The following is a 57,671-nucleotide window of genomic DNA, read 5'->3' on the forward strand; positions in this document are numbered from 1 at the left end:
TCTCTAACAGTATGTAAATAAGCTTTACTGAAGCGCTTCGAAGTCTCCTAATTGGGGATCGGAGCGCTTTTTTATTTGAGTTGGTTTATTGGAATGGACAAGTACATATACTTTGAAAGAGCCTATTGGCATGGTACGGAAATATGGGAGGTGGAATTGTGGGGCGGTTTGCCCAAAGCCGGTTGTTTACTGTGCTTGTCTACGCCATACTCTGCTTGTTGATCTTGTTTCTTTTAGTGCTGGTGCGACCTATGCTGTTATCGGTCTATGAGTTCCTCAAAGCGGTGTTGGCGCCCTTCCTCGTAGCGATGATTATTTCTTATATGCTGAATCCGATCGTAAACCTTCTGCATGGCCGCAAGGTTCCGCGAACGGCAGCTGTTCTCCTTATCTATGCGGTTTTCATATCGGTGTGCGTCGTTATTCTGATGAATGTGATTCCGATGTTTATGAACCAGGTCGAGGAGCTTAGTGAGCATATGCCGGAGCTAACCGTTCGCGCGCAAAGTATGGTAGATCATTTTAACAATAACAACGTGTTGCCGAGCAGTGTAAGGGATGGGATAAACAAATCGTTAAGCGGCCTGGAGAAGCAAATCGAGCAGAGGATCGCCGACATTCTGAACAATCTCGGAGCGCTGGTAAACGTCTTGTTTATCGCGATGATTGTTCCGTTCCTAGCCTTCTACATGATGAAGGATCTAGATGTATTCGAACGGGCAGCATTGCAATACGTCCCTCGATCGCACAGGAAACATACAGTAAGGCTATTGAAAGATATCGATGAAGCTTTGGGCAGCTACATACGCGGTCAGCTTATTGTTTCCCTTTGCATTGGTGTACTCGCATATATCGGGTATCTGATCATAGGTATGCCTTATCCGCTACTAATGGCTGGATTTGTTTCCTTGTTTGACATTATCCCTTATTTGGGACCATTCTTTGGAGCGCTGCCTGCTCTTCTTATGGCTACAACAATTTCTTGGAAAATGGTACTAATGGTTATCATCGTCAACATGATCTGCCAAAATCTTGAGAGTAATGTAATCAGTCCCCAGGTCGTTGGAAAATCGATGAAAATGCATCCTCTAACGATTATTCTGGTGCTGCTGATAGGCGGTCATTTAGCGGGAGTTATTGGGATGATTCTCGCTGTCCCGTTCTATGCTGCAATGAAAGTTATCATCCAGCATGTGTCCGCATATTACATTCACAGAAAAACCGTTTGACAGCGTTGAAAAACGTTGTCTATAATTCAATATGATGATTATAAAGGAAAACGTTGACGAGACATAAGTACCTTACAGACCGCAATGCCAGAGAGGAGATTCCGCGAATGCTTCCTATCCGAATGGACAGGAAACACCGTGGCTGGGAGAATCTTCATTGTGAAGGGTTCGGGAAGCTGGTTTCGGAGTGCGGTGTAAATCCGCCGGTTAGGGCCGTTATCCCTGTTAAGAGGAGATTGCATTTTTAGGAATGTAATAACCAGGGTGGTACCGCGAAAATTTTCGTCCCTGATTTAAGGGGCGTTTTTTTTATTTTTTGGAGCATTTAAGAGGAGGAGTTAAGTAATGAAACCAATGAAAGCCGCTGAAATTCGCAGCAAATGGCTGAAGTTTTTCGCAAGTAAAGGTCACAATATCGAACCGAGTTCACCGCTTGTGCCCCATAACGATCCTTCCCTATTATGGATTAACGCAGGGATGGCTCCCTTGAAGGCTTATTTCGATGGAAGAGTCATTCCGGAAAATCCGAGAATCGCGAACTCGCAAAAGTGCATCCGCACGAACGATATCGAGAATGTCGGTAAAACCCGTCGTCACCACACTTTCTTCGAAATGCTCGGCAACTTCTCGATTGGGGATTATTTTAAGGAAGAAGCGATTACGTGGGCATGGGAGTTCTTGACGGATCCTGAGTGGATTGGCTTCGATCCCGAGAAGCTTTCCGTTACCGTTTATCCTGAGGACGAAGAAGCCTATCAGTTCTGGAGGGAGAAAATCGGTCTGCCGCCGGAGCGGATTGTTAAGCTGCAGGATAATTTCTGGGATATCGGCGAGGGCCCATGCGGACCTTGCACGGAGATTTTCTATGATCGCGGGGACAAATACGGCGATCTCTCTGATCCTGATTGTACGACTGGCGGGGAGAATGAACGTTTCCTTGAGGTGTGGAACCTTGTGTTTTCACAATTTAATCATAACAAGGACGGCAGCTATACTCCGCTTCCGAACAAGAACATCGATACGGGTGCTGGACTTGAGCGTTTCGCTTCCATATTGCAGGACGTAGACTCCAACTTCGATACAGATTTGTTCATGCCGATGATCGAACGCACTTGCGAAATTGCAAATGTGAAATACAAAGAGATCGAGGAGCAGGATATCGCATTAAAGGTTATCGCCGATCATATTCGGACAGTAGCCTTCTCCGTTGGAGACGGGGTTCTGCCATCGAATGAAGGTCGCGGCTATGTTATTCGCCGTTTGCTTCGCCGCGCGGTTCGTTACGGTAAAGTGCTCGGCGTGGATCGTCCGTTCTTGTGGGAGCTTGTTCCTATAGTCGGCGATGTAATGGGCGTATATTACCCTGAAGTTGCAGAAAAACGTGAATTCATCGTGAAGGTGATTCGCACAGAGGAAGAGCGTTTCCATGAAACCCTATCCGACGGGCTAGCTATCTTGGCCGATTTGAGTCAGAAGGCGCGTGCCGATGGTAAGAAAGAAATTTCCGGACCGGATGCGTTTAAGTTATATGATACCTATGGCTTTCCTTTTGATTTGACCGAGGATTATGCATCCGAGCAAGGGATGACAGTCGATCGCTCAGGCTTCGATGCTTCTATGCAGGAGCAACGCGTACGTGCTCGTTCCGCCCGTCAAGAGACAGAAAGCATGAAGGTTCAGGGCGGTCCATTGGCAGAATATACCGAGAAAACGGAATTTGTCGGGTATGACGGATTGACTGAAGAAGCACGTGTAACGGCTATTGTCGCGGACAATCGGTTCGTCGATGCTGCTGGAGTAGACGAGAAGGTGCTGGTAATGCTTGATCGTACTCCGTTCTACGCGGAGAGCGGCGGTCAGGTCAGCGATCGCGGAGTACTTAGCGGTAATGGAGTTACAGCTGAAGTGATCGGCTTAAGCAAAGCTCCGCATGGCCAGTCCGTTCATCAGGTTATTGTTTCGGCTGGTGCGCTCAAGGTCGGCGATAGGGTGACGGCTTCCGTCAATGCTTCAGAGCGGAGTGATATCGTTCGCAACCATACCGCAACTCACTTGCTTCACCAAGCGCTTAAGGACGTACTTGGCCATCACGTTAATCAAGCAGGCTCCCTTGTAGAACCTGAACGTTTACGGTTCGACTTTTCTCACTTTGGTGCTATTACTGCAGAAGAGTTAGCAGAGGTAGAGCGCCGTGTGAACGAGCAAATCTGGATCGGAACTGAGCTCGATATCGGGTTCAAGCCGATAGCCGAAGCGAAAGCGATGGGCGCGATGGCTCTGTTCGGCGAGAAATACGGCGATATCGTCCGCGTAGTTCGCGTAGGCGACTACAGCTTGGAGCTGTGCGGAGGCTGTCACGTTCGTAATACATCGCAAATCGGATTGTTCAAGCTTGTCAGTGAGAGCGGAATCGGATCTGGAGTTCGCCGCATAGAAGCGGTGACTGGACGCAATGCGTATAACTTCTTGGATGAGCAGCTTAGCGTATTAAAAAGTGCTGCCGCACAATTGAAATGCGGGGTGACGGATGTCACTAAACGGATTGAAGCCGTACAAGGCGAGGTACGCCAGCTGCAACGCGATAATGAATCGCTTCAAGGCAAGCTAAGCCGCTTGGAGGCTGCTGAGCTTGTTGGACAGGCGAGGACTGTAGGCGGTGTAACTTTGCTAGCCGCTCAAGTGAATGCGGGCAGCATGGACACTCTGCGCGGCGTTGCCGACGAATTAAAGGCGAAACTTGGATCAGCTGTACTCGTGCTTGGCGCGGTTGCAGATGACAAGGTTAACCTCGTAGTTGCAGTAACACCGAATTTAATTGCAGAAGGGCTTCATGCCGGCAAGCTTATTAAAGAAATCGCGGCAATCTGCGGCGGCGGCGGCGGCGGCAAACCAGAGTTAGCCCAAGCCGGCGGGAAAGATCCTTCCAAATTGGCCGAAGCGCTTCAAGCGGCAGAGCAGCTCGTTCTGGCTCAAGCTTCTAGGAAATAACTATGCATTTAAAGGGAGTTGTCCAACAGCACTCCCTTTATTCACTTGTAATTTTGTGTCACAAATTTCCTGTCCCATGAAGAATATGTTATTATGACTATAAGTTATTTTGAGTTGGTCAGTGAAAGCGAGGTGCTGGAGATGAGCTCGTCAGACAAGAACCATCTAGACCAGACGGTCAAGTTTGACGTTGTGGCGGATCCCCACGAAGTATCTGCCCGTGACATTTTATTTACGGTGCATGATGCCCTATTGGACAAAGAGTACCATCCCATCAATCAGATCGTTGGCTACCTGCTTTCGGGCGATCCTGCGTATATCCCGCGTCATAATAATGCCCGCAGTCTGATCCGCAAGAAGGAGCGCGACGAATTAATCGAAGAACTCGTTCGTTTCTATCTTCAGCAGAACCGTTAGTCTATGCGTATCATGGGATTGGATTACGGGGAAAGACGAATTGGAGTTGCCATGAGCGATTTGTTCGGATGGACCGCTCAAGGTGTGGAGGTTATCGACCAGAAGCTGGTCAAGGATGCAATGGGACGGATAGCGGAATTGATAAAGGAATATGAAGTCGAATCCATAGTCGTCGGACTGCCGAAGAACATGAATGGAACAGTCGGCCCCAGTGGAGAATATTGCATAGCATTTGCAGAGCGGCTGAGGCAGACAATAAGTTTACCTGTAAAGCTATGGGATGAAAGACTTACAACTGTAGCCGCAGAGCGTACTTTAATTGAAGCTGATGTTAGCCGGCGCAAGCGTAAACAAGTTATCGATAAAATGGCAGCGGCGATTTTATTGCAAAATTATCTTGACTCACGACCGAAATGAGGGATTGTCATGACAGATGAAATCATCAACCATGAAGAAGAAGAAGCAGAGATTATTTACATCCCAGACGACGAAGGTAATGAAGAGGCATTCGAGGTCATTATGCGTTTTGAGCTGGATGATGGTACAGACCGCAAGTATTTAATGGTTGTACCGGCTGAAGAAGACGGTGACGAAGAGCAGGAAGTATTCGCATTCCGTTATCAGGAAGAGAACGAAGACATTCAATTGTTCCCTATTGAGGACCAAGCAGAATGGGATATGGTGGAAGAAACCTTCAATACCTTGATCGGTGAATTCGACGAAGCCGAAGAAAACAAAGGCTAACCTAATCGCTGCGCCTGGTTCAGGAGGATATTTAAATGACAGATAAAAGCGAAGGTCGGAGCAATACTCCAACTCTCAAAGAAATATACGGTGACTATGTAGACCTGCAAGGGGAAGATGGTGTGTCTCAGCCCTTTCGAATATTAACTGAGCTGACCCTTAATTCTAAGCGTTACGCAGTGCTGCAATCAGAAGCTATGCTTCAAGACGATGAAATTGAAGTATTTCGTATCGTGATGGAGCCTGATGGAGAAATCGGGCTTGAATCGATCGCGGATGAGGACGAGTGGGAGCTAGTTGCCGAAGCTTACGATGATATTCAATTTGGCAGTGATGACCAGCCTTAAGGTATTCGAAGAACAGAGAGCGGGCAACCGCTCTTTTTTACGAATACTGGGCTTGCTGGAGGGGGATAGGCGTGGAAAAAGATAATAAGTCATCAAGCGAAGGCTGGAAGTCCGTGTACGGCAATACAGTGAACGGCGAAGAAAAGAAGTTATCAGGTGAAACCGAAGCGGCCGCCGCGACGGAAGCGGCTAATCGATCCTATATGAATCCGAATGAAGCCCCTATGCGCTCTACAGCTGCTGCTCAGCCAGGAGCAACGAAATTGGCATCTGCACCTGCTCGCCGCAAGCCGCGCGTCTTACTATGGTCCTTTTTAATTGCACTTGCATTAGTGCTGTCCTTAGCTGCAAGTGCATTATTTTATTTATGGAACGGTCTTCGTCCTGCTGCTTCCTCAAGTACGCCAATCGAGGTAACTATTACCTCGGGGATGCGCGCTCAGAAGGTGGCGGAGTTGCTGGAACAAAATGGACTCATACGCAGTGCTTTTCTATTCAGCGGTTGGTTGAAAATCGAAGGCGAAGGCTCGCGTTTCCAAGCAGGGGTATATGAGTTGACCCCGGGAATGACTCGCGAGCAGATCGTTGCAAAGCTGAATAACGGTGATATTATTGCCCAGGCAACGACCCGATTCACCATTCCGGAAGGGTTTACCGTTCAGCAAATCGCTTCAAGGCTCGCAGAATCAGGTGACGTGAACAAGGATAAATTCACTGAAACCGCAAGCCAAACTTCACAATTTACGGGTTCATCATGGACGAAATCGATTCCAACGACCAACAATTTAAGATTCCCTCTCGAGGGTTATTTATTCCCTGATACGTATGAGATGAAGCGAGGCAGCACGGAGACAGATATTATTAATCGGATGCTTTCCGAGCTTGATCATAAAATAGACCAGCTTCCTGAGGATTGGCAGATTACGCTCGAGGAGCGGGGCTTAACTGTTCATGAGCTTCTTACGATCGCATCATTGGTTGAACGTGAAGTCGTGTTGGATGAAGAGCGTGCGATTGTATCCAGTGTCATCCAGAATCGTCTGAAGATAAAGATGCCGCTGCAAATCGATGCCACGATCCAATACTTGTTAGATAAGCAGAAGGAACGGTTGCTGGAGGTGGACTTGAAGGTTGAAAGTCCATACAACACGTATTTACAAGCAGGTCTGCCGCCGGGGCCTATCGCAAGCCCAAGCTACAAATCCATCGAGGCTGCGCTTTATCCAGATGAGACGGATTACCTGTACTACGTAACGAAAAAAGACGGAACAAACTCCCATTTGTTCGCAGTAACCTATAGTCAGCATCAAAAAAATATTCGGCTTAGTGAAAAGAACGTCAAAAAATAATCACGACGCGTTAATTGAACGCGCCCCGACCCGGCGAACTTCTGGAGACACCTGCATGGTGCTCTTGAAAGTTCACCGGGTCGAAGATTTCTAGGGAGGTGTGTCACCATATCAGCTTCAATTCCTGAATTGCTTATAAGCGTCGGTTCTCATGAACAAATGGAACGATTAATCCAAGCTGGCGCGACTGCTGTGCTCATCGGTGAATCCCGATTCGGCATGCGACAGCCAGCGGACATTCCGCAATCCGAGCTGAAACAAGTCATTGCAAAAGCTCATCGTCTTGGGGCTAAGGCATATGTAAATATGAACAAGCTATTTCGCAACGATGAGGTTGAATGGCTGCCGGAATACCTAAAAGCTGTGCAAGAAGCTGAGGCCGATGCGGTCGTATTCGGTGATCCAGCTGTTCTGATGAATGTCCGTCAGTTTGCTCCCGGCCTGACCCTGCATTGGAATGCGGAGATGACCGGAACGAACTCGCATGCAGCTTCCTATTGGGGGCGACGAGGAGCAGCGCGTGCCGTAGTCGCAAGAGAATTAAATGAGGAAGAAATTATAGCGCTGAAAAATGAAGCAGCCATGGAAATACAGATTCAGGTTCATGGGATGACGAATATTTATCATTCCCACCGTAATCTCGTTCAGAGTTATCTTGAGCATCTAGGACGCGAAGCCTCCCTTGTTCGTAAAGGGGCAGACGAAGGTCTTTTCCTGGTTGAGGCGGAACGGCCAGATGAGAAATTCCCGGTATACGAGGATAATAACGGAACTCATGTGATGAGTCCCGATGATATATGCTTGTTAGAGGTTCTTCCGGAGTTGATTCAAGCGAATGTCGATAGCTTATATATCGAAGCTCTGCTTAAATCAGATGATTATAATGAAACGGTACTGAGGAGCTACCGCCAGGTATTAGATATTTATGCAGCTGATCCAAACGAATACCGCTTTAACCCGCTATGGCTAACTCCTATTCAGCAGCTGCAAAACCCTGATCGAGAGCTCGGATTCGGATTTTTGTACAAGGAACAGGTTTATTAATAACAATCGCAAGGAGGGTATAGTGATGAGTCAATCTCTTACGCAAGAGCTGCCGCGCGTGAAGGGGCAAAGGCAGCGCTTAGCCAAGCCAGAGCTTCTTGCGCCAGCCGGAAGTCTAGAAAAGCTGAAATTTGCTGTACACTATGGCGCGGATGCGGTATATATCGGCGGCCAAAAATACGGCTTGCGCTCTAATGCGGACAATTTCAGCTTTGAGGAAATGCGTGAAGGCGTTGAATTCGCTGCCAAATATGGCGCTAAAGTATTTGTCGCAACGAATATTTATGCCCATCAGGAGGATTTAGCCGGTGTTTCCGATTATCTTAAGCAGTTAGAGGATGCGGGCATAGCGGCAATTATTGCGGCGGACCCTGCTATTGTAGAAACCGCTCAGAAGGTCGCCCCTAAGCTGGAAGTGCATCTGAGCACACAGCAGTCGACGATGAATTGGCAGGCTGTTCAGTTCTGGAAAGAAGAGGGTTTACCTCGGGTCGTGCTAGCCCGCGAGACGACGATGGAGGAAATTCAGGAAATGAAAGCTCGTGTTGACGTGGAGCTTGAGGTATTCATTCACGGAGCTATGTGCTCCTCCGTGTCGGGACGCTGTGTTTTATCCAACCATTTTACCGATAGGGATTCCAATCGAGGAGGCTGCTGCCAATCCTGCCGTTGGAAGTACGACCTGCATGCGGATGAGCAATCCATTGCCGCACCGGGTCAAAACGCTTTTTCAATGAGCTCCAAAGACTTATGCATGATACAGCATATCCCGGATCTTATTGAAGCAGGGGTAGATAGCTTCAAAATCGAAGGGCGAATGAAAAGCATTCATTACGTAGCCTCCGTTGTTAACGTATATCGTCAAGCTATTGATGCGTATATGGCCAATCCGGAAGGATATGAATTGAGACCGGAGTGGGTCCAGGATATTGGGAAAGCAGCCAACCGGCCGCTAAATACAGGGTTTTTCTATGCGGTTCCAGGGGCAGAGGAGCATATCTACGAAGCTGAAGAGAAGCCAGCCCCATATGATTTCGCGGCAGTTGTGACCGATTATGATGATGCGACGGGTGTTGCCACGATTCAGCAACGGAGTCCTTTCCGTCCCGGTATGGAAGTGGAGTTCTTCGGACCTGGAGGAAGACAGTTTGTCCAGCAGGTTACAGAGATTACAGATGAAGAGGGGAACTCGCTGACCGTCGCGCGCCATCCGCTGCAGAAAATCAAGATCGCTACCATACAGCCTGTTGCCCCGCTTGATCTCATGAGAAAACGATTAATATAAATTATTTTTAATAAACAAAAGGGATTTTGTCCGGACTTGTCGAATCTACTCGTAGTAAGTAGTTCGACAAGTCTATTAATTGCCGTCAGTCAGCTGTCACTACATAGTCGGAGGGTTACATCGAATGAAAAAATCGTTACGTGAGCGTTTGGGGTCGGTTGAATGGAAGAAAGCAACACAGGGTGTAAGCGGTTTATCAAAACGTATGGGAGGACAGCTTAAGGATACAAAGTTTGAGAATCCTATTCGTTCCGTTGGAATGAAGCTATTTCTACTCATTTTTTGCAGTATCCTTGCGTGCGTCCTTTCGTTGGGTTGGTTTTCTTACTCGAAATCAAGCTCTATTATCCAAAGTAAGGTCTCCGACGCTAGCAGCCAAACTGCTCAGCAGACGGCTGATAAATTCTCGTTATTATTAGATGGATATGAGAGGCAATCGCTGCAATTTATTACCGACAACAATTTCATGAATCTGCTGAACGCTATGGGAATTACTAAAGACGATTACGAGCTCTTCGATACCTCGCGTCAGCTGACAGAGAAGCTGAGCAGTATTGCAATGGCGGATTCCAGCTATGAATCCATATCGTTAATTCCTATGGATGCGAATGATCAGCTCATGACTACTGGAAGCTCGATCAACAGAGAGAATCTTAATGGATCAACGATACTAGAAAGCATCAAAGAAGGTAACGGTAAAGCGGTATGGATTCCAACGATGGCAAAAGGAATAGATGGCAGCCGGAGTGCTCCAACGCTAGCCATAGGTCGCGCATTGAACCAAGGCAAGGCTTATTATCTCATTCTTGAGATCAAGACCAAGGTTCTGGCTGAGCATATGACAAGCGTTCAATTCGGTGAAGGAAGCGGCTCCTACATTGTCGCAACGGACAACACCATTGTATACGGCCCGAATGCTACGAAGTGGGGAAGTAAATATGAATATGAATTACCTGGAGAAGACGGTTCTTCAACTATTGATATCAATGGAACGAAGGTCTTGTCATCATCGGGTACTCTAGACAATAATAAATGGAAGCTGATTGGTAATATTCCAGTATCCGCGTTAGTTAAGGATGCCAAAGCCATTAGCAATCTTACGTTGTTGATGTCGTTGATCGCTGCTCTCATCGCAGGCGGAATTGGGCTAATCGTCATGTTAACGGTAGGTCGCCCGCTTGCTCAACTTCGTACGCTTATGAACGAAGGCGAAAGAGGCAACTTGACCGTTCGCTCGACTATTCGTAAGAAAGACGAGATTGGGCAGGTTTCGGATAGCTTTAATCGTATGATGGAAGAAATTACCGCTCTCGTACGCCAAACGAATTTGTCGGCCCAAGAGGTGCTGGATACGGCTGCCTCCCTGACTGAATCTTCCCGTAAGACCGCAATTGCCGCGAAGGAAATTGCCGTGGCAACGGAAGAGATCGCTAATGGCGCAACAAACTTAGCGATTGAATCGGAGAAGGGTACAGATTTAACTGTACATATCGGTTCGCAAGTACAATCCGTTATCCATTCAAATGTCGAAATGGGTCAGTCAGCTAATGAAGTTGAAGAAGCCGGACGTAAAGGCTCGGATTATATGGGAACTCTTATCCAGAAAACCGGACAGACGGAAGAAATGACCCGGTCGATGGTAGAGAAAGTCGACAAGCTTAAGGAAAGTACATATTCGATTCGCAAAATTCTTGATGTGCTGGGTAACGTCTCGAAGCAAACGAATATATTGTCATTAAACGCTACGATAGAGGCAGCAAGAGCGGGTGCAGCAGGTAAAGGCTTTATGGTAGTTGCGGATGAAATTCGCAAATTGGCGGATCAATCGCGCCAGTCCATCGGAGTTGTTGGCGGAATCGTAGAAAATATCTCTCGTGAAATCGACGAAACGGTATCCGTCTTATCGAAAGCTTACCCGATCTTCCAAGAACAAATCGAATCCGTTCGCGAAGCTAACACGATTTTTATCACAGTTCAAGACAATATGAGCGGGTTTGTTAGCCGCTTAGAATCGGCTACCGATTCTGTACGTAATCTGGAGGATGCGCAATCTACTTTATCGATGGCAATGACTAACGTCAGCGCCGTTGCGCAGGAAGCCTCTGCGACATCGGAGCAAGTAGCTTCACTGAGTAACGAACAACTGAACATTAGCGATGGTTTGGTGCAATTGTCCAACCGGCTGGAAGCTGTATCGAATCAACTGCGTGAGTCGTTAAGCAGGTTTACAGTCTCATAATAAAAGGGTGCCATATGAAGGCAGATGAGGAGAAATCCTTGTCTGCTTTTTTTATTATATGGGAATAATAGAGAGAAAGAGAGGGAGCGGGAGGGTAAGTGATGTCACGAGTATGGGCGATTAGAGGGCTGCATGTGCTGTTATTCTTTGCCATTCTGTTCGGTGTCGAGGGTGCGCGTTTAGCTTGGCTTCAGCTTGGGTTTGGCGGTGCTCATACCATGAGCGGCTCTCTTATTCAAAGTGCCGTTCTACAAAGGTCGGATGGGCTGCTGCTTGATACAGGACGCGGACAAATCCGAGACCGTAATGGGCGGCTGATAACAGGTGTCTCCGTACAGAGCTTAGCGGCGTTTCCTGACGATGGCATGATGCGCGGGAGAAAAGAGGATGTAGAACGGCTAGCATCCTCACTTGGGGTAAAAGCGGAGGAGCTAGATAGCTGGTTAACTGAATTGCGAGAGCCTGAAGTATGGAAGGAAGCTCATTCCACCCGGGCGTTGCATCTGTCAGATGAGCAGATCGGAATTGCTGAATCGGCGAAATTGCTTGGTGTAGCTGTGCTGCCTTTTCGTAACCGGTACCCAGCAGACTTCACTCCGATTCATGCAATCGGTTATGTCTCTCAACACCCTGAGAGAGTGAGAAAAATTTACGAGAAACAGATTTCCAGCCATCATATGGATGTGACGAATACAATAGGCGGATCTGGTTTAGAGAAATCGATGGATCGACTTATACAAGGAATCGCACCTACAACGGTAATTCAGATTACAGACGCAACAAGGCGACCTTTGGAAGGTCTCGGATTAAGAATGGCGGCTCCTGTAAATCCACACTTCCCTTTGCAGGTGACGACAACATTAGATTTGGATTTTCAACACGTCGTAGAGAAGGCGATGAATAAATACGGGATAAGTAAAGGAGCGGCTGTAGTTCTAGATACGCAGAATGCAGATATAATGGCCATGGTGTCTCTTCCTCGTCTCAATCCCTATCATATTGGAGCGGAGAACACAGATGAGAGGAATCGTGCGTTAATTGCAGCTCCTCCGGGCTCTATTTTTAAGACCGTTACATTAGCCGCAGCGCTGGAATCAGGTGTTACGACATGGGATGAGGTATTTCACTGTGATGGGCATTATGGTAAATATGGGCTGAAATGCTGGAGAGAAGAAGGACACGGCGCATTAACCCTTGAAGAAGCTTTTGCCGAGTCGTGTAACGTCGTTTTTGCGGAATTAGCCGAGAGAATGGACCCTGCATGGATACAAATCACTGGCGAGCGCTTGGGTTTAGGGAGGCTGGTCGGTTGGAGCACCGAGAGGTTTACCGATGGCAAGCCATTGCGATTGTTGGGGGAGGAACAAGCAGGCAGCATTTTTCTGGACCGCACATCCGCGCAGGATGGGGGAGTGAGGACAGGAACAGGCATTGGCCAGCGAGATGTTAGAGTGACTCCGCTGCAAGCGGCGAATATGATTGTTTCCATCTTGCATAACGGTAAGGTATATGCCCCCAGACTTGTAAAAAATATTCGTTATGCGGACGGTGGATTGATGACCTCGTTGTCTGTTCAAGGCGCTGAGTCAAACTATGGTCAGATTAAGCCGCGCACGGCTGCGCTTCTTCGAAAAGGGATGCAGGCAGTTGTTCATAAAGGAACGGCTAGCAAGGCATTAGAGGGGACCGCGTGGCCGCTCGCGGGGAAATCGGGAACAGCAGAGTTGGCTGGAAAGCAAAAAGCCCGCAACGATCAGTGGTTCATCGGTTACGGGCCTGCTAAAGGACAACCGCGGTATGCGATTGCTGTATTGATTGAAGATCAGCCTGCAGGACTTCGTAATCGTGCAGCTTCTGTATTCGGCGAGATTATGGACGGTCTTTATCAGCTGGAACAACAAGCTCTGACTGCTGCGGCGCGAGCGGGGGAACGATGAATTCCTCCCTGGGATAACGAATCCATTTGTTGAAATACCCTTGGTCGTATAGAGCTTTAAGCAAGATCATGAGAATTGGAGCGAGTATGAGTCCGGCCACGCCGAACAGCGACAAGGACACCATCATGAAGGCGAGCATCGTAAAGGCGGAGACTCCGACCGTTTGTCCCGTGATGCGCGGCTCGAGAATTTGTCTCGTAAGTGTGACAACTAGCAGAAGTCCCGTTAGCCAAATCGCAAGATTAGTTTCGCCGGTAATAAATAAATAAGCGATCCAAGGGATAAACAAAGTATTTACGCCTAATAGCGGAAGAACATCGAAAAATCCTGCAAGCAGCGCAATGGAGAAGGCGTTATTGACGCCGAGCGCGAGAAGGGCGACAAAGATAACCCCGAACGTTATGCTGATTAGCTTGCCTTGGGCTTTAAGATAGGCGCCGATCCCTTTGAAAACGTTGTTGCGCAGAAACTCAAAGGCAATTTTGAGTGTTTTGGGCGATCTTTCTTTGCTGAGTTGTTTCCAGGTCTCAATCTCCAAGCTTAAGAAATAGGCGAGTATGATCGCGATTGAGAAATTAAGGACAAATGAAGAGAAAGAAGTTAGAAACCCAGCCAACCAGGTTAGGAACACGCCTGCCCAAGTTGCGCCCTGATTCGTAACAAAGGTAATTGCATCGTTAAGCTTATCTTCGATTCCTGGTGGTAAGGCTTCTATTCGTCCTTGCAAATTGCCAGTAATATTCGATATTTGCTCCTGTAACTGAGCCGTATACTTCGGAAGATCCTCGCTTAGTTGAATAATCTGCTGTGTGAAAACGAATCCGAGCCCGACGAAAATAGCTAGTATAACTAAGGTGAACAGCAAGACACTAATACCGGAGGCTATTGACTTGCGCAAGCCCCAGCGGTTCAGCAGCCTCGCAAGCGGCTCGATGATCCAAAAAACGAGAAAGGATAAGAATACGGGTGTAGCAAGGTTATACAAATAGCTGAATATGTACATCGTAAGCCAGACGGTTAAAGCGATGATGCCAATGTCAAATACGGTGCGCCAATACTTCTGATATAGCGATAACATCCTGCAATCCACCTTTTCCATTAAGAGTACCAAAAGCTCGCAAATGTCTATTTAACGTTTATTGTACACGATTACAAAAAAGATGCCTACAAGGATGCCTATTTTGAAGTCCCTTATGATAAAATAGAAGACAGGCACAGAACCGCACGCTCTTCTAAATATGACTTCAAGTTGGTGGGGAAGGCATGGAATTCATTCTTTGGATAGGTTTTTATTTTTTGACTTTTTATGCTTTTTTGCCGGCTTTGGTGAGCCGGATTTTTGGCTTCAGAGTATTTATGCGCGGCAAGACGGACAAGGAAATCGCGCTAACCTTTGATGATGGCCCAGACCCGGTATATACGCCTAAGCTGCTCGATTTACTTAAGCGACAGGGAGCAAGGGCGACTTTTTTCGTAGTTGGAGAAAATGCGGAACAAAACCCTCATATTATTGCGCGAATACATGAAGAAGGTCACATCATCGGCATACATAATTTTGTCCATCATACGAACTGGCTCATGCGTCCGCGATCCGTCAAGCGTCAGATTGACCGCACCTCGGACGTTATCAAGAAGATTACGGGCACGAGACCGATGTATTACCGTCCTCCTTGGGGAATTGTGAATGTATTTGATTATGCGAACCTGGGATACTTGCAGATTGTATTGTGGACCTCGTTATTTGGGGATTGGCGCAAAAGGGTTAATGCAGACAAATTGTACAGGCGAATGAGAAGGAAGCTCAAGCCAGGCCAAGTGTTCCTCTTGCATGATTGCGGTATTACCTTTGGTGCTGATAAGGATGCGCCTGCCAACACGATATCGGCTTTAGAACGAATCTTGGACGATGGACGTAAGCTGGACTACCGCTTTGTTGGGATCGATGAAATGATCGAGCTAACGGAGAGGAAGCGAGCCAAAAGGAGAAGCAATCAAACGCCCGTGAGGAGAGCTGTTATGAAGAGCGATGATTCCGCAGGCGATAAAAAGAAGGGCCATTCCATTGGTCCGATTAAGAAGGTCATTGTAACGGGATGGTTGTTATGGGAAAAGGTATTTCATATTTTGTTCCGTTTGAGCCCCGTGGGGGATGGTAAGTTCTTTAATTACCGGATTCGCCGATATGCAGGGCCACCATTGGATTTGCGGGCAGAAACGACGCTGCATTCAGGGGATTACATTATGGAAATCCATTTCGAGAATCAAATGCTGTTCGATCTTGGAATGAATTCTCGATCGGCTCTGCAGACAGGGATTAAGATCATTCGCGAAATGGAGAAGGCTCTTCCGGATATGGCGAGAGAATTGGCGGTTATCCCAAGCGGAGACAAAGTAAAGGCGCTTTATGGCGTGTCGATGGTACACCGCGGCGCAGAATCACTCGGATATGGCACATATGACTTGCCGCGCGGTTTGTTCTCCTGGATAACGAATATATATTTGCGAATATTGATGCGCGTCATCCATCCTGAAGGAAGCGAGAGAGTTCGAGCTAAAGGTGAATCCATGACCCCGCGTATGCTTATTATGCCTCGGGAAATATTGTTGACCTGGGCAGATGAGACTAGGGTCCGGCGCCGTCCGGAGCGTGAGGGGTCCGTGAAGACAGACAATCCGATTCAGAAGCTTAACCTTGAGACGAAGCCGGCTTCAGTTGAATTTGAAGAGGAAACGTTAGGGAAGCTTATATAATGAATAATGGGACTGTCCCAACATTAGATATGTACTTGAATGAAGTTAATATGCAAAAAAATGGTTGAGCAGAGGTTGCTCAACCATTTTTATTAGTTTATTACTACTTTTTTAATTGCAATTTGGCATAAGGGAAATTACATCTTCATTACGCCGCCAGTGCTTGCGGAGGTAACCATTGCGGAATAACGTGCAAGGTAACCGCGTTTGATCTTTGGCTCAAAGCCCTTCCATTCGGAGCGGCGGCGAGTCATTTCTTCGTCGGAAATTTGCAGAGTGATCGAACGATTGTTAAGATCCAGCTCAATGGTGTCGCCATCGTAAACGAATGCAATCGGACCTCCGTCTGCAGCTTCCGGAGAAATATGACCGATGGAGATACCGCGAGATGCGCCTGAGAAACGACCGTCTGTGATGAGGCCAACTTTTGCGCCAAGGCCCATTCCCATTATTTGCGATGTAGGAGCTAGCATTTCCGGCATTCCAGGTCCGCCTTTCGGTCCTTCATAACGGATGACGACAACATGTCCCTCTTTGACCTTGCCGTTAGCGATACCGGCTAAAGCTTCATCCTGGGAGTCGAAACAAATCGCTGGTCCTTTGTGGTAGCCGCCGACGGATTTGTCGACTGCACCGACTTTAACGATAGAGCCGTCTGGCGCTAAGTTACCGAACAGGACAGCTAGTCCGCCGCGCGCTGTATGTGGGTTATCAATTGTATGAATGACCTCGGTATTCAAGATCTCGCAGCCCGCGACATTTTCGCGAAGTGTTTTGGCGGTTACAGTGATGCAGTCTCCGTGGAGCGCACCTTCTTTTTTCAGAAGCTCATTGATTACTGCACTTACGCCACCAGCATTATGAACATCTTCGATGTGCCAATCGGAGGCTGGAGCAATCTTAGCCAAATGAGGTACCCGCTCCGCGATTTCATTGATACGTTCAATCGGATAATCGATACCAGCTTCAATCGCAAGTGCCAGCGTGTGAAGAACGGTATTGGTTGAACCGCCCATAGCCATATCTAACGCGAACGCATTATCGATCGCTTCTTTGGTTACGATATCACGAGGTTTGATGTCTAGCTTGATCAGCTCCATCAGTTGTTTAGCGGATTGTTTAACGAATTCTCTACGCTCAGGAGCAATGGCAAGTATTGTGCCGTTCCCTGGCATAGCCAGTCCGAGCACTTCGGCAAGACAGTTCATGGAGTTGGCGGTGAACATACCAGAGCAAGAGCCGCAAGTCGGGCAGCCGTATTGCTCGAGCTCCAGTAAGCTTTGTTCGTTGATTTTACCGGCTTGGAAAGCGCCAACGCCTTCAAAAACGTTGGAAAGGGAAATGGATTTACCTGTGGAGTCTTTACCCGCTTTCATGGGTCCGCCGCTGACGAACAACGTCGGGATGTTAACGCGCAGAGCACCCATCATCATACCTGGGGTGATTTTGTCACAGTTGGGGATACATACCATACCGTCGAACCAGTGAGCATTAACCATAATTTCAACGGAGTCTGCAATGACCTCGCGGCTTGCAAGAGAGTAGCGCATGCCGATGTGGCCCATCGCAATTCCATCATCTACGCCAATGGTATTGAATTCGAATGGAACGCCGCCTGCTTCGCGAATAGCTTCCTTAACGATTTTACCGAACTCCTGTAAGTGGATATGCCCGGGAACGATATCGATATAAGAATTGCAGACTGCTATAAGAGGCTTGCCGAAATCCTCTTCCTTAACGCCAGCAGCACGTAATAAGCTGCGATGTGGAGCGCGGTCAAAGCCTTTGGTGATCATATCTGAACGTAATTTTTTATTAGCCAACGATAGCCCCTCGCTTTCTGATCATCGAATTTGTCATATCCTTGATTTTATCACAAAAGCGGAGGGATTGACCAGATAAGTCTTATTGGTTAATCGCATGTTATATTCGCGTTATAAATTGACTATCAATAGTAAATATCTACAAATTATTAATTTATAATGTAATAAAATATGACATGAGTTATTTACTTATCCGTATCTGTTTCCTATAATGGGAGGAAAGCTGGAGGAAGGGGATGTGGCATGAATCTTACCGAACGGGAAAAAGAAAAGCTGCTTATTACGGTAGCGGCGGACTTGGCGCATCGAAGGCTTGCTCGCGGAGTAAAGCTCAACTATCCGGAATGCATCGCACTTATCACGTCCGCCATTCTAGAAGGAGCAAGGGACGGCAGATCTGTCTCTGAGATGATGGCGTACGGAACAACGCTGCTTTCCCGGGATCAAGTGATGGAGGGTGTACCGGAGATGATCCATGAGGTACAGGTTGAGGCGACTTTTCCAGATGGAACCAAGCTGGTGACGGTACATCAGCCGATACCTTAATGATATGTCCATATCCGAGCTGATTTGATCATACCAAGGGGGATTGCGGCAGATGAATCCGGGAGAAATAAGGGTGAAGGCTGGAGAGCTGGAGCTAAACGCAGGAAGACGCACATTAGAAATGATGGTCAATAATCTAGGAGATCGACCTGTGCAGGTAGGCTCACATTTTCATTTTTTTGAAGTAAACCGTTCGCTGGATTTTCCTCGGGAGCTAGCCTTTGGAATGAGATTAAATATTCCTGCGGGCACTGCTGTTCGCTTTGAGCCTGGTGAGGAGAAGCCGATTATACTAACGGAGCTTGGCGGTGCAAAGCTCTCCTACGGCTTAAACGCCCTCTCTAACGGTATTGCTTCAGGCGAAATGCCTCAGGAGGTTGCTGACCGTTTGAAAGAATGGAAGTCCTTAAAGTAAACGAATAGGCGGATTTACATACACATCGTAACGGATACCGAGGAGGAAAGCGGTTATGCGCATGGATCGGCAGAACTACGCGGGAATGTTCGGTCCGACGGCCGGCGATGCTATAAGGCTGGCAGATACGGAGCTTTGGGCAGTAGTGGAACGTGATTATACGGTATATGGCGACGAGTGCAAGTTCGGTGGGGGCAAGGTTATTCGCGATGGGATGGGCCAATCCAGCCGTGCAGTAAGAAGCGAGGGTGTTCTGGATACGCTGATAACCAACGCCGTCATCATAGACCATTCAGGCATTGTGAAAGCGGACATCGGAATTAAGGATGGCCTCATTGTCGGAATCGGCAAGGCAGGAAATCCTGATATTATGGATAGTGTTGATCCAAATATGGTTGTCGGCGCGAGTACGGAAGTCATTGCCGGAGAGGGGAAAATCGTAACGGCTGGTGGAATAGACTCCCACATTCATTTCATTTGTCCGCAGCAGATTGAGACGGCGTTATCCTCTGGCGTTACAACAATGATCGGAGGAGGAACCGGCCCAGCTACAGGGACGAACGCTACGACATGTACGCCAGGTGCCTGGCATCTGAGAAGGATGTTAGAGGCTGCAGAAGCTTTCCCGATGAATCTTGGATTTCTGGGTAAAGGGAATGCCTCGACACTGCCTCCGTTAATTGAGCAGATTGAGGCTGGAGCGATCGGTCTCAAGCTGCATGAGGATTGGGGAACGACTCCTGCTGCGATCGATGCTTGTCTATCTGCGGCTGATCAATATGACGTGCAGGTGGCGATTCATACCGATACGCTCAATGAGGCGGGGTTTGTAGAAGACACCTTGCGTGCGATTGGGGGCCGAACGATTCACACATACCACACTGAAGGAGCAGGAGGCGGCCATGCTCCCGATATTATTAAAGCGGCAGGCGAGTCGAATATCATTCCGTCCTCGACTAACCCTACCAGACCTTTTACGGTAAACACGATCGAGGAGCATCTGGATATGCTGATGGTCTGCCATCACTTGGATAGCAGGATTCCTGAAGATGTCGCGTTCGCGGATTCCCGTATTCGCCCTGAGACCATTGCTGCAGAAGATATTCTGCATGACCTTGGCGCATTCAGTATTATCAGCTCTGATTCGCAAGCGATGGGCCGAGTAGGAGAAGTCATTATTCGGACATGGCAAACAGCGGATAAGATGAAAATGCAAAGAGGTCCTTTGGATGGAGACGATGAGCAGGGAGACAATGAACGGATAAAAAGGTATATAGCCAAATACACGATTAATCCCGCTATCGCACATGGGATATCTCACCTAGTGGGGTCGCTCGAGATTGGCAAGCTTGCGGATATCGTCATCTGGAGCCGTGCCTTTTTCGGGGTTAAACCCGATATGATTCTCAAGGGCGGAAGCATCGCGCACGCCCAGATGGGCGATCCTAACGCTTCCATCCCAACGCCTCAGCCGGTGTTCGGGAGACCGATGTTCGCATCCTATGGCAGATCTCTGACGCAAAGCTCGATTACCTTCGTTTCCCAAGTGGCATTCGATAAAGGGATTCCTCAGCAGCTTGGCCTGCAGAAAAGAATTGAACCGGTTAAGAATTGCAGGAATATCGGGAAGAAGGACATGATCCGGAACAGCGCAACTCCTCATATCGAAGTGGATCCGGATACGTACAAGGTTATGGTTGATGGTGAGCTGGCGATTTGCGAGCCTGTCTCGGTTGTTCCCATGGCCCAAAGGTACTTCTTATTCTGATGAAGAATTGAATAGGGGAGGGAGGCGGATCGTAGTGTTAGAGAGTAACGGCGGCGAGCAAAGGCCAGACACTTGGCTAAGCTTACAGCTGCTGCTGGATTCCGCGCTGCCTATCGGCAGCTTCGCTCATTCTTTCGGATTGGAATCGCTCGTGCAAGACGGCAGGGTAAGTGATGGAGCAAGCTTGCGCTCCTACTTAGAGGGCATGCTGCGGCACAGCTGGGCGACTAGTGATTTGATGATTGTTAAAGCAGTCTATGCCGATGGCGATCACGGTAATGAGGGAAACTATTTATACGCTTATGAAATTGAGAAGCTCGTCCATTTCCAAAGATTAGCTCCGGAATCCCGGGATGGGATGGAGAAGATTGGCCGAAGATTAATTCGGCTCGCTCCTGAGCTGTATCCAGGGGTGAACTTCCGTCCTCTGCAAGAAACGATTCGAGCAGGGGGCAGCTTTGGCAGCTTTCCGCTTGTATACGGAATCATCTGTCACACGCTAAGGGTTCCGCTGCGGCAAGCGGCAGAAGGGTACCTTTATACCTCGGTCGCTACCAGCGTGAACGCGGCTCTGCGGCTTATCTCAATGGGACAGACGGAAGCGCAGCGGTTGACGGCGGCTTTATTCCCGGCAATAGCGGAAGCATGGGGAGCTGTCAGCGGTATGGATCCTTCGGAGGCGTATAGCGGGATGCCGCTGTCAGAGCTAGCCATGATTCGCCATGAAACCTTATATTCCCGCTTGTTTATGTCTTGATCTAGAAAAATGAAAAATTGCGGAGGGATCGCTAATGTGCCAAGGAAAAGAAGGACATCATCATCACGAATGGGAAACGCCGGCGGCTCAGAGCGGTCGCCCGATGAGAATCGGCATCGGAGGTCCGGTTGGATCCGGGAAGACTAAGCTAGTTGAACAATTGGCGTTTCAATTGAAGGATAAGATTAATCTGGCCGTCATAACGAACGACATCTATACCAAGGAAGACGCGCGTATTTTGTCCGACTCAGGCTGTTTGCCTAACGATAGAATCATCGGGGTTGAGACAGGAGGCTGCCCGCATACGGCTATTCGCGAGGATGCTTCCATGAATTTCGAAGCGGTAGAAGAGCTGGAGCATCGCTTTCCCGATTTGGACTTGATCCTGATTGAAAGCGGTGGAGATAATCTGGCGGCTGCCTTTAGTCCGGAGCTTGTTGACCGATTTATCTATATTATCGACGTTGCCCAAGGGGAGAAAATTCCGCGCAAAGGCGGTCCCGGCATCATGAGATCCGATCTGCTTATTATTAACAAGATCGATCTTGCACCTTATGTAGGCGCTAGCTTAGAGGTGATGGAGCATGATTCCCGCCATATGCGCGGAGAGAGACCATTCGTGTTCACGAATCTATTCGGCGGCCAGGGGCTCGATGTCGTTACAAGATGGGTGGAGCAGGAGACGGGTCGCCATGCGGCCGTAGTTTAACGCTATGGTATCAGTCGCGGCAGTCCAGAATACGAGCGGTAAGCTCCCTATAGTTGAGAGATTGTCGGAGCTGCGCGCGGTTGCGGGGCTGAGGGGTGGAAGAACGGAGCTCAAATCCCGATACCATACCTCTCCGCTTAAGATTGCCAAGACTTTTCCCTTAAATGTTGGCGGCAATCTGCAGCTTGCGGTTGTTCAGATGGACGGCTCGCCAGGCCTGCTGGAAGGAGACAGCTATCTGTTCGATTGGCATGTTGAGGAGGATTCCAAGCTCTATGTAACCAATCAGGCCTATACGCGAGTGCATCCATGCGAGGCTGGCCACTCTAAAATTGTACAGCGGCTTTCGTTAGAGAAAGGCGCTGTGCTGGAGTGGATTCCTGAGCCAATTATGCTGTTCCGCGATGCAAGGTTCGTGTCCGAGACGGTTATTGAATTGGAGGAGCGCTCGGTATGCGTATTAAGCGATATCTTCTGTCCGGGCAGGTTATCGCGAGGAGAGGCTTTCCGCTTCCAAACCTATGATGCCAAGGTTTCGGTGAAATACAAAGATGAGCTTATTCATTATCAGCGTCAAAAATGGGAGCCTGCGTTACTGCCGATCGATAGTGCCGGATGCTTCGGAAGCTTTACTCACATGGGTGCTTTGTCTGTTTTCTCTGATCTTATTACACCAGAGGTCGTCACAAAGGTTCGGGAAAGGATAGAAGGGCTGACGGGAATTCCGGATGGGGTTTCCTGGGGGGTTGCACGCACGGCAAAGTATGGTCTAGTCGTGCAAGTTGCAGGTCATGCGGCTTGGAAGCTGCAGCGCCTGCTGCTTAAAGCGTGGGACAGTGTGCGCTTTGAGCTGTTAGCCCAGCCTCCTCTAAGACTGCTGAAGGAAGCTTGGATGTCGAGCAGCAATGAATAAACATACTCAAAAGTAGCCTCGTTGCTTTGCTTCGGGGCTACTTTTGCTGTTCGGGAAACAAATTGGCTAGTCCTGCGAATGGCAGGTTTTCGTAATGGTCTGTTTTGTACACAACCTCGCTATCCACTCGCGGTTCCTCGCTAAGCTTGTTATGGCGGAACTGGAACTGATCATATAGCTTCACAAGGATTTGCGCGGTGTTGAATGCATCATCCAGTGCCCTGTGGTGAGAGCCCGCGAAGGGGATTTCAAGCATTTCGAGGGCTGGCTTTAAGCCCATTTGCTGATGCTTCTCAAGCTTGTATACCTTGGATAACATCTTCTGCAGATTATTGTGATTAACAATCCACTCCGTCTGGATTTGATGCTGCCGGCATTCTTGGACAAGCTGTCGCAGGTCGTCGGGTCCCCATGCGCACAGGAAATATTCTTCCGAGCCAATCCATTCCGAATAGTCGCGGATCACTTGGGGTAAAGTGCCGGCGCCGTTAACATCCTCTTGTGTTATTCCGGTAAAGGTAGTTGTATCGGCGGTTAATTGCGGGACGATAACAGGCTTTACGAAGGATTGGAACGTCCCGATAATTTGGGGAACACCATCAACCATGCCAACCTTTGCAGCCCCGATCTCAATGATCTCGGCAATTTGACCTTTTTTACGTCTTACGGTCATCTCTAAATCATATACGATAATGGTCAATTCAAGCACCTCAGGAGCATCTCTAGATATATTTCGTACCTCTGTTATTATAGTCCTCCGAGAAGCATTTGTCAGGGCATAAAAAATAACCAACAAAAAAACAGTCCGCCTCATAGGTAATGATTGATTACCATGGAGCAAGAAAGAAATTTTTGGACATCCTTAATTAAAAAAGTAATTAAGGTGATAACTTGATGACTTACATGGAATTTGAGTGGCGGTACATCGATGGAACCCGGATGTTCGGGTGCGAATGGAAACCGGCCGGCGAACGATATATAAAAGCGACAATCGTAATTGTGCATGGGATGGGAGAACATACAGGGCTCTACGCCCATGTAGCGGAAACGTTAACAGCTGATGGTTACGCCGTGTTTGCTTTCGACCAACGCGGGCATGGACGTACGGAAGGAAAACGCGGGGACATCCGTTATTACGAAGCGCTTCTTGATGGTGTGGATTTTCTGCTCGCCGAAGTGGATCGACGGTACCCGGACTTGCCAAGATTCCTCTATGGACACAGCATGGGAGGGAACGTAACGATCAATTATTTGCTGAAGCGAAAGTCGAAGTTGACCGGAGCGATCGTAACGGGGCCATGGCTTAAGATTGTACCTAAAGGGGTTTCGCGGCATTTGGCCGAGCGGATCCTGAAGCGAATTTACCCTCGAAATAGAAATACCCGTCCCTTGACAACAGATCAAGTAACATCCGATTCCGAAATGATCAGGAATAACATAGAGAAGGATACGTTGTGTCACGGGAAGGTTACTGCCAGATTTTTTATCAACGTACAACGGGCCGGTTTGTGGGCACTTGCCCAAGCCAAGGAACTGTCCGTTCCGTTGCTCCTTCTTCACGGAGGTGATGATAGAATCACCTGCATCAAAGCGAGCAGGCAATTTGCCGAACGTGCATGCTCTCTCTGTACATTCCAGGAGTGGCCCGGCCTCCGGCATGAACTTCATAACGAGCTTGGACGGGAGGATGTGTTCGCTGCCGTTATCCAATGGTTGAACGAACTTCTAACATCATAGAGATGACAATAATCGACATCAAATTTGAATAGAATAGTCCAGTACTCTATAACAAATATACTCCCATGGTAACTGTAATATCCTATTTAGAATTGATAAAATAATAGCAACATCATGGGTTGGCTTCAATTTATTAATCTTATAGGGAGGAATAAAAATGGAGCGAACAATTCATGTGATTCCGTTTCAAGTGATTGATCATGCAGATAAGGTCAATGAAGTTCCTAAAGGTGTGGAAATGATTCAAGCCCCAAAGATCTGGGATCAAACCAAAGGGGAGGGCATAACGATTGCCATATTGGATACAGGCTGTGATATTACTCACCCTGACTTAAAGGAACGGATTGTCGGCGGAAGAAACTTCACGAACGATGACGGAGGGGACACTGGTGTATACAAGGATTACAATGGGCATGGTACCCATGTTGCTGGGACGATCGCTGCAACAGAAAACAATAGTGGTGTAATAGGTGTAGCCCCTGAGGCTAATCTGCTCATAATCAAGGTTCTTGATAAAAATGGTTCTGGTCAATACAAATGGATAATTGATGGTATTCATTATGCAATAGAACAAAAAGTTGATATCATCTCTATGTCTCTTGGCGGTCCAGAAGATCTTCCTGAACTCCATGAAGCCATTCAAAAAGCGGTCACCAACAACATTCTTGTGATTTGTGCCGCAGGCAATCAAGGGGATGGCGTTGATTCTACAGATGAATTTGATTATCCAGGTTGTTATAACGAAGTGATAAGCGTAGGCGCAATTGATTTGGAGAGACGCTCTTCCAATTTTTCAAATTCAAACAATGAATTAGACTTAGTGGCGCCTGGCGAGAAAATTTTATCAACCTATTTAGACGGAAAATATGCTACATTGAGCGGAACTTCCATGGCTACGCCACATGTTGCCGGTGCAATGGCTCTGATAAAAGTGCTTGTCAATATAAGCTTCGAACGGAATCTCACAGAGCGTGAGCTGTATTCACAATTAATAAAAAGAACGGTGCCATTAGGAAATTCTCCAAAACTTGAAGGCAATGGACTTGTCTACTTAGATGTAATGGACGAATTATCAGAAGTATTTAATAAACAATTTGTCGCTAAGTTGCTGAGTGTATGACGACGACTCCGAAAGGGTATGACCCGCAGTTTCTTGGAACCGAATATACCGTTGCTTTCCCAACATTGATGGGAAGGACGAAGAAGAATGCGTTAAATAATGGAGAAATCTTTCATTATACTCACTTCTCCCTCGTGATGAACAAGGAAACCAAATTCGCTATTTATTCCGCAGCTATTATCGACCAATCTAGACATCGTGATATTCAGCGTGATAATAATGACTGGCATTACGATACTCGGATAGGCGTGCAAAATCAGGTTGGAAACGAATTGTACGAGCAGAACGATTGGGATCGAGGTCATTTGACCCGCCGTAATGATGTATGCTGGGGAGAACAAGCGGAGCAAGCGAATTACGATTCTTTCTGTTGGGCTAACATTATACTGCAGCACCATGAGTTCAACTCAGGCGTGTGGAATAAGTTGGAGAAGTGGGTATTGGATTATGTGAGACATGACCAAAAATTGATTGTTACCACAGGCCCCGTTCATAAGGATACGGATAGTGAGTATTGCGGTATACATCGATATTCAGGGTGTGAAATTAAAGTGCCTTATGGTTTTTGGAAATCGATCACGTTCATCGATCAAGATCGGAAGACGCGCTCGCTGGCTTTTATCATTCGGCAGTACGATAACACACCGCAAAATGTGAACAGCGGGCTCAAGCCGTTAAAAACGTATCAGGTTCCGCTCACGACTGTTACAAGAGAGACGGAAATCGAATTCGACCAAAAGCTATACGAATCGAATCCATTGTTCTTCTTCAGAAATTCGATAACGGAGGCTAGAAATATTCAAACCCCTGAAGCTTATCTCATTGAAGAGCAGTCGGATTTGATCGTAGATCGTAATCTTTAGGACAAACATTGTGCCCTCATACCGTTATAAATTAACGACTTTATCAAGCGTGCCGCCCTTTTTAGGGGGTACGTTTTTGTTATGTGAAGAGATTAATATAAATTTGTACGATTTTCGATCAATAAAAAAACCAACAATAAGGTTGCTGGTTCTTAAGGAATCAAGTTTTTATACTTTTCCACCCAAGTTTCTTGCTCAATTGATCGAAGAACCAATTTTTCCAGCAATCGCTCGTGCCTTTCTTGACTTTCTTGAATAGCTGTAACTTGCCCAACAATCTTGTGAATATCCAATGAGATGGCGTTTATTTTCGCATCTGACTCGTCAATACGATTAACTACTGCTGAAGTTATTAGTTTGAGTTCTTTTAATTGTTCAAGGATTAAATCTAATTTATCCAATGTTTACCCGCCGTTCTATGAGAAAGGAACATCTTTTAACGATTATACCATATGAAATGGATCGGTAGGAACAAATCAAATAGATCATCTAGACGTTGGGAATTAATTCGAAAAGTTACAGCGATACGCAATTCAATTCAAGTCTAGGTCAAGTAAATTGTCCTAAATCATTCTCTTTTACATAAATATGGTGTAGAGGAGAGTGAATAAAATGGACATTAAGTTAGAGCGTTACTATCAATTGAAACAATTACAAAAAAAGATAGAGCAAGAATTATCTGAGTTGCGAACTGAAATAACGAAATACTGTGAGCAAGAAGGAGTCTCCGAGGCTGAAATCGGAAGTTATAAAGTAAAGATCGTGTTTCAGGACAGGAAGGAATTTGACGAGCAAAAGCTCTATGAAGCGCTGCCCGACCTTGAACTATGGCGCATGCTTTCCAAACCTGATCACGGCAAAATTTCGGGTTTGCTCAAACTGAATGTTATTACAGAGGAAAAAATCAAGGATACGTTTATGGTAAAGACAGTTCCAGTGCTTCAGGTTTTTAAGATCTGACAACACAGTGACTTCAGATTAACTGTTATAAACCATCGGAAGATAAAAGTCGACTCCCCTAATAGAGGAATTCGACTTTTTTCCTATACCGCTCTTGTTCCCGCTATCAGATATTTGACTACCTTGGAAACTTTGTTTAATAGAAGAGTACCTCGCGCTAACCGTAATCGGGTCGATCGCCGATACCCTTCGGGCTTATACGGAAGCTGACGCGGCGTTGATTAATGGCGGAGGCATTCGCGCGGATCGGGTGTTCCCGGTCGGCAACCTGATCAAGCAGGATATCATGGATGCGATGCCGTTTACCAACTATGTGGTGAAAATCGAAGTGAGCGGTGAAGCGTTGCTGAAAGCCCTTGAGAACGGAGTCAGCGAGATTGAGAAAAGCGCCGGACGTTTCGCGCAGGTGAGCGGGATGACGTACAGCTTTAATCCCGATTTGCCGGCGGGAAGCCGTATCGTCAAATCTTCAATTGGCGGCCAGCAGATAGATCCCAACAAAACGTACACGCTTGCGACCGTGGATTTTATTGCGAATGGCGGTGACGGATATGAGATGTTCAAGGGTACTAAGGTGCTTCTTGACGCCAATGCAGGTCCGCTGTTGTCCGGTTTGATCATTGATACGATCCAGAAGGCAGGAACGATCGCGCCGAAAGCCGACGGCCGTATCATGGTGAGCAAGGAAGAACCGACAGCCGAACCAGTCGTACCTTCCGAACCTACCGAACCTACCGTATCTACCGTATCTGAGATCATCTACACAGTACGCAAAAACGACTGGTTGTCTAAGATCGCGCCGAAATATGGACTGACCTGGCAGGAGCTGGCCGCGTACAACAGCTTGTCCAACCCGGATCATATCGTTGTTGGCCAAAAACTCCGTATTCCGGTTAAGGGATAGAATCTTGGGGTAAATTATGGAGTCCCCTATTAAAGCGGATTATTTATTTTTAATTCCTAACGTGTTATATTAGAGTTAGCAAATGCGCAAAATGCAAAGGAGCCGTGCTGATAACACGACCCCCGAGCACACAGCCGCTTCAAAGGCAGTCGGCTTCGGATATGAGATCAGGAAATGACCGTTATCCTAGACGAGGGGCGGTCATTTCCTTTTGTGGAATGAAAGTATAAGTACAACCAATGTCGCGAATGAAATCATTAGCGTCAATGCTTGGAATACCTCCATGCATCACCTCCCTTCCGGGAGATTAGCCGACCGCCCTCGCAAGCCGTTCTCTGTGCTGGAATTATTATATCATAGAACATACGAACGTTTATTCTGTTTAGTAGCTGGTGAGCTGCTATTAGAATACTCGTTTTTTTTGTTTGAGATAACATGTTATAGGAAAAAGCAGGATTCACTCATCACTTTGTCGAAAAGGGACATATTCCCTTTTTCATCAAAGGAGTGCAGAGGGATGGCGAGGATGATTGTCCGTGAGTCATATGCAGGGGGATTTTCATGGATCAATTAACTGTTTCATTAGTCTTCGTGTACGGCAGTTTAAGAAAACACGAAGGTAATCATCGACTTCTAGAGTCAGCTCAACTGATTAGCAGTCAGTGCTCTACGGAAGGTTATCTCTATGACACCGGACATGGCTATCCGGCGTTGGTCCAGAATCATAAAGGTCGGGTTTACGGAGAGCTGTATCAGGTTTCACCCGGAATTTTACGACGGCTCGATGCTCTAGAAGGCTTTTATGGAGAAGGCAAAAACAATGATTATGAACGGGTAGTTCAATCGATTCAAACGGATACGGGTGTGAAGGAAGCGTTCGTATATGTTTATCAGCAGTCCAAAGTTATTGGTTTGGAGCCTATACAGCTCGGGGATTGGAAGTTCAACCGGGTACAGAAACAAAACAAGGATATTTATTACTTTGCCTATGGATCATGCATGGATGATGAAAGGTTCAAGTCCAAGAATAAGGAGCACTTTTTTCAACATGTACTAGGAAGAGGGCGACTCGAAGGATTTTCCTTAAAATTTACATATAAAGCATACGACGGAGGAAGAGCGGACCTGGTAGAGACCGGGGGTACGGTTGAAGGAAAGGCTTATCTCATCTGCATGGAAGCCTTGGAGTATCTCCTCGAGCGAGAAGGAGTATATAGAAATAGATATAGACCGGCCTTTGTCGATATCTATATAGGAAACAAAATGGAAAAGGATGTACTGACTTTCCTTGTGATCGATAAAGCAGAAGAAGAGATACCCCCTCCTGAGTACTATCTTGAAGAGATTCTGCGAGGCGGAAAAACGATTTGGTCGGCAGAATATGCCAAACGATTTGAGGTTGAATTACTAGAAAAGGGAATGAGGAAAGAATAAGATGAAGTACTTAGGAGTGCCATCTATGACCCTTATCGATCAAGCAATCGAATTCGCTGCCAAAGCTCACCGAGGTCAGAAACGCAAAGGAACGAAGATACCCTATATCAGCCATCCGTATGCTGTTGGGATGATCCTGCAACAAGCAGGCTGTGAAGAAGAAATCATAATATCAGGAATCTTACATGATACCCTGGAGGATACCAAAACTACCGAGGAAGAGCTGCTTACGTTATTCGGTCCTGCTGTGCTTGAGATTGTGAAAGGATGCTCGGAGCCGGATAAGGGAGCATCATGGGAAGAAAGAAAGCAGCATACGTTGGACGATCTTAAAGATGCTCCTATGTCTGTCCGGCAGGTAGCTTGTGCTGACAAACTGCATAACATCCGTTCGATTAAGAGTGATTTGGCCAAAATTGGGGAAGAAGCGTGGACGAGGTTCAAACGTGGAAGTGAAAGCCAACGTTGGTACTATACTGGGCTAGTAGAAAGTCTGGGATATACGGAGCGATTTGCGTTGTTAGATCAGCTTCAGGATGAAGTTGATGTTGTATTCGGTACCCCACTAGAAAATCCGGAATGGCAGAAGCTGCGCAGGAATAAGAAGTTCTTCGACCTCGCGTTTAGAACGGCATATCTAGACCCTGCAAAACTCGAGAAGTTAGAGCCGCAGCTTAACCAGCTTGGGGCATTGGAAATCACTCAACTCGTCCATACCCGATCCTATCCGATTCATCCAAGCTACGAACAGAGCTTCGATGAAATGGCTGAATACTTACAGGAGCGAGGAATTGAGTTCCAGTCCAATAGCGATAGTTCAAAATTTCTGATCGGGTTTAGTACTGCTTTGAAGCATTTGTTAAACCTGTATCCTCACGAAGTGTTTCATCATTTCAAACGGAATATGAAACGCAGGAGATTGTAGGAGGAAATAAGAAGCCGTGCTCCAACCTGATTCAAAACAAAAAAATACGTTTAATAATGGGTGTTTCCAATAAGTATAAGCTTTTATTATTCGGGAGGGTTGATCGACATGCCGAAAGCCGTGGATGTTAACCTGGATGCCAGCGAGATGGTGTTGAAAGTAGCTAAGGAAAGTGACCATCAAACGATTGAATACAGTAAACTCGACCGGCTGGTGATGGTGAATGAACCGGTGAGAAAGCTGTTTCGAACCGTTGGGATCAAAGGAATTGAAGTACAAGTAAGAGGAATGGAAGAACCTTTCTTAATTACCAGCAACGAGGTTGGAGACTATGATCATATCGAAGGGTACCTGCTGAAGGTCGCCGAGAAATACGATGTAGCGGTCGAGCATTAAGAAATCCGAAAACACATTAACAGAATAAGTGTTATTTAATACTTAACGACCATCCCCAGATGGTCGTTATTTCGTTTTTTTTCGCAGGGGTTTAGTAAAAAACTGTCGAATGAAGTACAATCACTGTAGAACAGAAGCAATATGTTTAACCGCGGAGGAATGATTGTGACTAATATAACAATACAAAAAAAGCTGGAGAAAGCCCGTCAAGAATTACTTGATTTAGGGCTGCGGAATCCACTTCTTAACTATCGTACCTTAAAGGCCAGAGGGTTGGATATTACTCAAGAGAAACCAGAGCACGTATATAGAATATTGGTTTCTGACAAGAAGAAAATGTCATTCTTAGAGGTGTCCAATGTGGCCAGTCGACCAGATTCGGAACAGATAAACCTTACTAAAGCAGAAGCGGGTTCACCTACTGAGGACAGCGAAGCACTGCAAGCACTGCAAGCATCCTATGTGGATCGGAAGCTTCAAACGAACTATACCGACAAGCAATTGGAGCATAGACTTCTAAATACATATCACTTGGCCCGAACTTATATTGAAGAACAAGGGGTTAATATACTTTATATAGCGCTTGGAATGCTTCATTGGTATGAGGCAGATAACAGCCAGGAGCCTAAGAAAGCTCCCTTGATCTTGGTGCCTGTTCAGTTGGAGCGGGTAAGTGCCAGAGAGCGATTCACGCTGTCTTATACGGAGGATGAGATCGGTCATAACATCTCCTTGGCAGCCAAGGTGAAAGCGGATTTTGGTCTGGTGATCCCTGAGCTGACAGATTTGGATGAGGTGAGTATTCCCGCTTATTTTGATTCCGTAGAGAAATCTCTCGAAGCCCAAAGAAGATGGACGATCGATCGCGATTCCATTGTGATCGGCTTTTTTTCATTCGGCAAATTTCTTATGTATAGGGACCTGGATATTAACAATTGGCCAGAGCATTCTCGGCCGGAGGAGCACCCGGTCATTACGGCATTGCTGGAGGACGGCTTTCGTGAACCGCCTTCAAGCATAGGTGAGAATGATCATATCGATCAACACTTCAAGCTCAAGGATGCCCATCACATCATGGATGCGGACAGCTCGCAAATCATGGCCATTCTTGATGCGAATCAAGGCCGGAATATGGTCATCCAAGGCCCGCCGGGGACAGGTAAGTCCCAGACGATTACTAATCTTATTGCCGAGGCGATTGCTGCTGGTAAGAAGGTGCTGTTCGTCTCTGAGAAGATGGCGGCGCTTGAAGTGGTTAAACGCAGACTAGATTCAGTGGGACTTGGTGTTGCTTGCCTGGAGCTCCACAGTCACAAGACGAATAAGAAATCATTATTGAATGATCTGGCAGCTACTCTGGATCTTGGCAGACCTAAAAATCTTAACGATGGCAATGTGGAGCTTCTAGAGCAAATGCAAAATCGTCTGAATCAATATTCCGTTGCTGTGAATACAGAAGTAAGCCAAACGGGGGTTACTCCATATCAAGCGTTAGGTAAATTGGTTGCTGATCAAGTCAAGTTCAAGAATGTCACGTTCCCGAAAGTAACCATTGACTCTATTGGGAGCTGGACTCCCGCACAATTTACTAAGAAAGATGCTCTGATCGACGAGCTGCAGAATGTTCTTAAATCACTGGGGATTCCTGCTATACACCCATTCTGGGGAAGTAGGAAGAAGGTATTGCTGCCCTATGAATCGGATTCCATCACACAGTCCTGTATGGAAACCCTCGATAACACGACAAAGCTGACAGAGAAGCTGTCTGAATATGCACATGAAGTGAAGCTTCCTCCGGTTGAAGATATGAAGAGCACCCAAACCTTTATTCAAATTCTCCAGAGAGGCATCAGTTCTCCGGATTTAAGAGGAGTGCAAATCAAGTCCGAATTATGGCTTAAGAAGTATACCGATCTAGAGCAAATGGTCACAGCCGGTCAAGTATTCACTAAGCTGTATGAGAAGTATGCTGGGTTGTTAATTCCCGAAGCGTGGGACCAAGATTTATTCATGACAAGAAAGTCAATCGTGACGTACCAAGACAAATGGTGGAAATTTCTTTCAGGGGATTATCGGAAAGCCAAAAATAACATTGTAGCGTTGTTCAAAAATCCCAAGGATAAAACTATTCGCTTATTGGATGTTGTTGATTCCATTATGGAATCTCGCCGCTTAAAGGAAGCAATCGATCAGTTTAGTGCAACCGCCAATGAGCTTTTCCCTTCTGCTTGGAGGGGGACTTATTCGGGGTGGGATCACATTGCAGCATTAATTAAATGGGTTCCGTCGCTGCTCACGGATATCAAGAATGGTGTATTGCCAGAAGGGGTGTTGGATTTCCTTACCCTTGACACCGATAAGAAGAGACTTGCTGAAATCGTGTCTGATTCGGAAAATCTTATAGCGGCAGCCCAAAAATCAATGAAAAAGCTTGAACAGCAACTGGAGTGGGATAGCGAGCTGAGATTTGGAAGTAATAAGAGTCTTAAGGATCAGCCCTTTGATTCTATCGTTCACATCGCAAGGGTATGGCAGGAGCGAATTTCCGAATTGCACGAGATGATCTCTTACAATAATTTGTCGCAAATTTGCAATGACGAAGAGCTGCAGCCTTACGTATTGTTATCACGGGAATGGGAACAAGCTGCGGAATTTCTGTTGAGCTGTTACCAATGGAATTGGTACAACTCCATTATCTCGACAGCTTTTCAAGAGCGGCCGGCACTTTCCGGCTTCGATGGGAGCAGACATAGCCATTCCGTCCAGAAATTCCGTGAATTGGACCGCGCCTACAAAGAATTCAACCGATTGAAGATTGCCGAAGATCACTGGAAGAAGCTCCCCCACCATGAGGCTGGCGGTCAACTAGGCGTGTTGCGTCGTGAGTTTGAGAAAAAAACAAGACATCTGCCGATTAGGCAGCTGATGTCTAAGGCTGGAAATGCCATTCAAGCTATTAAACCTGTCTTTATGATGGGACCCCTATCTATCTCCACCTATATAGAACCGGGAAGTCTGGAATTCGATTTGGTCGTATTTGACGAAGCAAGCCAAGTAAAACCGGTTGATGCTTTCGGGGCTATTATTCGTGCGAAGCAAGCCATAGTCGTTGGAGACAGTAAACAAATGCCGCCGAGTAACTTTTTCGATTCCATCGCCAAAGATGATAACGATGATGATGAGGATAACTTCGTCGCGGATATGGAAAGTATTCTGGGACTGTTCGTTGGACAAAATGCTCCTCAACGTATGCTCAGATGGCATTACCGCAGCCGTCATGAATCGTTGATCACCGTATCTAACCACGTATTTTACGATAACAAATTGGTAGTGTTCCCGAGCCCAGATTCTGACAAAAGTCACTCTGGCCTAAAGTATAACCATTTGTCCGAGAGCCATTATGATCGGGGTCGTACCCGAACGAACAAGCTCGAAGCTAAGGGTGTTGCCCAGGCTGTTATGGAGCATGCAAGATCGCATCCTCATCTCACATTGGGTGTGGCGGCCTTCAGCATGGCTCAAATGCAGGCGATTATTGATGAGTTAGAGGTTCTTCGGCGGTCTGAATCAACCTGTGAGGCTTTCTTTTCCAAACATGCTCACGAACCATTTTTCGTAAAAAATCTCGAAAATGTTCAAGGCGACGAGCGGGACGTCATCTTCATTAGTGTTGGTTACGGAAAAACTGCGGAAGGTTATCTAGCCATGGAATTTGGTCCCCTCAATCGTGAAGGGGGAGAACGCAGATTAAACGTATTGATTACTCGGGCGAGGGTGCGCTGCGAGGTATTTACGAACTTAAGCTCGAATGATATTGATCTCAACCGATCGGAAGCCCGCGGAGTAAAAGCATTAAAGACTTTCCTCAAATATGCAGAGAGCGGAAGCTTGGATATCCCCGTTGTAACAGGGAAGGATTTTGATTCGGATTTTGAGGAAGCGGTTTGCAAGTCGCTGCAGGAGCTTGGTTATGAGGTTATACAACAAGTAGGCTCGGCCGGCTTCTATATCGATCTTGCCGTTATGGATCCGTATTCGCCGGGAAGATTCATGCTTGGGATTGAGTGCGATGGCGCGACTTACCATAGTGCCCGTTCCGCAAGGGATCGTGATCGGTTGAGACAAGAAGTGTTGGAGGGACTCGGTTGGACCATTCACCGAATTTGGAGTACAGACTGGTTCAAACAACCTGAACGTGAGTTGAAGAAAGCTGTGGAAGCGATAGAAAGAGCAAAAATTTTATCCAAGACGCAGCCTGCTAAAATAGACACTAAAGCTGTTCAGGACATTCAGAGAGATGAGTCGCTGGAGAAGCATCAAGTAGCCGACGTAGTTCCCTATCAAACAGCAGAAGTGACGATCGAACTTGGTGAGAGAGAATTTCATTCACTTTCAGCTTCAATAGTAGCGTCGTGGGTGTCTCGAATTGTCAGAGTTGAAAGCCCGGTGCACGTAAGTGAAGTAATAAAGCGTATTTGCGATGCAGCCGGTATCAAGAGAGTTGGAAGTAGAATTCAAGAAACGATTGAGAGGTCATTTACGATTCTAAGTGAAGTTAGAAGGAAAGGAGACTTTCTCTGGTTAAAGGACATGGAAGTACCTATTATACGGGACCGAAGTGATCCTAATTTGAATAAAAAGGTACAATTCATAGCTGCTGAAGAGATTGCTCAAGCTATAGTAAAAGTTGTTAAAGACTCCTATGGGGTGGAAGTTGATCATGTTGCAACAGCAGTGTTTCAAGCCTTAGGTTTCGCGCGGATAACCGATGAAATGAAAGAACGGATCAAACCCATTATCAGCGATTTGATACAGAGTGGGGTTTTGATCTATAAAGGAACTGTTTTAGTTAGGGGTTGAAATGGCTAAGCGAGGCGCTTGCTGTTAAATCATTGGAGCACGATACGGATATACGAGAATTAAGACGAGCGAGATAACGAATTTACTCATAGATCCTGAAATCGCATTGTCGATTCAGGATCTTTTATTCATTTTCAAAGCTCATCAAAAAAAGTGTTTGATTTCTCTCCTTATCTGATAATATACAGTTTATCCACACTTAGGAGGTTATCTCAACCATGTGGGCTTTACTTATCCTAATGCTGGAAAGGCTTGGCATTATTGTGACCGTGGCTTTCGTCGTTACAAGATTCGGATTTATGCGAAAGCTGCTTGAACGCAGACAAGTGACCCTTAGACAGCAGCTTCTAGTGATCATACTATTCGGTGTATTCGGCATCATAGGTACATTCACGGGATTTATCATTACTGAGGATGGGATCAGCACTGACAGATGGGCAAGAGCCTTAGGAGAAGAGGAAGCGATAGCGAATTCTCGGGTGATCGGTGTCGTCGCAGCCGGATTGCTCGGCGGGATGAAGGTTGGCATAGGCACAGGACTCATCGCTGGCCTTCATCGCTTTTCTCTAGGAGGTTTTACGGCATTTGCTTGTGGATTCGCAGCCGTTATTGCAGGATTAATAGCTGGATGGATCCATCGCAAGCTTCATGGAAGACTGGTGTCAGTACCCGGAGCATTATGGATCGGAATGTTGGCTGAAGCTATCCAGATGATATTGATCTTAATTCTATCTCGTCCTTGGTCAATGTCTTATGAGTTAGTGGAGAGAATTGGACTTCCGATGATCTTAGCCAATGGGATCGGCAGCGCGTTATTCATCTTGATTATTCGTAACGTAATCAGCGAGGAAGAGAAAAGCGGTGCCGTTCAAGCACAAAAGGCGCTGCGTATTGCTGGAGTTACACTTGAGCACTTGTCCAAAGGTTTGACGCCGACTACGGCACAATCCGCCTGCGAGATACTGATCCATGAAGCGAATGCCAAAGCTGTTGCCATAACGGATCGTCAACATATATTGGCGCATATCGGCTTAGGCTCCGATCATCACCGATCAATGGTATCTATACGAACAGAGGCGACCCAGAAAGTGTTGGATTCCGGTGAATTGCTTGTTGCTTCGAATCCTTTGATCGGCTGCAGTGATGCATCGTGCCCTTTGCGCGCCGTTATCATTTCCCCATTGAAAAAAAGCGATGAAACAATCGGAACGCTAAAGTTTTATTTCTCCTCCGAGAAAGAAATTAGAAATGTCGACCTTGAGCTCATCAAGGGACTTTCCACCTTGTTCGGACAGCAGCTGGAGCTGGCGGAAATTCAGCACTTCCGACAATTAGCAAATGCAGCGGAAATTAAAGCTCTACAAACCCAAATTCAACCGCACTTTTTGTTTAATGCGATGAATACGATCGTCTACATGATTCGGGTGGATCCTGCGAAAGCCAGAGCACTGCTTATCTCACTTTCGCGATATTTTCGGCAAAATTTATCGGGTACCATTCATTCCGCGATTTTCCTAAGGAAGGAATTGGAGCATGTGAAAGCTTATTTGCAAATCGAAGAAGCTCGGTTTAATGATACTTTACAAGTGAATTATCAAATTGATGATCGTTTGTTGGATGTGAAGCTGCCTTCATTAACACTACAGCCGCTTGTGGAGAATGCAATAAAACATGGACTTCGAAATCTTGAGCAGGGAGGTACACTAACTATCAGCGTAGAACCTAGTGACCGTGGTGTACTGATTAAAGTAACTGATAACGGGATCGGCATGGAGAAAGATATTCTGGAAAACTTATTAACTTCTGTCTCCTCTGTAACGGAGGAGAGTACAGGGGTGGGTTTGTACAATGTGAACCGCCGATTAGTTATGACGCTTGGGGAAGAAGCTGGAATCAAGATAATTAGCGAGTCAAGAAGAGGCACTGTAATTTCATTCATAATTCCTGATCAGGAAAGGAGGGAAATCTAACGTGAACAAGTCTGTAAGTGTGATCATCATTGATGACGAACCATACAGCCGTCATGAGCTTGAACATTTATTACAAGAGTATGAAGAAGTAGAAATCGTCGCTGAGGCCGGTTCAGGGGAAGAAGGCTTGGAGAAAATATTGTTGTTAGAGCCAGACTTGGTGTTTGTTGACATGGAAATGCCACGAATGACGGGAATGGAGCTGGTTGAAGCGATCCAGAATCTCAAGAAAGTTCCGCTAATCGTATTCGCCACGGCCTATCCCGATTATGCGATTCAAGCTTTTCGATTTCAAGCGCTGGATTATTTGTTGAAGCCTTTCTCCCCAGATGAGCTGGCAGAGACGATGAAGCGAGTATACAAAGCATTGGAAATATCCAAGAAAATAACAACCGGCGATAAAATCAGCAGGCTCGCAGTCGAGCATCAAGAGAAGATCATTTATGTATCGCCTGAGAGTATCCTGTATGCGTCAGCAGAAGAGGGCGATACCGTTATCGTTACGAAGGACAACCGTTACCAATTGAAGACTAGCTTAAAGGATCTTGAACGAAAGCTGCTGCCCCATTATTTCTTCCGCACTCATAAGAGCTATCTAGTCAATTTACAGGCTGTGCAACAACTGATTCCTTGGTTTAACGGTGCTTATCAGATTAAGCTGGTCGGTATTAAGGAAGAAATTCCAGTTAGCCGCAACTACATTAAGGCACTCCGCAAACAATTGGAATTGTAAACGCTGTATTTCATCCCCATAATTATGTATCCTACTGTGAAATTTAGACACGTTGGACCGATTTTCAACCTTGTCGTGCTATATCCTTTTACAATGATGTCAAGAAGTAAGCGCATTCATTAAAAGGAGGCACGAACCATGATTACATTTATTGTAGCCATTGTATTGCTAATAGTCGGTTATTACACGTATGGAAAGTTTGTTGAGAAGACGTTTGGCATCAATACAGAGAGAAAGACACCAGCTTATACGATGAAAGATGGCGTGGACTATTTGCCGATGGGGAAATCAAAAAATTCATTAATTCAGCTCTTAAACATTGCTGGAGTTGGACCCATCTTCGGACCGATATTAGGCGCTTTGTATGGACCTGTAGCTTTTATCTGGATTGTTCTGGGAGCGATCTTCGCCGGGGCAGTGCACGACTACTTAACCGGTATGATTTCCATCCGCAACCGGGGTGCGCATTTGCCAGAATTAGCGGGTAAATTTCTGGGAAAATCCTTCAAGCATGTCGTTAATGCATTTGCGTTGCTGCTGCTCCTCCTTGTAGGTACGGTCTTCGTCTCTGCTCCAGCTGCGCTGATTCATTCGCTTATGGGAGGATGGGTTGGAATTGGTGTAATTCTGAGCTTGATTTTCGTTTATTACTTTCTAGCCACCTTACTTCCGATCGATAAAATCATTGGAAGACTGTATCCTTACTTCGGCGCCTTTCTGTTGCTCAGCGCTTTCGGAATAGGCGGAATGCTTGTCTTCACAGGTGCTCCCATTCCTGAAATCAACTTACAGAACATGCATCCTGGTGGATTAGCGATCTTTCCGCTGCTGTTCTTGACGATCTCCTGCGGAGCTTTGTCAGGATTCCATGCCACGCAATCTCCTATTATCTCCAGAACAGTTCAGAATGAACATAATGGACGATCGGTATTCTACGGCATGATGATCGTTGAAGCGGTTATTGCGATGATATGGGCCGCTGCAGCGATGAGTTTGTTCCACGGAACCGACTTAAACGCTCTGATCCAAGCTGGTGGACCTGCTGCTGTGGTTAGCGAAGTCTCCATCACTTTGCTGGGTGCAATCGGTGGTACATTGGCAATCATCGGGGTCATCGTCCTGCCCATTACTTCAGGTGATACCGCATTCCGCAGTGCTAGAATGATCGTCGCTGATTATTTAAAGATCGGGCAAGTAAAAATCGCAAACCGTCTTTGGATCGCACTGCCGATGTTCGCCATTTCATTCATACTTACAAAGATGGACTTTTCATTGCTATGGCGGTACTTTTCTTGGGCCAATCAGTCTACAGCCGCAATTGCACTATGGATAGGTGCAATGTATCTAGCCCAATCCGGCAAAAAACACTGGATGGCTAGTATCCCTGCTTCATTCATGACGATGGTGGTGTTCACCTACATCTTAAATGCTCCAATCGGCTTCGGCCTTTCTATTCAAACTTCTTATATCGTGGCTGCACTTGGAACGATAGCTGTTATCGTAGCATTCACTCGGGCAGTTTACTTCACCCAAGCAGGAATAACGATCTCAGTCGATGACGAAACCTATAATGCAGCCTAATTATGTATTCTATAATTTCATGTCTGTCAGAAGAGGACACCGCTGCGGTGTCCTTTTATGCAGACACTTGATAGCCTTTAAATCTTCCGTCTCTTATACAACCATAAACCTGTTATCGCAGCTATCACGATGGCGAATATCCCTTCAGGACTAGGCGTTACCAGATAGTCAAATCCCTCTTGTATATCCAGGTATTTTTTTAATATAAGGGTGTCTACGAAGGCATTACCAACAGTGTGCATAATTACAGCCGGCCATACGCTATTAGTCATAAGCCTAATTTCTCCATACACAATGGATAGAACAATAAGTCCAATTATCATACGCGGAATAAAAGTTGCCATACTTTCTGTGGTGTCTATTAAAACTAATAAATAGGGAATATGCCACGCGGCCCAAATAATTCCGACGTATACATGGATTAATAGTCTGTTGTAACCAAGTGAAAACAATTTCGGAGCAAGATAACCTCTCCACGCAAATTCTTCAAAAATATTTTTTACAAAACTAGTTAGGAAGGCCGCACCGAGTGCAGTCAGATATAACGAAGACATATTGGATAGATCAATCAACTTCAAGCTATGTCCAAGCAATAAAATAATCAAAGTGGAAATCGGGAAAAATAGTATACTCACAAAATAAAGAAAAATATTTTTTCTGATCTTAGGTTTAATACCCAAATCCCTCCAACCATCTCCTGCAAAAGTACGAAGAGCAATCATCGCTAGAAGAGGGGAGACAAGCCATATAAGCTGTCCAAGACTGCCGCTAGCATCCGATATGCCAGCTTTCATATCCACAAGTCGGCCGACCCATCCGCAGCTTAAAACAATAAGTGAAAAAATAAGAATATTCCTCAGTGTTTTTTTATCAATTTCCTTCATCTTCTATTCCCCTTTCTTCTTTTAATTGTTTCAAGTATTTCTTGTACCACTCATTCAGGAAAATATAATAATCCAGTCCGAATTGTAATGTAGCCAATCTGCTATTCACTTTTCCGGTATCCAAAGGCTGATTACTTTTTTTAATTTGTTCTGCTGAAATATGTTTCATCATCTTTAATGTAGATACCACGTTTTCAATTTCCAGCAAATACTCTTCTATCAATTCAAGTTTCCGATCGAGTTCAACATAATTAAAGAAAAAAATTTTAGCAAGAGCTGGATCTCTAGGTTTTTCTAAGGATATCGGCTGACCCGCCCACTCTAGAAATTCTTTCTCTCCTTTATTAGTAATTGTATATACTTTCTTTACTCTCGCGCCCTGATGTTCCTCAGAAAAGGTAACATGCCCGGCCTGAATCAGCTTCTTCAAAGCTGGTTGAATGCTTCCTTGACTCGTATTGTAGAAATAACCTGTGCTCTTCTCCATGTTTTTCTTAATGTCGTAGGACGATTTGTCTCCGTCTAGGAGCAGTCCTAGGATTATTTTGTCCTGCATCATTGCCACCGTCCTTATATATCTTATCGATATGTCTAGTAGATATATTTATTACTCTTAAAATAACCTCATTCCCTGTTTATGTCAATCAAAAAAAGTCTCCCGAATTTAGGGAGACCTAAGTAAAAAACAAGTTCATTATTGACTTTTTTCCTAACTGTTCTTGTATTAGGGCTATCTGCGTAGAGGTGTCTTCATATTTTCGAATAACTTCATTGTATTGATAAAGAGAAACCCCAGTCATTAATTCAAGTTGGCAGTAGGATATAAAGAGATTGTAAGTTCCATTGATTATAGATCGACCATTATTTTTAATAGAATATATACTCCCGAGCCTGCCATTCCCATCGCTCAACCTCAAGAATTCCTTGTATTCATGGGACAAGCCAACCTCCGTGTTAGAAGTGAAAACTTTCGTATAATCCACTCCAACTAACATTCCATTCCATTCTAATGATAACTTCATTTCCTCGATTTGCATCCATGAAAGCTTTTCTTGAAGAATGCGCTTCTGTTCTCTGGCTTTTAAGAACTTATTCCATATAGGTATTGGCCACATATTTTGTCCTCGTTTATTTTATAGTATATCGCCAACATGTCAGATTAATTATACACCTTATCGCACCGATATATCTTTACAAAAACGACTTCCCCATTTAACTTGCCGTATACAACAAATGAAACAGCCACATTCAGAATGAAGTGGCTGTTATTTTAATGAGATTAACTTGAAGAGTTTGAACGAACGAATCTTGGATAAGCGCATTATATGTTAATAAAATATGCTCATCGCTTCGCCTTATAAAACTCATGGTAAAGCTTCATCAGCGCTCTTTTCTCTATTCTCGACACATACGACCTCGAAATCCCCAGCTCGCGCGCAATCTCACGCTGTGTCCGCTCATCCCCGCCTCCATCTAACCCAAACCTGCCCCGAATGACCTCTTGCTCCCGAGCGTCGAGGATATCCAGATTGCGGTATATTTTGCTCTTTTCAATTTTGAGCTGTACTTGTTCGACAACATCGTCGGGTTCCGATCCAAGTATGTCCTGAAGAGTAATTTCGTTACCTTCTTTATCTGTCCCTATAGGATCGTGCAGGGAAACGTCTTTTCGAGTTTTCTTCAATGAACGCAAATGCATAAGTATTTCATTCTCGATACATCGCGCCGCGAATGTAGCGAGCTTCGTTCCTTTATTCGGCTGGAAGCTTTCGATTGCTTTGATAAGCCCAATCGTGCCGATGGAAATAAGATCCTCAAGATCTTCTCCGGTGTTGTCGAATTTCTTGACGATATGGGCAACTAAACGTAAATTGTGTTCGATGAGCAGATTACGGGATACAGGATTACCCTCCGCAAGACGACGTAAATGCAGCGCCTCTTCATCGTCAGTAAGCGGTTGGGGGAACGCGTTGTTTTTCACATAGGAGACGAGTAAAGATAATTGCTTCAGGAACAGGGCAATCGATGTGATCAAACCAGGCACGAGAAGGCCACCTCCGTCAGTAGGTTCGTTTGAAGAAAGAAGCATTACCATTCTATGTAGGTATTCGCCCAACCGTGCCTGTTTTGAAGCATTTTCACGAATGGTAATGATGACCTTTGGGAAATAATGAACGCAATAAGTTAGTTGTTATTTCTCTTGGAGGTGAATGTATGTCAATGAAAGGTTCCGGACATGGAAAACCAGCTTACAAGCCGGTTTCGATGTCTTCCAAAGAGTACCAAGCGTTTGCCAAGAACCGAGAACCTTCCCGTTCTATTTGGACCAATTGTCTAAAGGCATTCTTGGTAGGGGGCTTTATTTGTTTCATTGGCCAAGGCGTTCAGCAGTTTTTTATGACGGCTTTCGATATGTCGGCGAAGGATGCGGGGAATCCAACGGTTGCGATTATGATTTTGTTGTCGGTCATTCTGACAAGCATGGGGGTATATGACAAAATTTCTCAATGGGCGGGTGCGGGAAGCGCCGTACCGGTTACTGGATTCGCTAACTCCATGTGCTCCGCCGCGATTGAGCATCGGAGCGAAGGTTTAGTACTCGGTGTTGGCGCAAATATGTTTAAGCTTGCTGGATCCGTCATTGTGTTCGGTGTTGTTGCCGCATTTGTTGTCGGCATTATCTACTGGGTGTTCGGAATTGGAGCATGGCATGATATTACAGGGTAAGCGTACGTGGGTATTTCCCAAGCCGCCAGTCATTATTGCAACAGGAACGGTAGTTGGTCCGGATGAAGGCGAAGGGCCGCTTGCATCCGAATTTGATTTGGTTCATCCTGATTTGGAAATCGGGCAGCCTAGCTGGGAAAAGTCAGAGAGAGCACTGCTGGAGCATGCGTCGGATATTGCCTTGCAGCATGCGAAGCTAACGAAGGATAAGCTAAGCTTTTTTGTTGGCGGAGATTTATTGAATCAGATTATTAGCAATTCCTTTGCCGCTCGCACACTGGGAGCTCCGTATCTTGGAGTGTTTGGTGCTTGCTCTACCTCCATGGAATCCTTGGCAATAGCCTCTCTAATTGTATCCTCAGGGGCGGGAGAATACGTTATGGCGGGTACTTGCAGCCACAACTGTACGGTTGAGAAGCAATTTCGGTATCCGACTGAGTATGGCTCTCAGAAGCCCCCTACAGCCCAATATACCGTCACGGGTGCTGGCGCCGCCATTGTTTGCCTCGAAGGAAATGGACCTGTCATCACAGCGGCTACAATCGGCAAAATCATGGATTTAGGAATTAAAGACCCCTTTAATATGGGTGCGGCTATGGCTCCTGCGGCCGTTGATACCATTCAAGGACATCTACAGGATACAGGAAGAGATCCTGGGTATTATGACATAATCGTAACCGGTGATTTGGCAAGCGTTGGGCATCCTATAGCCAATGAGCTGCTGCGAAGAAATGGTGTGCCGATGGATCAGACGCAATTTCTTGATTGCGGATTGATGATATACGATATGGAGAAGCAGAAGGTACAAGCGGGAGGCAGCGGATGCGCGTGTTCGGCTGTAGTGACCTACGGCCATCTGTTGAAACGGATCCGCAATGATGAACTTCGGAGGATTCTTGTAGTCGCTACGGGAGCGTTACTCAGTCCGATCTCTTATCAGCAAGGGGAGAGCATTCCTTGTGTAGCGCATGCCATAGCTATAGAAGCACAGAACTTGAACGGGCAAGGAGGTGCGGGTTTATGATGACTTACTTATGGGCGTTTCTGGTTGGCGGCACCATATGTGTCTTTGGTCAGCTGTTGTTCGACGTCGTTAAGCTCACCCCTGCGCATACGATGGCTCTGCTCGTCGTTATAGGAGCTGCAATGGACGCGGTGGGCTTGTATGATCCGCTGGTCGATTTTGCAGGAGCCGGGGCAACCGTTCCGATTACGAGCTTCGGTAATGCATTGGTTCATGGCTCACTAACCGCGTTGCAGGAGAAAGGCTGGATTGGAGTCATTACGGGCATATTCCAGGTGACTAGCGCAGGGGTATCCGCGGCGATTGTTTTCTCCTTTTTTGCTGCACTGGTGGTGCGTCCGAAAGGCTAAACCTATGCTGTTCAGATGAGAATATAGAGAAACGGCCATCCTGATGTTTGGTTTGGCTGTTTCTCTATTGTTTTTTGTAAGAAACTAAAATTTACGGCTGCATCCAAATTCTTGTATAATAAGGAAGTGTATATATAAAAAAAACAAAGTAGATTCCATAGGAGGAACGGGAATGGATCATCAAGCTGCCATGCTGTTACTGGATCAAATTCGGCGTAATATGGAATCTTGTATTTATGGAAAAAAAGAGGAAATAGCCTCAATGCTTACCGCGATGCTGGCGGGAGGGCATGTTCTCATCGAAGATGTACCTGGAACGGGTAAAACTCAAATGGTAAAAGCACTAGCCTTATCTGTCGGCGGAGTGTTCCATCGTATTCAATGTAATCCTGACTTATTGCCTACAGATATAACAGGGGTTTCCATTTATCATCCTAAATTGGAGCAGTTTGTGTTCCGGCCAGGACCGGTAATGGCTAATTTACTGTTAGCAGACGAAATTAATCGTGCTACAACAAAGACGCAATCTGCTTTATTAGAAGCAATGGAGGAAAGAAGAGTTTCCGTAGACGGAGAGACGCACTTGCTCCCACAACCTTTTATGCTGTTCGCTACGCAAAATCCGATTGAATTCGAGGGAACCTATAATTTGCCGGAAGCGCAGCTAGATCGTTTTCTCATGAAAATCAAGCTAGGATACCCGGACGAAGCATCTGAGAGACGACTCATATTAGAGCCAGGGGCCAGCAGGGCTGCTGAATCTTTGAAAGCGGTCGCAACCGTAGAGGATGTCGCTCAAATGCAGCGTTTATCCGAAGGGATTCATCTTGACGGGAGTGTAGCCGATTATTTGATTGCCCTTATCCGAGGTACCCGTCAGCATTCTGGCGTCTTGTTGGGAGCAAGCCCAAGGGCAGCCGTAGCACTTTCTTCTGCAGCCAAATCTTATGCTTTTCTCCACCACAGATCGTTTGTATTGCCAGATGACGTTAAAGCCATGGCTCCTCTCGTGCTTAGCCACAGACTGCATCTTCGTTCGGAAGCACGCATGCAAGGGATAACAACCCCTCAGGTGCTGCAGGATGTTCTGCATCAATTGCCAGTACCCGTTGGGATGGAACGTTAATCATGACGCGGCTGCTATTTCCGCGCGCTTGGTGGTTAAGCGTTGTATTGTATGTCACCGTCACCTGTTATTTGTTATTCCAAGGCGGTAAAACCTCGTTAATGCTCTTCATGATTATCAATGCCCTGGCAGTCTATCTTATGTTAGGAAGATGGAGTGGAATCGGCGGTGTTCAAGGCTCTCGTTTACTGGATACAGGCACAGGGAGCTCAGCGGTTCTGACGGCGGGTATGCGTCTTCATGTTAAGCTTAGGATGCAGATCCCCGGTTTGTGGCCTCTTCCTTATATTATCGTTAGAGAGAAGCTCGTTCGATCAACGGGCGGAGAATCTCAGCTTTACGAAATGTCCTTTGTTCCGGATTACCGTCGCAGAGGCGAAGTGCATTTCGAGACGGCCCCTCTTAGGAGAGGGAGATATCAATTCCAAACGACGGATTGCTCTACTAGAGATATATTCGGGTTGTTCGAGCATCGGGGCTCTTTCTTCCAGCCGCTTCATATTCAAGTGCTTCCTCGTATTATCGAGCTGAGGGATTGGCGGTTGTTCCGGCGTTCGCAGAGGGGTGTGTTCCAGCATACCTTAACCTCTCTATGGGCAAGGGAAACCACTCAGATCGATGGAGTAAGGGAATACATTCATGGGGATCGCTTATCGCGCATCCACTGGAATGCAACCGCCAAAACCGGACAATGGAAATCCAAAGAGTTCGAGAGGGAAGCACTTCCTCGGGTTGTGTTCGTATTAGACCGAAACGAGAGCTCGTACCTTGTCATGGATCAATTCGAGCTGGCAGTTTCTGTTGCCGCATCCCTTTTGGAATTGACAATCTCTAGAGGAATGCCAATTGGATTTGTTTCTTCGGGGGAAAGCGCCTACTGGTTTGGTGAAGGGCGGACTCCCGTATCGCGAGATGAGGTTCTGCAGCACTTGGTGGATGTAGAATCCGACGGCAAGCTCATTTTAAGCGAGGTTCTCGGTCAAGTGGCGGAGCGTTATGAACCCGGTATTCATATCGTCGTTATTAGCTCATCTACGGATGGACAGTCAATAAAAGCGATGAGTGCACTTGAAGGTAAAAGAATGGTTCCAAGCGTTATTCATATATCTAACAAGCATGTCGTGGCGGACGAGGAAGCTAAGCTTCATCAATGGCAAAGATTATGCCAATCCAAGCAATGGGAGTTCTGCTCCTTATCGCAGCTGGATCATTTGCCTCAGGTATTGGGGGTCGTATCGGCATGAAAATCCGGTTCCCCCGCGATTTCTGGAGACAGCTTGTATTAGAGCGCCTGCATAGACTTCTGGCGATAGTTATCATACTGCAGCTTATACAATGCTTCTCGAATTACTGGTGGGAAGAAACGTATGATATCGTTTATGCTGCATTAACTGTAACCGCAGTAACGGAGCTGTTGTTTACTCGAGGCTTCCTTGCTCGTTTTGCTTTTCAATGCTTGACGATCGTTGGTTTCATTATCTGGAAGACTCCATACACCTGGGGAGGATGGCCGGAAAGCTGGCGGGTCTGGGACAACATTCGTTCGTTTTTCATATTTCATATAGAGCAGCTGCATCCGTTCTTTGAGCTGGCAGTCGGAGTGGTATTAGCCGGGCATGTGCTCGCTTGGATGGGCGGGAGACGTGCGGGAGCTATTGTTATCGTCATAATGTCCATTCTCGTGATGGCAACGATAGACTCTTTTTTTCCGTTAGAGCTTTGGCATAACATCGCATGGACTGTAACGGCAGGTTTGGCCTGGCTCGTTATTCTACATCTGCGACAGCTTCAAGCCCGGCATCCCGACAGCTGGGAGGCATTGGCCGAGAGACCGCTGGATATCGCTTTTCCAGCTGTCATTATTATTACGGTTGTACTTCTTACCGGTATATTCATGCCGCGCGCACCGGTTCTATTAGAGGATCCCTACACGATTTGGACCGAAGCGCAAGGACGCGAGGTTCCCAGCTTCGCAGGCGAAGGCGGCGTTCAGAATGCAAGCGTTGGGAGCTCTGGCTCCTCGCTGTCCGGTTATAGCAGAGATGATCGGACAATCGGCGGGGGCTTCGAGTTTGACTATTCTCCCGTGATGACGATTACGACCTCTCAGCGCAGCTATTGGCGGGGGGAGACAAAAGCTCTTTACACAGGCAAAGGTTGGGGAGACCGCAGAAATCCGGAGTTAATCCCTTCAGAAATCGGGAATGAAGCGAATTTGGTGTTATCGCCCCCTCGCAATGAAGAGGTCAAAACCATAGAGGTTGTTCAAACGGTAACCGTTCTGCGCAAGGATAAGATTCCTGTGTTATTCGCAGCAAGCCCAGTCTCCAATGTGTCGGAGCTGAAGAGCGACAATAACGTCGGACTCAGATGGAATCCGGAGGAATGGGAACTGCGCTGGAGTAAGCCAGCCCGCGTTGAATCTTATTCGGTGGTATCTCAAGTAGCCGTTCTGGATGAAGAATTGCTAAGGAGATCTCCTCCAGCTGCAGAAGCCTCTCTGGAGCTTTCTCCCTATTTGCAGCTTCCAGAAGGTCTGCCGGCACGGGTCAGACAATTGGCTGAGGAGCAAACGAGCGGATTAACTAACGACTATGATAGGGCAAAAAAGCTGGAGCAATACTTGAAAAAGACATTTCCCTATACGAATACACCGGATCTTACTAAACAAAGTGACCGAGCAAATGGCGACATCGTTGATGCGTTTCTATTTGAAATTATGGAAGGCTACTGTGATTATTTCTCGACTTCATTCGTCGTAATGGCACGATCGATTGGTCTGCCAACCAGATGGGTCAAAGGGTATTCTACAGGCTTCGATCCTGCTGTGCTGGAGCGCGAGAGATTTGGAGGTCCTTCCGAAATTCCGGATCCTACGGGTGCCGGGACCTATACGGTTCGTAATGCCGATGCGCATTCATGGGCTGAGGTATATTTTGAAGGAGTAGGCTGGATTCCATTCGAACCGACATCAGGCTTCTCCGTTCCGCAGCCATTACCGGAGGGAGAAGAATTCATCCCTGAAATGAATGCTGTCGTTGATGCCAATCCGACAGACACGGGCCTAACTGAAACGGAGAAAAACTGGCTTGTCCCTGCTGGCGCCCTGGGCGTAGTTGTGATTATTGGGGCCTTAATCCTTATTGCTTATCGGAACAGACGTTTAGGTCATTTATGGAGCCGAATCAAATATCGCGGCAACACACCTAATCAACGTGTCGTGCGTGAGATGGAGAAGCTGCTATCCTTCCTTCAACGTAAAGGATTCCGAAGGGAATCACACGAAACCCTTCGAGAAACCTTTGCGAAATGGAGCGGTAAGTTCTCTTCCCTGAGAACGGAGTTTGACGGAGTTTTGGCGAATTTCGAGCAAGCTCGATATGGATTAGACAATGGGAATGATCAGGTTTTGAATGAATTTACCGATGCAGCAGATCGAATCCGTAAAGCACTATAAAAGGAAAAACGGGAAAGCTCGGGTGTGCCGTGCTTTCCTGTTTTTTTGCAAGGCAGGGTGGGGTATGGTATATTTTGAGGAAGTATAGCTGGTTACAGACAGGGGTTATTATTGAAGATGTTTAAGCGTTTGCTTCCTGATCAAATCGTGAATACCGTTTTTGATATTGATTTGGATGAGCTCAAAGCCCGAGGCGTTAAAGGGATCATTACGGATTTAGACAATACGCTGGTTAGCGCCCGAACTCCGCTTGCGACGCCTGAACTGGTGGGCTGGCTCGATATTGTAAAGGATTTGGGGTTTAAGGTGGTCATTCTTTCGAATAACAATAATTCCCGAGTGTCCAAGTTCGCCGAGCCGCTCGGAATTCCATTCATTCCTGCAGCTCGCAAGCCTGCAGGCGCTTCGTTTCGCCGTGCGCTCAGACTGATGAATCTCGCTCCGGAGCATGCCGTTGTTGTAGGGGATCAGATGCTGACTGATGTATTAGGAGGACGGAGAGCCGGTCTTCATACGTTACTCGTCACCCCTATTGCCCCACGCGAGGAAGGCTGGGCGACGCAAATTAATCGCCGCATCGAGAAAATCGCGTTAGCTCGTCTGCGCAAGAAAGGCCTATGGCCGGAAAAAGGAGGTAACTAACTTGTCAGAGCAACAGATTGTACCTCCTCGTTGCGCAGGCTGCGGAATTCCACTGCATAGCGTAGATCAAAATCAACCGGGCTTCGTACCCGAAGCTTCATTAGAGAAGGAAGAGACCATCTGTCAACGCTGCTTCCGGATTAAGCATTATAATGAGGCTTCTTCCGTAACTGTGGATCAGGATGAGTTTTTGCGTCTGCTTGGAGGTATCGCCTCCACGAATAGTCTAGTTGTCCATATCGTGGATTTGTTCGACTTCCAAGGAAGCTTAATTTCAGGCTTGCAGCGTTTTGTAGGGAACAATCCGATTCTGTTAGTCGTTAATAAGATAGATCTGCTTCCACGGATAACGAATTGGAATCGGCTGCGCAACTGGGTTCAGAAGCAAGCACGCGAGGAAGGTCTCAAGACCGTTGATGTCGTCCTATGCAGCGCGCGCCGTAATATCGGCTTTGATCGTGTTATAGAAGCCGTGAATACTTACAGGCAGAACAAAGATGTTTATGTTGTGGGTGCGACCAATGTAGGCAAGAGCACGTTAATCAATCGTTTAATATCGGATTATAGCGATTTGAAACGCGAGCTCACCGTATCCCGTTATCCTGGAACAACGCTTGATGCGGTACATATCCCGTTGGACGATGGGAAGAGCATCATAGATACGCCTGGAATCGTGTATTCCTGGCGGATGTCGGAGATCGTTCCTCGCAAGGATTTGGCTGCATTGCTTCCGGACAAGCCGCTTAAGCCGCTGACTTATCAGCTGAACGAGAAACAAACTTTGTTTTTCGGAGGGCTTGCGCGATTTGATTTCGTAGAAGGACAGCGACAGTCTTTCACTGCATATCTATCCAGCGGTTTACCTGTTCATCGAACAAAGCTGGAGCGAGCGGATGAGTTGTATGCCGAGCATCGAGGGGTTATGCTTAGTCCGCCGAGCTTAGAGGATCTGGAAAGCATGCCGCCTTGGACAAGGCATCGACTGCGGGTTCCGCCGAATTCGAAGCAGGATGTGTTTATTTCGGGGATTGGTTGGATTCAGACCAATGGAACCACAGGCTCGACCTTGGATGTGCACGTACCGCGAGGGGTTAAAGTGATGCTGCGGGAAAGCATCCTCTAAGGAGCACCCTCTGCGGGAGAGGAGTAAGACATTTAATGGATAGCCATACCGTGTTATATGGGGTCATTGGTGACCCCATACGTCATTCGAAATCACCGATTATGTTAAACCGGGCGTTTCGTGAGAAGGGTATCAACGGTGCATATGCCGCTTTTCATGTAAGCCCCGACGAATTGAAGCAAGCAATTGCTGGTGTTCGCGGCTTAGGCTTTCGAGGGCTAAACGTTACCATACCGCACAAGATTGAGGTAATGGCGTTCCTTGATGAAGTACACGAAGGCGCAAGGGCGGCAGGTGCGGTTAATACGATCGTTAACAATGATGGTCGGTTAATTGGCTACAATACAGATGGTATCGGTTATGTTCGATCCTTGAAGGAAGAAGCCGAGCCAGACTTAAAGGATAAAACGATTGTTGTGCTCGGTGCGGGCGGCGCATCTAGAGGTATACTATGGGCGTTAGCTCAAGAGAAACCGAAGGCAATTCTGCTAGCAAACCGTACCGAGGAGAAAGCCAACGAGCTTGCTGCCTTTTTCTCGCAGGAATCTGGAATTTCGGCCATCCCTTGGAGCTCGCTTCAGGACGTATGCTCATATGCGGATGTAGTTATAAACACTACATCCGTCGGCATGTCTCCCAACATAGACGCAGTACCACTCGACCCTTCTTGGCTTAAACCCGGCTCGGTAGCCAGCGACTTGATCTATAACCCGCTCAAAACTGCTTTCCTTCAGCAGGCGGAGCGTAATGGTTGCCGCATACACGGCGGCTTGGGTATGTTCATCTACCAAGGCGCATACGCTTTCGAATACTGGACCGGCGAACCCGCCCCAGTCGAGGTTATGCGGGCAACCGTATTGGAGTCCTTTGGAAAATAAAAAACAAGGGTTTACCTTTTTGAACGATTATCTGGATTTTCACAAAGAGAGCAGGAAAAACAAATGTTAACAGGAAAACAAAAGCGTCACCTAAGATCGCTTGCCCACCACCTCACCCCGATCTTCCAAGTCGGCAAGGGTGGCATCAACGACAACCTTATTCGCCATATCGAAGAAGCCATCGAGGTGCGCGAGCTGATCAAAATCTCCGTGCTGACCAACAACTCCGACGACCCGCGTGAAATCGGCGCTGAGCTCTCAGAAAAGTCCGGAGCCGAGCTGGCGCAAGTCATCGGTAAAACCATCGTTCTATACAAGGAATCCAAAGATCACAAACAGATCGTGCTTCCTCGTGGCAAATGATTGACGGAAGGGCGTGAGCCTATGCGTAGAGTAGGTTTGCTTGGAGGGACTTTCGACCCGATTCATAACGGTCACATGATCGCTGCGCAAGCAGCCAAAGAAGCCGCAAAGCTCGACGAGGTTTGGTTCATCCCGACTTCTTCACCTCCGCATAAACCGCAGCCTGAAGCACTAGCCGGCAAGAGACGCCAGATGGTCGAAGCAGCGATTAACGACAACCCGCATTTTCATCTGGAAGAGATTGAACTGAATCGGGATGGAACTTCGTATACAATTGATACCGTTAGTGCCATCCAACAACAGCACCCCAAAGTGACGTTCTTCTGGATCGTCGGTTCCGACATGGTGAAGGACCTGCCGAATTGGCGTATGATTGATGAGCTTGCGGAGCGGATTTCGTTCATTGGGCTTGAACGTCCAGATCAGCTCAGCGATGATTCCACATTGCCTTCTTTTATTCGTCGTCGGCTGCTAAGAGCGAATATGCCTCTCATTGGCATCTCTTCTTCCGATATACGGCGAAGGTGTAAGGAAGGACTTTCGGTTCGCTATATGCTGCCGGACTCCGTTCTCGAAATCATTCAAAGGGATGGCTTATATGAATCTTGAGAAGCTCCGGGAAGCGACCCGCATGCAAATGCCAGAGAAACGCTGGAAGCATACACTTGGGGTTATGTCGACAGCAATAGAGCTGGCCGAACGATTCGGCGGGGACCCTGTTAAGTCAGAGATCGCGGCTTTATTGCACGATTACTCTAAAGCATGGCCGATTGACCGGATGGAAGCCATCATTCGTGAGCAGCAATTGCCGAGTGACCTCCTGCACTTTGATAAGGAGCTATGGCACGCGCATGTCGGTGCTTGGGCGGTACAGGATGAGCATCAAATTACGGATGAAGAAGTTCTCGATGCGATCCGTTATCATACCTCTGGGCGTGAAAAGATGACACAACTGGACAAAATTGTTTGTTTGGCGGACTATATGGAGCCCGGCAGAGATTTCCCAGGGGTGAGTAAGATTCGCAAACTCGCTAAACATAGTATGGAAGAAGCACTTGTTGCTGGATTTGATTCAACTATGCAGTTGCTGATCGAACGTGGAAAAAGAATTTTTCCATTAACGATGCTTGCGCGTAACGATTTAATAGGACAACTGAACGAAAATAAAAGCAAGATGGAAAGTGGAGGCTGAGACATGACAGAAATCTCTGAACAATTATTGAAGTCCGTATTAAATGCAGCTGAAGAGAAAAAAGCAAATGATGTCGTAGCTCTTAACCTGCAAGGAATATCACTAATCGCGGATTACTTCGTCATTTGTCACGGTAATTCAGATACACAAGTGATGTCTATTGCCAACGAAATTAAAAAGAATGCCGAGTTAATCGGCAAAAGAGTTCGTTTGGAAGGAATGGATACAGCGCGCTGGGTACTCGTGGATATGGGAGATGTCGTTGCGCACGTATTCCATCGCGATGAGCGGGAGTATTATCACTTGGAGCGCCTTTGGTCTGATGCGAAGGCAGTTGAAATCGTATGAACCTGACAGCAGGAACCTTAGCGGAATTATGGGTTCGCAGGGAGGTTTCTCCTCATGGCTGGTTCCTGGGCTTTGGGGCAGAGGAAGGACCAGAGGTGTTGCTTCCATACGGCGAAGTATCAGCGGATAGACCTAAAGTGGATACAGAAATCGAGGTATTCCTGTTCCATGACGATAAAGGACGGATCTCCGCCACATTGCGCAAGCCGCTGATCGTTTTAGGTGAGATGGCTAAGCTTACTGTCGCGGATTTCCATCCTCATTTTGGTTTTTTTCTAGAGATGGGCATTGGCCGACAGCTGCTGCTCCCTCTGAAGAGTTTTCCTATCGAACGCAGAGAGGTATGGCCCCAAAAAGGGGATGAGCTATTTGTTGTGATGAAACACGACAAAGAGGGGCGAATGCTTGCCCGACTTGCCAAAATCGATGATTACGCTCCGCATATTTTCCGCGCGCCTACCTCCTGGCTTAACGAATGGAAAGATGGTTGGGTAACTGACGTTTACCGCGATGGCGTATTTACGTTGGTTGATGGCGGAGTTCTTGGGTTCGGTGTTCTCGGTTATATCCATGAGGGTTCCATGATTCACCCTCTGCGGATAGGACAAAAGTTCAGTGCTCGTGTCACGCAGGTGAGGGAAGATGGCCGAGTAACTTTAAGCGTTCGAGCCGTTAAGGAAGTCGGTCGATTAGAGGATGCCGATCGTATTCTTGCTTTTATTAAAGAGCGCCCAGGTGAGGCGATGCCTTATTCAGATCAGACAAGCGCGGAAGATATCCAACGCCGATTCGGTCTTAGCAAATCTGCGTTTAAGAGAGCGCTTGGCAAGCTGATGAAGGAAGGTCTTGTTATACAGAAGGGCAGCTGGACGCACCTGGTTAAAGAGCAATCCGATAATCAACCCAACGATCAGCAAGGCGACTAACACCGATTGGGGTGACAGCTATGCGTTCTTACCGGCAATTCGCTGCCGTATACGATCGTTTGATGGAAGATATGCCTTATTCCGAATGGATGAGCTTTGCCCGCCGATGCTGGGACAAGTATGGAGTACCGAAGACTGTCGTTGATCTTGGCTGTGGAACGGGAAATTTATCTATTCCGCTAGCTCGATCAGGGTTCAGCGTGTTCGGGATAGACTTATCCTCAGAGATGCTGTCGGTTGCCCTTAGTAAATGGGATGAGCCGTATACTCACGGCTTAAGGGAGAATGTAGGCACCGTTCGCTGGCTGCAGCAGGATATGAGGGATTGGGATCTTCCTATGCCTGTGGATGCTGTCATAAGCTTCTGTGACAGCCTGAACTACTTGACAGAACAGCAGGACATCCTATCTACCTTTCGGCAAACCTTTGCGGGGCTTGTGGAGGGCGGACTATTTTTGTTTGATGTTCATGCCCCTAGACAGCTTGAGCGTTATGCGGAAGAACAACCCTTCGTCAACGATGATAAGGATGTTGCTTACTTGTGGACATGTGAGTATGACTCTAATCGGATGGAAATCGAGCATTCGCTCACCTTTTTTATCCAGGAGGAGACAGCTCCGAAGAGTGGGAGCGGCGGTGCGCTTTACAGCCGTTTCGAGGAAAACCATGTTCAAAGAGCCTACGACCCGCAATGGATAGCTGATCAATTGGTTAGCGCCGGCTTCGAGCTGCTTCACCGCTGTGCGGATTTCAAGTGGGACAAGCCGAATGAAGATTCGGAACGCTTGTTCTTCGTGGCGCGTAAGCCGTAAAGGTATGGAGATAGGGCTGGGCTTTCAAGCAAATGGTTCGATTGCTTGAGGGGGCAGCTTTTTCACGTATTAGGATCTCGCTTGACAGCATTTGCGTCTTTTGGCTATAATCATGGCATACTTTGGCTGTGATAAGGAGCAGTAATCGTTAGACGTTACGCAGAGAGTCGGCGGATGGTGCAAGCCGATTAACGTAGACGACGAACTCGCCTTGGAGCCTCCGAGCTGAGCGGATCCGATGATATCGGGTGATTCGACAAGCAAGGCGTTTCCTCTCGTTACGAGGCATAAGTGGGCGGTATTCCAAGCAGGAAGTCCGTCAACTAGGGTGGTACCACGGGAAATAACTCTCTCGTCCCTAGCGACAACGCTAGAGACGGGAGTTTTTTGTTTACGAACTGACTAAAGGAGAGCTTAACGACATGTCACAAGAAAACGAACAAGGCTATAAACCGCTGAATATCGAACCGAAATGGCAAAAGTATTGGGATGAGAACCAGACGTTTCGCACAACGGAAGACGCTGGCAAACCTAAATTTTACGCGCTGGATATGTTCCCCTACCCATCCGGAGCAGGTCTTCACGTCGGCCATCCGGAAGGCTACACGGCTACCGATATTGTTAGTCGCTATAAACGGATGAAAGGCTTTAACGTTCTGCACCCGATGGGCTGGGATGCGTTCGGGCTGCCTGCGGAGCAATATGCGCTTCAGACAGGACGGCATCCGCGCGATATCACGGTGGAGAACATTAACAACTTCCGTCGTCAGATTAAAGCACTGGGATTCTCCTACGACTGGGATCGCGAATTTAGTACGACGGATCCGGATTATTACAAATGGACTCAGTGGATATTCATCCAGCTGTATAAGAAAGGCCTTGCGTATGTGGCTGAAGTGCCGGTCAACTGGTGTCCCGCGCTGGGCACAGTGCTTGCGAATGAGGAAGTCATCGACGGCCTAAGTGAGCGCGGCGGACATCCCGTCGTGCGCAAGCCGATGCGTCAATGGATGCTTAAGATTACGGAGTATGCTGAACGGCTTCTGGAGGACTTGGAGGAGCTGGATTGGTCCGA

55 protein-coding genes and 1 other annotated feature (1 of these 56 running past the window's edge) are annotated in these 57,671 nt (G+C 46.9%); of the genes, 46 read left to right on the forward strand and 9 right to left on the reverse strand.

Going from position 1 to position 57,671, the window contains the following annotated elements:
* Positions 1 to 158: 158 nt before the first annotated feature.
* The 11 genes from ACESLK_RS21370 (at position 159) to ACESLK_RS21420 (ending at position 13,579) form a co-directional block, all read left to right on the forward strand.
* The gene (locus ACESLK_RS21370; RefSeq protein WP_373231740.1) at positions 159 to 1,229 is read left to right on the forward strand and encodes an AI-2E family transporter; all 1,071 of its coding nucleotides are present in this window, start codon (positions 159 to 161) and stop codon (positions 1,227 to 1,229) included.
* 354 nt (positions 1,230 to 1,583) lie between these two features.
* A complete protein-coding gene (gene alaS / locus ACESLK_RS21375; RefSeq protein WP_373231787.1) occupies positions 1,584 to 4,217 on the forward strand; it encodes an alanine--tRNA ligase in 2,634 nt (877 codons plus the stop codon).
* Between the two features lie 141 nt (positions 4,218 to 4,358).
* Positions 4,359 to 4,634 (forward strand): IreB family regulatory phosphoprotein, encoded by a 276-nt coding sequence (locus ACESLK_RS21380; protein WP_373231788.1) that lies wholly within the window; start codon positions 4,359 to 4,361, stop codon positions 4,632 to 4,634.
* Between the two features lie 3 nt (positions 4,635 to 4,637).
* A complete protein-coding gene (gene ruvX, locus ACESLK_RS21385; protein WP_373231741.1) occupies positions 4,638 to 5,051 on the forward strand; it encodes a Holliday junction resolvase RuvX in 414 nt (137 codons plus the stop codon).
* Positions 5,052 to 5,060: 9 nt separating this feature from the next.
* Complete coding sequence (locus ACESLK_RS21390; protein ID WP_373231742.1) at positions 5,061 to 5,378, forward strand: DUF1292 domain-containing protein; 318 nt, start codon at positions 5,061 to 5,063, stop codon at positions 5,376 to 5,378.
* A gap of 35 nt (positions 5,379 to 5,413) precedes the next feature.
* Positions 5,414 to 5,725, forward strand: a complete 312-nt coding sequence (locus ACESLK_RS21395; RefSeq protein WP_373231743.1) for a DUF1292 domain-containing protein — start codon at positions 5,414 to 5,416, stop codon at positions 5,723 to 5,725.
* 71 nt (positions 5,726 to 5,796) lie between these two features.
* Positions 5,797 to 7,074, forward strand: coding sequence for an endolytic transglycosylase MltG (gene mltG, locus ACESLK_RS21400; protein ID WP_373231744.1), 1,278 nt, complete (start codon positions 5,797 to 5,799; stop codon positions 7,072 to 7,074).
* Between the two features lie 159 nt (positions 7,075 to 7,233).
* Entirely contained in the window at positions 7,234 to 8,118 is an 885-nt protein-coding gene (locus tag ACESLK_RS21405; RefSeq protein ID WP_373231745.1) for a peptidase U32 family protein, read from the forward strand.
* Between the two features lie 25 nt (positions 8,119 to 8,143).
* Complete coding sequence (locus ACESLK_RS21410) at positions 8,144 to 9,403, forward strand: peptidase U32 family protein (protein WP_373231746.1); 1,260 nt, start codon at positions 8,144 to 8,146, stop codon at positions 9,401 to 9,403.
* A 124-nt stretch (positions 9,404 to 9,527) separates the two neighbouring features.
* Positions 9,528 to 11,642, forward strand: a complete 2,115-nt coding sequence (locus ACESLK_RS21415; protein WP_373231747.1) for a methyl-accepting chemotaxis protein — start codon at positions 9,528 to 9,530, stop codon at positions 11,640 to 11,642.
* A 101-nt stretch (positions 11,643 to 11,743) separates the two neighbouring features.
* A complete protein-coding gene (locus ACESLK_RS21420) occupies positions 11,744 to 13,579 on the forward strand; it encodes a peptidoglycan D,D-transpeptidase FtsI family protein (RefSeq protein WP_373231748.1) in 1,836 nt (611 codons plus the stop codon).
* On the opposite strand, the gene ACESLK_RS21425 is transcribed toward ACESLK_RS21420, so the two are convergent.
* Positions 13,512 to 14,657, reverse strand: a complete 1,146-nt coding sequence (locus ACESLK_RS21425; RefSeq protein ID WP_373231749.1) for an AI-2E family transporter — start codon at positions 14,655 to 14,657, stop codon at positions 13,512 to 13,514. The genes ACESLK_RS21420 and ACESLK_RS21425 overlap by 68 nt on opposite strands.
* A gap of 248 nt (positions 14,658 to 14,905) precedes the next feature.
* Here ACESLK_RS21425 and ACESLK_RS21430 point away from each other — a divergent pair, with 248 nt between their 5' ends.
* The gene (locus ACESLK_RS21430; RefSeq protein ID WP_373231750.1) at positions 14,906 to 16,330 is read left to right on the forward strand and encodes a polysaccharide deacetylase family protein; all 1,425 of its coding nucleotides are present in this window, start codon (positions 14,906 to 14,908) and stop codon (positions 16,328 to 16,330) included.
* A gap of 137 nt (positions 16,331 to 16,467) precedes the next feature.
* On the opposite strand, the gene ilvD is transcribed toward ACESLK_RS21430, so the two are convergent.
* Positions 16,468 to 18,153, reverse strand: a complete 1,686-nt coding sequence (ilvD, locus tag ACESLK_RS21435; RefSeq protein ID WP_373231751.1) for a dihydroxy-acid dehydratase — start codon at positions 18,151 to 18,153, stop codon at positions 16,468 to 16,470.
* 243 nt (positions 18,154 to 18,396) lie between these two features.
* On the opposite strand from ilvD, the gene ACESLK_RS21440 reads away from it, so the two are divergent.
* The 6 genes from ACESLK_RS21440 to ACESLK_RS21465 all read left to right on the forward strand — a co-directional run bounded on the left by ACESLK_RS21440 (position 18,397) and on the right by ACESLK_RS21465 (position 23,261).
* Positions 18,397 to 18,699 carry an urease subunit gamma gene (locus ACESLK_RS21440; protein WP_373231752.1) on the forward strand — a complete coding sequence of 101 codons (303 nt, stop codon included), beginning with the start codon at positions 18,397 to 18,399 and terminating at the stop codon, positions 18,697 to 18,699.
* A gap of 52 nt (positions 18,700 to 18,751) precedes the next feature.
* Positions 18,752 to 19,114, forward strand: a complete 363-nt coding sequence (ureB, locus tag ACESLK_RS21445; protein WP_373231753.1) for an urease subunit beta — start codon at positions 18,752 to 18,754, stop codon at positions 19,112 to 19,114.
* Between the two features lie 61 nt (positions 19,115 to 19,175).
* A complete protein-coding gene (ureC, locus tag ACESLK_RS21450) occupies positions 19,176 to 20,882 on the forward strand; it encodes an urease subunit alpha (protein WP_373231789.1) in 1,707 nt (568 codons plus the stop codon).
* Positions 20,883 to 20,916: 34 nt separating this feature from the next.
* Positions 20,917 to 21,639 carry an urease accessory protein UreF gene (locus tag ACESLK_RS21455; RefSeq protein WP_373231754.1) on the forward strand — a complete coding sequence of 241 codons (723 nt, stop codon included), beginning with the start codon at positions 20,917 to 20,919 and terminating at the stop codon, positions 21,637 to 21,639.
* A gap of 34 nt (positions 21,640 to 21,673) precedes the next feature.
* Complete coding sequence (ureG, locus tag ACESLK_RS21460; RefSeq protein ID WP_373231755.1) at positions 21,674 to 22,348, forward strand: urease accessory protein UreG; 675 nt, start codon at positions 21,674 to 21,676, stop codon at positions 22,346 to 22,348.
* 4 nt (positions 22,349 to 22,352) lie between these two features.
* On the forward strand, positions 22,353 to 23,261 hold the full coding sequence (locus tag ACESLK_RS21465; protein WP_373231756.1) for an urease accessory protein UreD: 909 nt from the start codon (positions 22,353 to 22,355) through the stop codon (positions 23,259 to 23,261).
* 37 nt (positions 23,262 to 23,298) lie between these two features.
* On the opposite strand, the gene ACESLK_RS21470 is transcribed toward ACESLK_RS21465, so the two are convergent.
* Positions 23,299 to 23,961, reverse strand: a complete 663-nt coding sequence (locus tag ACESLK_RS21470) for a 3'-5' exonuclease (protein WP_373231757.1) — start codon at positions 23,959 to 23,961, stop codon at positions 23,299 to 23,301.
* A gap of 194 nt (positions 23,962 to 24,155) precedes the next feature.
* Here ACESLK_RS21470 and ACESLK_RS21475 point away from each other — a divergent pair, with 194 nt between their 5' ends.
* The 3 genes from ACESLK_RS21475 (at position 24,156) to ACESLK_RS21485 (ending at position 26,981) form a co-directional block, all read left to right on the forward strand.
* The gene (locus ACESLK_RS21475) at positions 24,156 to 24,998 is read left to right on the forward strand and encodes an alpha/beta hydrolase (protein ID WP_373231758.1); all 843 of its coding nucleotides are present in this window, start codon (positions 24,156 to 24,158) and stop codon (positions 24,996 to 24,998) included.
* Between the two features lie 157 nt (positions 24,999 to 25,155).
* Complete coding sequence (locus tag ACESLK_RS21480) at positions 25,156 to 26,118, forward strand: S8 family peptidase (RefSeq protein WP_373231759.1); 963 nt, start codon at positions 25,156 to 25,158, stop codon at positions 26,116 to 26,118.
* Complete coding sequence (locus tag ACESLK_RS21485) at positions 26,115 to 26,981, forward strand: DNA/RNA non-specific endonuclease (RefSeq protein ID WP_373231760.1); 867 nt, start codon at positions 26,115 to 26,117, stop codon at positions 26,979 to 26,981. The genes ACESLK_RS21480 and ACESLK_RS21485 overlap by 4 nt, the downstream gene beginning before the upstream one ends.
* A 152-nt stretch (positions 26,982 to 27,133) precedes the next feature.
* On the opposite strand, the gene ACESLK_RS21490 is transcribed toward ACESLK_RS21485, so the two are convergent.
* Positions 27,134 to 27,382 carry a hypothetical protein gene (locus ACESLK_RS21490; protein WP_373231761.1) on the reverse strand — a complete coding sequence of 83 codons (249 nt, stop codon included), beginning with the start codon at positions 27,380 to 27,382 and terminating at the stop codon, positions 27,134 to 27,136.
* Positions 27,383 to 27,593: 211 nt separating this feature from the next.
* On the opposite strand from ACESLK_RS21490, the gene ACESLK_RS21495 reads away from it, so the two are divergent.
* On the forward strand, positions 27,594 to 27,941 hold the full coding sequence (locus tag ACESLK_RS21495; RefSeq protein ID WP_373231762.1) for a hypothetical protein: 348 nt from the start codon (positions 27,594 to 27,596) through the stop codon (positions 27,939 to 27,941).
* 175 nt (positions 27,942 to 28,116) lie between these two features.
* Positions 28,117 to 28,845 (forward strand): 5'-nucleotidase C-terminal domain-containing protein, encoded by a 729-nt coding sequence (locus ACESLK_RS21500; RefSeq protein WP_373231790.1) that lies wholly within the window; start codon positions 28,117 to 28,119, stop codon positions 28,843 to 28,845.
* A 201-nt stretch (positions 28,846 to 29,046) separates the two neighbouring features.
* On the opposite strand, the gene ACESLK_RS21505 is transcribed toward ACESLK_RS21500, so the two are convergent.
* The gene (locus ACESLK_RS21505) at positions 29,047 to 29,130 is read right to left on the reverse strand and encodes a putative holin-like toxin (protein ID WP_373231125.1); all 84 of its coding nucleotides are present in this window, start codon (positions 29,128 to 29,130) and stop codon (positions 29,047 to 29,049) included.
* A 276-nt stretch (positions 29,131 to 29,406) separates the two neighbouring features.
* Between ACESLK_RS21505 and ACESLK_RS21510 the strand changes: the two genes are divergently transcribed.
* The 7 genes from ACESLK_RS21510 to ACESLK_RS21540 all read left to right on the forward strand — a co-directional run bounded on the left by ACESLK_RS21510 (position 29,407) and on the right by ACESLK_RS21540 (position 40,744).
* Entirely contained in the window at positions 29,407 to 30,279 is an 873-nt protein-coding gene (locus ACESLK_RS21510) for a gamma-glutamylcyclotransferase family protein (RefSeq protein ID WP_373231763.1), read from the forward strand.
* Position 30,280: 1 nt separating this feature from the next.
* A complete protein-coding gene (locus tag ACESLK_RS21515; protein ID WP_373231764.1) occupies positions 30,281 to 31,204 on the forward strand; it encodes an HD domain-containing protein in 924 nt (307 codons plus the stop codon).
* A 108-nt stretch (positions 31,205 to 31,312) separates the two neighbouring features.
* The gene (locus ACESLK_RS21520; RefSeq protein ID WP_373231765.1) at positions 31,313 to 31,600 is read left to right on the forward strand and encodes a hypothetical protein; all 288 of its coding nucleotides are present in this window, start codon (positions 31,313 to 31,315) and stop codon (positions 31,598 to 31,600) included.
* Between the two features lie 165 nt (positions 31,601 to 31,765).
* Complete coding sequence (locus ACESLK_RS21525) at positions 31,766 to 36,460, forward strand: DUF3320 domain-containing protein (RefSeq protein WP_373231766.1); 4,695 nt, start codon at positions 31,766 to 31,768, stop codon at positions 36,458 to 36,460.
* A 218-nt stretch (positions 36,461 to 36,678) separates the two neighbouring features.
* Positions 36,679 to 38,430: a LytS/YhcK type 5TM receptor domain-containing protein gene (locus tag ACESLK_RS21530; RefSeq protein ID WP_373231767.1), complete on the forward strand. Its 1,752-nt coding sequence runs from the start codon at positions 36,679 to 36,681 to the stop codon at positions 38,428 to 38,430.
* A 1-nt stretch (position 38,431) separates the two neighbouring features.
* Positions 38,432 to 39,163, forward strand: coding sequence for a LytR/AlgR family response regulator transcription factor (locus ACESLK_RS21535; RefSeq protein WP_373231768.1), 732 nt, complete (start codon positions 38,432 to 38,434; stop codon positions 39,161 to 39,163).
* A 138-nt stretch (positions 39,164 to 39,301) separates the two neighbouring features.
* On the forward strand, positions 39,302 to 40,744 hold the full coding sequence (locus ACESLK_RS21540; RefSeq protein ID WP_373231770.1) for a carbon starvation CstA family protein: 1,443 nt from the start codon (positions 39,302 to 39,304) through the stop codon (positions 40,742 to 40,744).
* Between the two features lie 77 nt (positions 40,745 to 40,821).
* On the opposite strand, the gene ACESLK_RS21545 is transcribed toward ACESLK_RS21540, so the two are convergent.
* The 4 genes from ACESLK_RS21545 to sigK all read right to left on the reverse strand — a co-directional run bounded on the left by ACESLK_RS21545 (position 40,822) and on the right by sigK (position 43,672).
* On the reverse strand, positions 40,822 to 41,628 hold the full coding sequence (locus ACESLK_RS21545) for a CPBP family glutamic-type intramembrane protease (protein ID WP_373231771.1): 807 nt from the start codon (positions 41,626 to 41,628) through the stop codon (positions 40,822 to 40,824).
* Positions 41,615 to 42,187 carry a PadR family transcriptional regulator gene (locus tag ACESLK_RS21550; RefSeq protein ID WP_373231791.1) on the reverse strand — a complete coding sequence of 191 codons (573 nt, stop codon included), beginning with the start codon at positions 42,185 to 42,187 and terminating at the stop codon, positions 41,615 to 41,617. Before ACESLK_RS21550 ends, ACESLK_RS21545 begins: the two co-directional genes overlap by 14 nt.
* A 115-nt stretch (positions 42,188 to 42,302) precedes the next feature.
* Entirely contained in the window at positions 42,303 to 42,743 is a 441-nt protein-coding gene (locus ACESLK_RS21555; protein ID WP_373231772.1) for a hypothetical protein, read from the reverse strand.
* 227 nt (positions 42,744 to 42,970) lie between these two features.
* Entirely contained in the window at positions 42,971 to 43,672 is a 702-nt protein-coding gene (sigK, locus tag ACESLK_RS21560) for an RNA polymerase sporulation sigma factor SigK (protein ID WP_373231773.1), read from the reverse strand.
* Between the two features lie 176 nt (positions 43,673 to 43,848).
* On the opposite strand from sigK, the gene spoVAC reads away from it, so the two are divergent.
* The 16 genes from spoVAC to leuS all read left to right on the forward strand — a co-directional run.
* The gene (gene spoVAC / locus ACESLK_RS21565; protein ID WP_373231792.1) at positions 43,849 to 44,355 is read left to right on the forward strand and encodes a stage V sporulation protein AC; all 507 of its coding nucleotides are present in this window, start codon (positions 43,849 to 43,851) and stop codon (positions 44,353 to 44,355) included.
* Positions 44,342 to 45,379: a stage V sporulation protein AD gene (gene spoVAD, locus ACESLK_RS21570; RefSeq protein ID WP_373231793.1), complete on the forward strand. Its 1,038-nt coding sequence runs from the start codon at positions 44,342 to 44,344 to the stop codon at positions 45,377 to 45,379. Before spoVAC ends, spoVAD begins: the two co-directional genes overlap by 14 nt.
* Positions 45,379 to 45,729 (forward strand): stage V sporulation protein AE, encoded by a 351-nt coding sequence (gene spoVAE / locus ACESLK_RS21575; protein WP_373231795.1) that lies wholly within the window; start codon positions 45,379 to 45,381, stop codon positions 45,727 to 45,729. The genes spoVAD and spoVAE overlap by 1 nt, the downstream gene beginning before the upstream one ends.
* A 172-nt stretch (positions 45,730 to 45,901) precedes the next feature.
* Entirely contained in the window at positions 45,902 to 46,855 is a 954-nt protein-coding gene (locus tag ACESLK_RS21580; RefSeq protein WP_373231774.1) for an AAA family ATPase, read from the forward strand.
* Positions 46,856 to 46,857: 2 nt separating this feature from the next.
* On the forward strand, positions 46,858 to 48,099 hold the full coding sequence (locus tag ACESLK_RS21585) for a DUF58 domain-containing protein (RefSeq protein ID WP_373231775.1): 1,242 nt from the start codon (positions 46,858 to 46,860) through the stop codon (positions 48,097 to 48,099).
* Complete coding sequence (locus ACESLK_RS21590; protein ID WP_373231776.1) at positions 48,006 to 50,312, forward strand: transglutaminase TgpA family protein; 2,307 nt, start codon at positions 48,006 to 48,008, stop codon at positions 50,310 to 50,312. Before ACESLK_RS21585 ends, ACESLK_RS21590 begins: the two co-directional genes overlap by 94 nt.
* Positions 50,313 to 50,429: 117 nt before the next feature.
* A complete protein-coding gene (locus tag ACESLK_RS21595; RefSeq protein ID WP_373231777.1) occupies positions 50,430 to 50,954 on the forward strand; it encodes a YqeG family HAD IIIA-type phosphatase in 525 nt (174 codons plus the stop codon).
* Position 50,955: 1 nt separating this feature from the next.
* Entirely contained in the window at positions 50,956 to 52,077 is a 1,122-nt protein-coding gene (gene yqeH / locus ACESLK_RS21600; protein WP_373231778.1) for a ribosome biogenesis GTPase YqeH, read from the forward strand.
* A 35-nt stretch (positions 52,078 to 52,112) separates the two neighbouring features.
* The gene (gene aroE / locus ACESLK_RS21605) at positions 52,113 to 52,955 is read left to right on the forward strand and encodes a shikimate dehydrogenase (RefSeq protein ID WP_373231779.1); all 843 of its coding nucleotides are present in this window, start codon (positions 52,113 to 52,115) and stop codon (positions 52,953 to 52,955) included.
* Between the two features lie 63 nt (positions 52,956 to 53,018).
* On the forward strand, positions 53,019 to 53,318 hold the full coding sequence (gene yhbY / locus ACESLK_RS21610) for a ribosome assembly RNA-binding protein YhbY (protein ID WP_373231780.1): 300 nt from the start codon (positions 53,019 to 53,021) through the stop codon (positions 53,316 to 53,318).
* Between the two features lie 21 nt (positions 53,319 to 53,339).
* Positions 53,340 to 53,927: a nicotinate-nucleotide adenylyltransferase gene (locus tag ACESLK_RS21615; RefSeq protein WP_373231781.1), complete on the forward strand. Its 588-nt coding sequence runs from the start codon at positions 53,340 to 53,342 to the stop codon at positions 53,925 to 53,927.
* Entirely contained in the window at positions 53,917 to 54,510 is a 594-nt protein-coding gene (gene yqeK, locus ACESLK_RS21620) for a bis(5'-nucleosyl)-tetraphosphatase (symmetrical) YqeK (protein WP_373231796.1), read from the forward strand. Before ACESLK_RS21615 ends, yqeK begins: the two co-directional genes overlap by 11 nt.
* Before the next feature lie 3 nt (positions 54,511 to 54,513).
* The gene (gene rsfS, locus ACESLK_RS21625) at positions 54,514 to 54,858 is read left to right on the forward strand and encodes a ribosome silencing factor (protein WP_373231782.1); all 345 of its coding nucleotides are present in this window, start codon (positions 54,514 to 54,516) and stop codon (positions 54,856 to 54,858) included.
* Positions 54,855 to 55,784: a CvfB family protein gene (locus tag ACESLK_RS21630; RefSeq protein WP_373231783.1), complete on the forward strand. Its 930-nt coding sequence runs from the start codon at positions 54,855 to 54,857 to the stop codon at positions 55,782 to 55,784. Before rsfS ends, ACESLK_RS21630 begins: the two co-directional genes overlap by 4 nt.
* Positions 55,785 to 55,804: 20 nt before the next feature.
* Positions 55,805 to 56,596, forward strand: coding sequence for a class I SAM-dependent DNA methyltransferase (locus ACESLK_RS21635; protein ID WP_373231784.1), 792 nt, complete (start codon positions 55,805 to 55,807; stop codon positions 56,594 to 56,596).
* Positions 56,597 to 56,715: 119 nt separating this feature from the next.
* Positions 56,716 to 56,959, forward strand: a binding site (T-box leader).
* A 59-nt stretch (positions 56,960 to 57,018) separates the two neighbouring features.
* Positions 57,019 to 57,671, forward strand: the beginning of a protein-coding gene (leuS, locus tag ACESLK_RS21640; RefSeq protein WP_373231785.1) for a leucine--tRNA ligase. 1,783 nt of this gene lie beyond the right edge of the window; the window shows 653 of its 2,436 coding nt (coding positions 1-653); the start codon lies at positions 57,019 to 57,021; its stop codon lies beyond the right edge, outside the window.

The organism is Cohnella sp. (assembly GCF_041640265.1).
Lineage (GTDB): Bacteria > Bacillota > Bacilli > Paenibacillales > Paenibacillaceae > Cohnella.

Coding starts and splice junctions, on each gene's coding strand:
- ACESLK_RS21425 (WP_373231749.1), bottom strand. CDS start 14,657: ATGTTATCGCTATATCAGAAGTATTGGCGCACCGTATTTGACATTGGC.
- ureB (WP_373231753.1), top strand. CDS start 18,752: ATGAATCCGGGAGAAATAAGGGTGAAGGCTGGAGAGCTGGAGCTAAAC.
- ACESLK_RS21415 (WP_373231747.1), top strand. CDS start 9,528: ATGAAAAAATCGTTACGTGAGCGTTTGGGGTCGGTTGAATGGAAGAAA.
- ACESLK_RS21595 (WP_373231777.1), top strand. CDS start 50,430: ATGTTTAAGCGTTTGCTTCCTGATCAAATCGTGAATACCGTTTTTGAT.
- ACESLK_RS21635 (WP_373231784.1), top strand. CDS start 55,805: ATGCGTTCTTACCGGCAATTCGCTGCCGTATACGATCGTTTGATGGAA.
- ACESLK_RS21615 (WP_373231781.1), top strand. CDS start 53,340: ATGCGTAGAGTAGGTTTGCTTGGAGGGACTTTCGACCCGATTCATAAC.
- ACESLK_RS21585 (WP_373231775.1), top strand. CDS start 46,858: ATGACGCGGCTGCTATTTCCGCGCGCTTGGTGGTTAAGCGTTGTATTG.
- ACESLK_RS21380 (WP_373231788.1), top strand. CDS start 4,359: ATGAGCTCGTCAGACAAGAACCATCTAGACCAGACGGTCAAGTTTGAC.
- ACESLK_RS21580 (WP_373231774.1), top strand. CDS start 45,902: ATGGATCATCAAGCTGCCATGCTGTTACTGGATCAAATTCGGCGTAAT.
- ureG (WP_373231755.1), top strand. CDS start 21,674: ATGTGCCAAGGAAAAGAAGGACATCATCATCACGAATGGGAAACGCCG.
- ACESLK_RS21405 (WP_373231745.1), top strand. CDS start 7,234: ATGGAACGATTAATCCAAGCTGGCGCGACTGCTGTGCTCATCGGTGAA.
- ACESLK_RS21390 (WP_373231742.1), top strand. CDS start 5,061: ATGACAGATGAAATCATCAACCATGAAGAAGAAGAAGCAGAGATTATT.
- ACESLK_RS21545 (WP_373231771.1), bottom strand. CDS start 41,628: ATGAAGGAAATTGATAAAAAAACACTGAGGAATATTCTTATTTTTTCA.
- ACESLK_RS21515 (WP_373231764.1), top strand. CDS start 30,281: ATGAAGTACTTAGGAGTGCCATCTATGACCCTTATCGATCAAGCAATC.
- ACESLK_RS21505 (WP_373231125.1), bottom strand. CDS start 29,130: ATGGAGGTATTCCAAGCATTGACGCTAATGATTTCATTCGCGACATTG.
- ACESLK_RS21540 (WP_373231770.1), top strand. CDS start 39,302: ATGATTACATTTATTGTAGCCATTGTATTGCTAATAGTCGGTTATTAC.
- ACESLK_RS21465 (WP_373231756.1), top strand. CDS start 22,353: ATGGTATCAGTCGCGGCAGTCCAGAATACGAGCGGTAAGCTCCCTATA.
- ACESLK_RS21475 (WP_373231758.1), top strand. CDS start 24,156: ATGACTTACATGGAATTTGAGTGGCGGTACATCGATGGAACCCGGATG.
- ACESLK_RS21410 (WP_373231746.1), top strand. CDS start 8,144: ATGAGTCAATCTCTTACGCAAGAGCTGCCGCGCGTGAAGGGGCAAAGG.
- ACESLK_RS21480 (WP_373231759.1), top strand. CDS start 25,156: ATGGAGCGAACAATTCATGTGATTCCGTTTCAAGTGATTGATCATGCA.
- ureC (WP_373231789.1), top strand. CDS start 19,176: ATGGATCGGCAGAACTACGCGGGAATGTTCGGTCCGACGGCCGGCGAT.
- ACESLK_RS21555 (WP_373231772.1), bottom strand. CDS start 42,743: ATGTGGCCAATACCTATATGGAATAAGTTCTTAAAAGCCAGAGAACAG.
- ACESLK_RS21590 (WP_373231776.1), top strand. CDS start 48,006: ATGGCAAAGATTATGCCAATCCAAGCAATGGGAGTTCTGCTCCTTATC.
- ACESLK_RS21420 (WP_373231748.1), top strand. CDS start 11,744: ATGTCACGAGTATGGGCGATTAGAGGGCTGCATGTGCTGTTATTCTTT.
- ruvX (WP_373231741.1), top strand. CDS start 4,638: ATGCGTATCATGGGATTGGATTACGGGGAAAGACGAATTGGAGTTGCC.
- rsfS (WP_373231782.1), top strand. CDS start 54,514: ATGACAGAAATCTCTGAACAATTATTGAAGTCCGTATTAAATGCAGCT.
- ACESLK_RS21550 (WP_373231791.1), bottom strand. CDS start 42,187: ATGATGCAGGACAAAATAATCCTAGGACTGCTCCTAGACGGAGACAAA.
- ACESLK_RS21395 (WP_373231743.1), top strand. CDS start 5,414: ATGACAGATAAAAGCGAAGGTCGGAGCAATACTCCAACTCTCAAAGAA.
- ACESLK_RS21520 (WP_373231765.1), top strand. CDS start 31,313: ATGCCGAAAGCCGTGGATGTTAACCTGGATGCCAGCGAGATGGTGTTG.
- yqeK (WP_373231796.1), top strand. CDS start 53,917: ATGAATCTTGAGAAGCTCCGGGAAGCGACCCGCATGCAAATGCCAGAG.
- ACESLK_RS21510 (WP_373231763.1), top strand. CDS start 29,407: ATGGATCAATTAACTGTTTCATTAGTCTTCGTGTACGGCAGTTTAAGA.
- ACESLK_RS21440 (WP_373231752.1), top strand. CDS start 18,397: ATGAATCTTACCGAACGGGAAAAAGAAAAGCTGCTTATTACGGTAGCG.
- ACESLK_RS21485 (WP_373231760.1), top strand. CDS start 26,115: ATGACGACGACTCCGAAAGGGTATGACCCGCAGTTTCTTGGAACCGAA.
- ACESLK_RS21630 (WP_373231783.1), top strand. CDS start 54,855: ATGAACCTGACAGCAGGAACCTTAGCGGAATTATGGGTTCGCAGGGAG.
- yhbY (WP_373231780.1), top strand. CDS start 53,019: ATGTTAACAGGAAAACAAAAGCGTCACCTAAGATCGCTTGCCCACCAC.
- aroE (WP_373231779.1), top strand. CDS start 52,113: ATGGATAGCCATACCGTGTTATATGGGGTCATTGGTGACCCCATACGT.
- alaS (WP_373231787.1), top strand. CDS start 1,584: ATGAAAGCCGCTGAAATTCGCAGCAAATGGCTGAAGTTTTTCGCAAGT.
- ACESLK_RS21495 (WP_373231762.1), top strand. CDS start 27,594: ATGGACATTAAGTTAGAGCGTTACTATCAATTGAAACAATTACAAAAA.
- spoVAC (WP_373231792.1), top strand. CDS start 43,849: ATGAAAGGTTCCGGACATGGAAAACCAGCTTACAAGCCGGTTTCGATG.
- spoVAE (WP_373231795.1), top strand. CDS start 45,379: ATGACTTACTTATGGGCGTTTCTGGTTGGCGGCACCATATGTGTCTTT.
- ACESLK_RS21530 (WP_373231767.1), top strand. CDS start 36,679: ATGTGGGCTTTACTTATCCTAATGCTGGAAAGGCTTGGCATTATTGTG.